The sequence below is a fragment of the Achromobacter ruhlandii genome, assembly GCF_002082135.1.
In the GTDB taxonomy this organism is placed as follows: Bacteria; Pseudomonadota; Gammaproteobacteria; order Burkholderiales; family Burkholderiaceae_B; genus Achromobacter; species Achromobacter ruhlandii.
In genome coordinates this window covers 468560-526230 of sequence record NZ_CP017433.1, presented here as the reverse complement: position 1 = coordinate 526230, position 57671 = coordinate 468560, and the positions used below count along the sequence as shown (strand labels likewise).

General features: G+C 67.4%; 49 protein-coding genes (1 of these 49 cut by a window edge). 28 read left to right on the top strand and 21 right to left on the bottom strand.

Translation table 11 applies throughout. The features are described 5' to 3' along the window. Positions 1 to 805, top strand: the 3' portion of a protein-coding gene (gene gltX, locus AruCF_RS02335; protein WP_049071156.1) for a glutamate--tRNA ligase. 602 nt of this gene lie to the left of the window's left edge; only the last 805 of its 1407 coding nucleotides appear in the window; its start codon lies off the left edge, out of view; it ends in the stop codon at positions 803 to 805. Positions 806 to 910: 105 nt separating this feature from the next. On the opposite strand, the gene AruCF_RS02330 is transcribed toward gltX, so the two are convergent. The 3 genes from AruCF_RS02330 to AruCF_RS02320 form a co-directional block, all read right to left on the bottom strand. After that, positions 911 to 2104, bottom strand: a complete 1194-nt coding sequence (locus AruCF_RS02330; protein WP_049071154.1) for an MFS transporter — start codon at positions 2102 to 2104, stop codon at positions 911 to 913. Between the two features lie 123 nt (positions 2105 to 2227). Further along, positions 2228 to 2734, bottom strand: a complete 507-nt coding sequence (locus tag AruCF_RS02325) for a hypothetical protein (protein ID WP_049071152.1) — start codon at positions 2732 to 2734, stop codon at positions 2228 to 2230. A gap of 189 nt (positions 2735 to 2923) precedes the next feature. Beyond that, positions 2924 to 3823, bottom strand: a complete 900-nt coding sequence (locus AruCF_RS02320; protein ID WP_049071150.1) for a LysR family transcriptional regulator — start codon at positions 3821 to 3823, stop codon at positions 2924 to 2926. An 83-nt stretch (positions 3824 to 3906) separates the two neighbouring features. Between AruCF_RS02320 and AruCF_RS02315 the strand changes: the two genes are divergently transcribed. Both AruCF_RS02315 and AruCF_RS02310 read left to right on the top strand, forming a co-directional pair. After that, positions 3907 to 4749, top strand: coding sequence for an alpha/beta hydrolase (locus AruCF_RS02315; RefSeq protein WP_235432731.1), 843 nt, complete (start codon positions 3907 to 3909; stop codon positions 4747 to 4749). Positions 4750 to 4900: 151 nt separating this feature from the next. Next, positions 4901 to 5881 (top strand): Bug family tripartite tricarboxylate transporter substrate binding protein, encoded by a 981-nt coding sequence (locus tag AruCF_RS02310; protein ID WP_049071148.1) that lies wholly within the window; start codon positions 4901 to 4903, stop codon positions 5879 to 5881. Positions 5882 to 6426: 545 nt separating this feature from the next. Here the strand turns inward: AruCF_RS02310 and AruCF_RS02305 are convergent. Continuing rightward, a complete protein-coding gene (locus AruCF_RS02305) occupies positions 6427 to 6876 on the bottom strand; it encodes an Lrp/AsnC family transcriptional regulator (protein WP_049071146.1) in 450 nt (149 codons plus the stop codon). Between the two features lie 138 nt (positions 6877 to 7014). Between AruCF_RS02305 and AruCF_RS02300 the strand changes: the two genes are divergently transcribed. The 5 genes from AruCF_RS02300 (at position 7015) to AruCF_RS02280 (ending at position 16681) form a co-directional block, all read left to right on the top strand. Next, on the top strand, positions 7015 to 10521 hold the full coding sequence (locus AruCF_RS02300; RefSeq protein ID WP_049077427.1) for an indolepyruvate ferredoxin oxidoreductase family protein: 3507 nt from the start codon (positions 7015 to 7017) through the stop codon (positions 10519 to 10521). A gap of 304 nt (positions 10522 to 10825) precedes the next feature. After that, a complete protein-coding gene (locus AruCF_RS02295) occupies positions 10826 to 13756 on the top strand; it encodes a ribonucleoside-diphosphate reductase subunit alpha (RefSeq protein WP_049071145.1) in 2931 nt (976 codons plus the stop codon). A 20-nt stretch (positions 13757 to 13776) separates the two neighbouring features. Next, positions 13777 to 14976, top strand: a complete 1200-nt coding sequence (locus AruCF_RS02290; protein WP_049071144.1) for a ribonucleotide-diphosphate reductase subunit beta — start codon at positions 13777 to 13779, stop codon at positions 14974 to 14976. Between the two features lie 345 nt (positions 14977 to 15321). Next, positions 15322 to 15951, top strand: a complete 630-nt coding sequence (locus AruCF_RS02285) for a histone H1-like DNA-binding protein (protein WP_080977310.1) — start codon at positions 15322 to 15324, stop codon at positions 15949 to 15951. A gap of 169 nt (positions 15952 to 16120) precedes the next feature. Next, a complete protein-coding gene (locus AruCF_RS02280) occupies positions 16121 to 16681 on the top strand; it encodes a YggT family protein (RefSeq protein WP_049071142.1) in 561 nt (186 codons plus the stop codon). Between the two features lie 77 nt (positions 16682 to 16758). Here AruCF_RS02280 and AruCF_RS02275 read toward each other — a convergent pair whose 3' ends face one another. The 13 genes from AruCF_RS02275 to AruCF_RS02215 form a co-directional block, all read right to left on the bottom strand. After that, positions 16759 to 18201 carry a D-alanine--poly(phosphoribitol) ligase gene (locus tag AruCF_RS02275; protein WP_049071140.1) on the bottom strand — a complete coding sequence of 481 codons (1443 nt, stop codon included), beginning with the start codon at positions 18199 to 18201 and terminating at the stop codon, positions 16759 to 16761. Between the two features lie 16 nt (positions 18202 to 18217). After that, entirely contained in the window at positions 18218 to 19345 is a 1128-nt protein-coding gene (locus AruCF_RS02270; protein WP_049071138.1) for an MBOAT family O-acyltransferase, read from the bottom strand. A gap of 7 nt (positions 19346 to 19352) precedes the next feature. Further along, positions 19353 to 19559 carry a hypothetical protein gene (locus AruCF_RS29405; protein WP_049071137.1) on the bottom strand — a complete coding sequence of 69 codons (207 nt, stop codon included), beginning with the start codon at positions 19557 to 19559 and terminating at the stop codon, positions 19353 to 19355. Next, a complete protein-coding gene (locus AruCF_RS02260; RefSeq protein WP_049071136.1) occupies positions 19556 to 20734 on the bottom strand; it encodes a D-alanyl-lipoteichoic acid biosynthesis protein DltD in 1179 nt (392 codons plus the stop codon). Before AruCF_RS02260 ends, AruCF_RS29405 begins: the two co-directional genes overlap by 4 nt. Continuing rightward, positions 20712 to 20951, bottom strand: a complete 240-nt coding sequence (locus AruCF_RS02255; protein WP_006388609.1) for an acyl carrier protein — start codon at positions 20949 to 20951, stop codon at positions 20712 to 20714. The genes AruCF_RS02260 and AruCF_RS02255 overlap by 23 nt, the downstream gene beginning before the upstream one ends. 416 nt (positions 20952 to 21367) lie before the next feature. Then, on the bottom strand, positions 21368 to 21871 hold the full coding sequence (locus AruCF_RS02250; protein WP_049071134.1) for an outer membrane lipoprotein: 504 nt from the start codon (positions 21869 to 21871) through the stop codon (positions 21368 to 21370). A 221-nt stretch (positions 21872 to 22092) separates the two neighbouring features. Then, entirely contained in the window at positions 22093 to 23034 is a 942-nt protein-coding gene (locus tag AruCF_RS02245) for a carbohydrate kinase family protein (RefSeq protein ID WP_049071131.1), read from the bottom strand. A 12-nt stretch (positions 23035 to 23046) separates the two neighbouring features. Next, complete coding sequence (locus AruCF_RS02240; RefSeq protein ID WP_049071129.1) at positions 23047 to 24459, bottom strand: DUF3426 domain-containing protein; 1413 nt, start codon at positions 24457 to 24459, stop codon at positions 23047 to 23049. Positions 24460 to 24482: 23 nt separating this feature from the next. Continuing rightward, positions 24483 to 25409, bottom strand: coding sequence for a 50S ribosomal protein L11 methyltransferase (gene prmA / locus AruCF_RS02235; RefSeq protein ID WP_049071128.1), 927 nt, complete (start codon positions 25407 to 25409; stop codon positions 24483 to 24485). Between the two features lie 101 nt (positions 25410 to 25510). Further along, positions 25511 to 26857, bottom strand: coding sequence for an acetyl-CoA carboxylase biotin carboxylase subunit (accC, locus tag AruCF_RS02230; protein WP_006388604.1), 1347 nt, complete (start codon positions 26855 to 26857; stop codon positions 25511 to 25513). 9 nt (positions 26858 to 26866) lie between these two features. Beyond that, complete coding sequence (gene accB / locus AruCF_RS02225; RefSeq protein WP_049071125.1) at positions 26867 to 27328, bottom strand: acetyl-CoA carboxylase biotin carboxyl carrier protein; 462 nt, start codon at positions 27326 to 27328, stop codon at positions 26867 to 26869. An 88-nt stretch (positions 27329 to 27416) separates the two neighbouring features. Beyond that, positions 27417 to 27851 carry a type II 3-dehydroquinate dehydratase gene (aroQ, locus tag AruCF_RS02220; RefSeq protein ID WP_049071124.1) on the bottom strand — a complete coding sequence of 145 codons (435 nt, stop codon included), beginning with the start codon at positions 27849 to 27851 and terminating at the stop codon, positions 27417 to 27419. Between the two features lie 89 nt (positions 27852 to 27940). Beyond that, entirely contained in the window at positions 27941 to 28471 is a 531-nt protein-coding gene (locus AruCF_RS02215) for a TlpA family protein disulfide reductase (RefSeq protein WP_049071122.1), read from the bottom strand. Between the two features lie 98 nt (positions 28472 to 28569). Between AruCF_RS02215 and mpl the strand changes: the two genes are divergently transcribed. The 14 genes from mpl (at position 28570) to AruCF_RS02145 (ending at position 47643) form a co-directional block, all read left to right on the top strand. Continuing rightward, positions 28570 to 29940 (top strand): UDP-N-acetylmuramate:L-alanyl-gamma-D-glutamyl-meso-diaminopimelate ligase, encoded by a 1371-nt coding sequence (gene mpl, locus AruCF_RS02210; protein WP_049071121.1) that lies wholly within the window; start codon positions 28570 to 28572, stop codon positions 29938 to 29940. 45 nt (positions 29941 to 29985) lie between these two features. After that, on the top strand, positions 29986 to 30588 hold the full coding sequence (locus AruCF_RS02205) for a YqiA/YcfP family alpha/beta fold hydrolase (protein WP_049071119.1): 603 nt from the start codon (positions 29986 to 29988) through the stop codon (positions 30586 to 30588). Between the two features lie 71 nt (positions 30589 to 30659). Further along, the gene (locus AruCF_RS02200; protein ID WP_083036506.1) at positions 30660 to 32567 is read left to right on the top strand and encodes a ribonuclease catalytic domain-containing protein; all 1908 of its coding nucleotides are present in this window, start codon (positions 30660 to 30662) and stop codon (positions 32565 to 32567) included. Between the two features lie 1002 nt (positions 32568 to 33569). Continuing rightward, entirely contained in the window at positions 33570 to 34241 is a 672-nt protein-coding gene (locus AruCF_RS02195; RefSeq protein WP_049071115.1) for a response regulator transcription factor, read from the top strand. Beyond that, positions 34228 to 36714, top strand: coding sequence for a sensor histidine kinase (locus AruCF_RS02190; RefSeq protein WP_049071114.1), 2487 nt, complete (start codon positions 34228 to 34230; stop codon positions 36712 to 36714). The genes AruCF_RS02195 and AruCF_RS02190 overlap by 14 nt, the downstream gene beginning before the upstream one ends. 188 nt (positions 36715 to 36902) lie before the next feature. Further along, positions 36903 to 38000 carry an ABC transporter substrate-binding protein gene (locus AruCF_RS02185; RefSeq protein ID WP_049071112.1) on the top strand — a complete coding sequence of 366 codons (1098 nt, stop codon included), beginning with the start codon at positions 36903 to 36905 and terminating at the stop codon, positions 37998 to 38000. Between the two features lie 149 nt (positions 38001 to 38149). Further along, the gene (locus AruCF_RS02180; RefSeq protein WP_049071111.1) at positions 38150 to 39928 is read left to right on the top strand and encodes an ABC transporter permease; all 1779 of its coding nucleotides are present in this window, start codon (positions 38150 to 38152) and stop codon (positions 39926 to 39928) included. After that, on the top strand, positions 39921 to 41009 hold the full coding sequence (locus tag AruCF_RS02175; RefSeq protein WP_049071108.1) for an ABC transporter ATP-binding protein: 1089 nt from the start codon (positions 39921 to 39923) through the stop codon (positions 41007 to 41009). Before AruCF_RS02180 ends, AruCF_RS02175 begins: the two co-directional genes overlap by 8 nt. A gap of 38 nt (positions 41010 to 41047) precedes the next feature. Further along, positions 41048 to 41947 carry a TonB family protein gene (locus tag AruCF_RS02170; protein WP_080977309.1) on the top strand — a complete coding sequence of 300 codons (900 nt, stop codon included), beginning with the start codon at positions 41048 to 41050 and terminating at the stop codon, positions 41945 to 41947. Continuing rightward, positions 41944 to 42807: a shikimate dehydrogenase gene (aroE, locus tag AruCF_RS02165; protein WP_049071106.1), complete on the top strand. Its 864-nt coding sequence runs from the start codon at positions 41944 to 41946 to the stop codon at positions 42805 to 42807. Before AruCF_RS02170 ends, aroE begins: the two co-directional genes overlap by 4 nt. A gap of 4 nt (positions 42808 to 42811) precedes the next feature. Continuing rightward, complete coding sequence (mtgA, locus tag AruCF_RS02160) at positions 42812 to 43546, top strand: monofunctional biosynthetic peptidoglycan transglycosylase (protein ID WP_049071104.1); 735 nt, start codon at positions 42812 to 42814, stop codon at positions 43544 to 43546. Between the two features lie 91 nt (positions 43547 to 43637). Then, a complete protein-coding gene (gene lptG, locus AruCF_RS02155) occupies positions 43638 to 44816 on the top strand; it encodes an LPS export ABC transporter permease LptG (RefSeq protein WP_049071102.1) in 1179 nt (392 codons plus the stop codon). After that, the gene (locus AruCF_RS02150; protein ID WP_049071100.1) at positions 44813 to 45646 is read left to right on the top strand and encodes a symmetrical bis(5'-nucleosyl)-tetraphosphatase; all 834 of its coding nucleotides are present in this window, start codon (positions 44813 to 44815) and stop codon (positions 45644 to 45646) included. Before lptG ends, AruCF_RS02150 begins: the two co-directional genes overlap by 4 nt. A gap of 725 nt (positions 45647 to 46371) precedes the next feature. Then, entirely contained in the window at positions 46372 to 47643 is a 1272-nt protein-coding gene (locus AruCF_RS02145; protein ID WP_144419191.1) for an IS256 family transposase, read from the top strand. A gap of 420 nt (positions 47644 to 48063) precedes the next feature. Here AruCF_RS02145 and AruCF_RS02140 read toward each other — a convergent pair whose 3' ends face one another. Then, entirely contained in the window at positions 48064 to 48960 is an 897-nt protein-coding gene (locus AruCF_RS02140; protein ID WP_049071098.1) for a LysR family transcriptional regulator, read from the bottom strand. A 166-nt stretch (positions 48961 to 49126) separates the two neighbouring features. Between AruCF_RS02140 and AruCF_RS02135 the strand changes: the two genes are divergently transcribed. The 6 genes from AruCF_RS02135 (at position 49127) to AruCF_RS02110 (ending at position 54079) form a co-directional block, all read left to right on the top strand. Continuing rightward, entirely contained in the window at positions 49127 to 49801 is a 675-nt protein-coding gene (locus AruCF_RS02135) for an RraA family protein (RefSeq protein ID WP_049071097.1), read from the top strand. Then, the gene (locus AruCF_RS02130) at positions 49798 to 51015 is read left to right on the top strand and encodes an aminotransferase class I/II-fold pyridoxal phosphate-dependent enzyme (RefSeq protein ID WP_049071095.1); all 1218 of its coding nucleotides are present in this window, start codon (positions 49798 to 49800) and stop codon (positions 51013 to 51015) included. The genes AruCF_RS02135 and AruCF_RS02130 overlap by 4 nt, the downstream gene beginning before the upstream one ends. A 68-nt stretch (positions 51016 to 51083) precedes the next feature. Then, entirely contained in the window at positions 51084 to 51911 is an 828-nt protein-coding gene (locus tag AruCF_RS02125; RefSeq protein WP_049071093.1) for an ABC transporter substrate-binding protein, read from the top strand. 25 nt (positions 51912 to 51936) lie between these two features. Beyond that, positions 51937 to 52638, top strand: a complete 702-nt coding sequence (locus AruCF_RS02120) for an amino acid ABC transporter permease (RefSeq protein ID WP_049071092.1) — start codon at positions 51937 to 51939, stop codon at positions 52636 to 52638. A gap of 2 nt (positions 52639 to 52640) precedes the next feature. Next, on the top strand, positions 52641 to 53357 hold the full coding sequence (locus AruCF_RS02115) for an amino acid ABC transporter permease (RefSeq protein WP_049071090.1): 717 nt from the start codon (positions 52641 to 52643) through the stop codon (positions 53355 to 53357). Then, positions 53354 to 54079 carry an amino acid ABC transporter ATP-binding protein gene (locus AruCF_RS02110; RefSeq protein ID WP_049071089.1) on the top strand — a complete coding sequence of 242 codons (726 nt, stop codon included), beginning with the start codon at positions 53354 to 53356 and terminating at the stop codon, positions 54077 to 54079. The genes AruCF_RS02115 and AruCF_RS02110 overlap by 4 nt, the downstream gene beginning before the upstream one ends. Positions 54080 to 55127: 1048 nt before the next feature. Here the strand turns inward: AruCF_RS02110 and AruCF_RS02105 are convergent. From AruCF_RS02105 to AruCF_RS02095, 3 genes are all read right to left on the bottom strand, one after another. Next, positions 55128 to 55868, bottom strand: coding sequence for a lysophospholipid acyltransferase family protein (locus AruCF_RS02105; protein WP_049071087.1), 741 nt, complete (start codon positions 55866 to 55868; stop codon positions 55128 to 55130). Further along, the gene (locus AruCF_RS02100) at positions 55865 to 57169 is read right to left on the bottom strand and encodes a dihydroorotase (RefSeq protein WP_049071086.1); all 1305 of its coding nucleotides are present in this window, start codon (positions 57167 to 57169) and stop codon (positions 55865 to 55867) included. The genes AruCF_RS02105 and AruCF_RS02100 overlap by 4 nt, the downstream gene beginning before the upstream one ends. After that, positions 57166 to 57671 (bottom strand): aspartate carbamoyltransferase (locus AruCF_RS02095; protein ID WP_496349929.1); only part of this gene is annotated, 506 nt, incomplete at its 5' end. The genes AruCF_RS02100 and AruCF_RS02095, both read right to left, overlap by 4 nt.

The following is a 57671-nucleotide window of genomic DNA, read 5'->3' as shown; positions in this document are numbered from 1 at the left end:
CATGGGCATCACCCACGTGCTGCGCGGCGATGACCACGTCAACAACACTCCGCGCCAGATCAACATCCTGCGCGCTTTGGGCGCCACCCTGCCCGAATACGGCCACGTGCCCATGATCCTCGGCCCGGACGGCGAAAAGCTGTCCAAGCGCCACGGCGCGGTCAACGTCATGGAGTACGACAACGAGGGCTACCTGCCCGAGGCCATGATCAACTACCTGGCGCGCCTGGGCTGGAGCCACGGCGACGACGAACTCTTCAGCCGCGACCAGCTGGTGGAATGGTTCGACACCCGCCACCTGTCCAAGTCGGCCTCGCAGTGGGACCCGAAGAAGCTGAACTGGGTCAACGCCCACTACATCAAGCAGATGGACAACGCCGAACTGGCCGAACGCGTGGCGCCGCGCGTCGCCCATCGCGGCGGCTATCCGGAAAAGATCGACCTGCCGGGCGTGATGGGCCTGCTCAAGGATCGCGCCGAGACCCTGGAACAGCTGGCCGACGGCGCCATGCTGTTCTGCGGCGAGTTCAAGCCGGCCGCGCCGGAGCTGGTCGAGCAGCACCTGACCGCCGCCGCCCGCGAGGCGCTGGCCGATTTCGCCCAGCGCGCCCAGGGCGCCGACTGGACCCGCGAGGCCATCTCGGCGCTGATCAAGGGCGTGCTGGCCGACCGCGGCCTGAAAATGCCGCAACTGGCGATCCCGCTGCGCGTGGCCGTCACCGGCCAGACCCAGACGCCCGCGGTGGACGCGGTGCTGGCCCTGCTGGGCAAGGACGTCGTGATCAAGCGCCTGGCCGCCATCTGATCGGACTTCCGTCCACGAAAAAGCCCCGACCGGCCTGGCCGTTCGGGGCTTTTTTTCGCCTCACGGGCCGGTTACCGTCCCGGCGCCGCGCGGCGGCAGGCATCCCTAGGCGGCCTTGGGCCGCGCCTTCAAGGCCCACGAGAAGAACGCGCCCAGCAGCGGCAGCAGCACGGCCGAACCGCCGAACAGCACCGCCGCGCCGGCCTCGTCCACCACCGAGCCGGCCAGCGCCACGCCCGCCGCCTGGCCCATGAACAGGCAGGAGGCGAACCAGGCCACCGCCGTGCCGCGCGCCGACGGCACCATCTGGGTGGCGTTGGTCTGCAAGGTCGCGTGCAGCAGGTAGTAGCCGAAGCCCGCCAGCACGCTGGCCAGCAGGCTCCACAACCACACCGGCCCCAGCAGGTACGACAGGAAGGCCACGCCCAGCACCAGCCCGCCCGCCACCGCCAGGCCGCGTTCGCCCAGGCGCTTGAGGATGCGGCCCGCCACCACCGTATAGAGCAGCCCGCCCACCGCGTACACCGCCACCAGCGCGCCGGCCGCCGTCAGCGAGATGTCGAAGCGCTCATGCAGGTAGGACGGCGCGAACGCCAGGGCGCCGAACACCAGCAGGCCCTCGATGAACACCGTGGCCAGCACCACGCGCGCCCATGGCGTGCCCAGCACCAGCCGCGCCTGTGCCACGAAGCCCTGGCGCGGCGCGTTCGGATCGACCACGCCCAGTCCCAGCGCGCGCTGGCGCCGCACTTCCCGGTGCAGCAGCGTGCCCACCACCAGGTAGCCGGCCACCAGCGCCGCGAAGGCCCAGCGCCAGCCCAGGGTATCGGCGAACAGGCCGCCGGCCAGCTGCCCGGCCGCCATGCCCAGGATGGTGCCGGTCAGAAAGCGCGCCAGCGTCGCCTGGCGACGCTCGTAAGGCACGGTGTCGCCGATCCAGGCCATCGACAGCGGCACGATGCCGGCGCCCGCCGCCCCCGACAGGGTGCGGCAGAACACCAGCACGTCCAGCGTCTCGGCCAGGAACGCGCCGGCGCTGCCCAGTGCGCAGGCGAACGTCGCCACGCTGACGACGCGGTATTTGCCATAGCGGTCGCCGACCGGACCGAAGAACATCTGCAGCACGCCGTAGGCCACCGCGAAAGCGGTGACGGCGCGCGCGGCCTGGCCGGTGCTGGCGCCGAATTCGGCCGCCAGCTGGGGCAGCATGGGATCACAGATACGAAAGGCGCTGGCGCTGACGAAGGCGGCCAGGGCAAGCAGCGCGATGGCGCGCGCTTCGGATGACAGGGCGGGCATGGAGGGCCGGCGGCGCAATGAAGGACGAAGTCCGCACCTTACCGCAGCCGCGCCCGCTTGGCGACGCCGGCGCCCGGATTCCGTCCGCGCGACGGAACGCGGAATCGCCGGCTGCCCCAGGGATCAATACGGCAGGCGATAGCCCTGCGGCATGCGGCGCGCGGTCACGATCTGGCCGCCGCTCTTGAGCTCGCGCAGCGTCAGCTTGGCCTGCTCGACCTTCTCGACACGGTAGCGGTTGATGTAAATCGGATCGGCGGCGTCGACGATCTCGCCGTTCGATTGCGTGGTCTGCATCGTGTAGACGCCGTCCACCACGCTCCAGCAACCGGTCTCGCGCAGCGCCGGACGCGTCTTGCGGCCGATCTTCAGCTGGGTTTCATAGGCCATGCGGCCATCGGCATACAGCACCGTGAGGGCCTGGAAATCGCCGCTGACGCCTTTCGGCTTGGAATTCGAATACCAGGTGCCGACCATGGGATCGCCGCTCTTGGCGGGCACGCATGCCACCGGCTTGGGCGCCGCTTCCGGCTGGGCCTCGGTAATGGAGGCGGGTTTCCTGGCGGCGCAGCCGGCCAGGATCAGAAGGGCGCAGGCCACGCCCGCCGAACGCAAATACACACTGCTCATGAATTCCTCAACACGTCTGTCGACGCGCCGCGCCGCTCAAACCGGCACGCCCCTCGCGCAGCAAACATCACGCACTCTAAAGATGCCCAGGTGAAGAATCAACGACGATCGGCGCCGTGTGCAATTGCGCAACAGTCCTTGCCGGAAACCCCGTGTTTTAAGGGCTCAACGCGCAAAAATGCGTTGGTTTCAAGCGACACTGCGGGCGCCGCGCGCGGCCTTGGCGCGCAGCATTTCCTCCATGCGCGCGGCGGCCGGCGACAGGCTGCGGCCGGCCAGCCGCGTGATGCCCAGTTCGCGCTCGATACGCGGCCGGGCCAACGGCACGAAAACCAGACCGGGCGAATCCGGCGGCACGCCCAGCCGCGCCAGCACCGTCACGCCCACGCCGCGCTCCAGCATCGCCAGCAGCGACATCATGTTGGACACGAACACCTGGCGTTCCATCATGAAGGCGGCCTGCGGATAGTCCGCCAGTTGCCGGTGCGCCACCGTGCCCACCAGCGGCAGCCCGGCGATCTCGCGCCAGGTCACGGACTTGCGCCCCGCCAGGGGATGGCCGCGATGGCAGACCAGTCCGAAGGCATCGCGCAGCAGCGGTTCGAACGCCAGCCGCCGGTCGCGCAGCACCGGGCTGCACACCCCCAGCTCGACCTCGCCCGCCAGCACCATGCGCTCAACGCCTTCGGAATTGTCATCGAACAGGCGCAGCGCCACCGCCGGGTAGCGCTCGCGATAGGTTGCCACCAGTTCGGGCAGCCAGTGGGTCGCCACCGTCGCCACCGAGGCCATGGTCAGGGTGCCGGCCTCGTTGCTGGCCAGCCCCGCCAGCGTCCCGGCCACGCGGTCGTGGTGCTCGACCAGTTCGCGCGCCAGCGGCAGGCAGTCCTGGCCGAACCGAGTCAGCGCGTTGCCATTGCCGCGCTCGAACAGCGGCTGGCCCAGGCGCTGCTCCATTTCGCGGATCGACAGCGACAGCGCCGGCTGCGAGCGGAATGCGCGCGCGGCGGCGGCGCGGAAGCTGCGCAATTCGGCCACCAGCAGGAAGTGGCGGTAGTGCGCAATGGAAAGTTCGGGCAAGGCGGGCATCGTGGCATCTGATTTGATGAACTTATCAAATCATAGGAAAAATAAATTTTTCTCATCATAGGGCGGCACTTAACATGGCCGCAATGACTACCGCGACTCTCTCCCCCGCCCGCGCCCAGGCCGTCGATCCGCTCGACTTCAGCCTCGCCGACCGGCTGCCCGCCCGCGCTGCCGGCCAGGGCCGGCTGCTGACCGCCGCCGCACCAAACGGCAGGCCCGGCCTGCTGCTCGTGCCCGGCGCCTATCACGGCGCCTGGTGCTACGCGCACTACCTGGACTATTTCGCCCGAGCCGGCCTGGCCTGCGCCGCCATCGACCTGCGCGGCCACGGCCCCTTGCCGCAACCGCCCGGCTTCCTCGACACGGGCATCGCCGACCTGGCCGCCGACGTCGTCAGCGCGCTCGACCTGCTGGACGCGCCCACCGTCGTGGTGGGCCACAGCATGGGCGCCCTGCCCGCGCTGCTGGCCGCCAGCCAACGCACCGTCGCCGGCGTGGTGCTGATGGCGCCCTCGCCGCCCGCCAACCTGCCCGGCGCGCTGGGCCTGCCGCCGGTGCCCGCTGACGCCGCGCGCGCCGCGCCCGCCGCCAGCGAGATCCGCGCCCGCTTCCTGGCCACCTCGCCGACGCGCGACGTCAGCGCCGTCACCCAACGCCTGAATCCCGAAAGCCCGCGCGTGCTCAACGACCGCTACCTGCTGCGCGTGCCCGTCGACCCCGCCGCCATCACCGCCCCCGGCCTGTGCCTGGAAGCCGGCCTGGACACCCACGACCGCCATCCGCCCGGCCAGGACCGCGCCATCGCGCGACTGTTCGGCTTTTCCCATGCCGTCCTCGCCGGACAGCCCCATTGCATGATGTACGGCGACGCATGGCAGGCCAGCGCGGACACGATCCTCGGCTGGTATCGCCAACAGTTCGGCTGACCCGCGACGCCCCTGACGCCCGATACATCCTCAACCATCGACATCCGCCAACGACCGCCAGACAGATCCACCCGGCCCGCGTCCAGCGCGCCATGAAGCACACCGCAAGCCATAGAACATGACGGCGCCAGCGCCGCCCCAGGAGACAAGCATGACCCTCACCGCCTTCGCGCCCCGCGCCTTCCTGCGCCCTGCGCTCGCCGCCGCCAGCCTGCTGCTGGCCGCCACCACGCACGCCGCCGGCTGGCCCGAGAAACCCATCACGCTGATCGTGCCATCCGCGGCCGGCGGCGCCGCCGACCTCACCGCCCGCACCTTCGCCCAGTTCCTGGGCAAGCAGACCGGCCAGACCGTCATCGTCGAGGACCGCCCCGGCGCCGGCGGCATCGTCGGCACCAACGCCGCCAAGAACGCCGCCGGCGACGGCTACACCTTCCTCTTGTCCACCAACTCCACCCACGCCGCCAACCAGTTCCTCTACAAGCGTCTGCCCTACGACGCGCAAAAGGACTTCGTGCAGATCGGCATGCTCGGCACCTTCGGCACCGTGGGCATCGTCGCCCCCGACAGCCCCTATCGCACCGTGCCCGAGCTGGTCGACTACGCCAAGAAGCATCCCGGCGAAGTCTTCTTCGGCTACTACAGCTCGTCCTCGCAAGTGCCGTCCGAACTGTTCAAGCAACGCGCCGGCATCAACATCGGCGCCGCCGGCTACAAGAACATCACCCAGATCATTACCGACCTGCGCGGCAAGCAGATCGGCTTCGCCTTCGTCGACTACCTGACCGCCATGGGCCAGATCGACGGCAAGGGCCTCGCCCCTCTCGCCGTCACCGCCGCCCAGCGCCACCCCGCCTGGCCCGACGTCCCCACCATGTCGACCTACTTCCCCGACTTCATCGTCGCCGGCTGGCTCGGCATCTCCGCCCCCGCCGGCACCCCGCCCGACATCGTCGCCAAGATGAACGCCGCCACCCAGGCCGCCGTCAACGATCCCGCCACCGCCGACAAACTCCGCGCCCTCGGCCTGACCCCCGAAGCCATGGACACCGCCCGCTTCGACACCTTCGTCAAGGAGGACACCGCCCGCTGGAAGGAATGGATCAAGATCTCCGGCATCCAGCCGCAGTAACCGCCCACAGCAAATAAAGAAACGCCCTCTATATATAGAGGGCGTCGCAATATAGAGACCATCAAAAGATTGCGCCCATCGAATCAAGCGCGATGACGCAGGGTTCACCAGCCCCTCCCATCACGAGCGCGCCGCGCCATTGCCCCCTCGAGCAACGCCTCTCTCCAGCAGCGCGCAGCGTCCGCCGCCTCGACGCAAGACACCCAAATGCCAAAAAGCGGCCGCCCGCGCGGCCGCTTTTTGGCGACCCCGCAAGATCCTCCCTCCCCCCCAGATTGACGGCAAGAACGCCAAGCACACAACTCGCCCCAAAGCCCGGCCGTTAAGTCTCATCAAAAGCGGGAGCCGGGGCAGGCGGGGGATGGCGGGGCGTGTAGATGCGCCCGACGGAATCTGAAGGAACAGCCGAAGGCTGTGACGAAGATGAGGAAGGGGCAGTCCGGAGCGAAGGCTCCGGACCGCAATCGTAGCCCCGCCATCCCCCGCCTGCCCCGGCTCCCGCGACTAAAGAACCCCACCCCCCGCAAGCAAATAAAGAAGCCCCCCTACAAAGGCAACTTCAACTCATGCTTGATCTCCCGCAACGCCACAATCGTCCGCGTCTGCCGAATCCCAGGCATATTGAACAAGAACCGATGCAAGAACCGGTCATAAGCCTCCGGACTCTCCACAAGAATCTTGAGCAGAAAATCCGAATCCCCCGTCACCGCATAGCACTCGAGAATCTCCGGCGCATCCCGCACCGACCGCTCGAAGTTCTCCACCGTGTTCGCCGAGTGCCGCTCCAGGCTGATCTGCGCGAACATACAGCCCAGCCCCACCTTGCTGCGATCCACCTGCGCGCTGTAGCCCTGGATCACGCCGCTGGCCTCCAGCGCCTTCACCCGCCGCCACACCGGCGCCGCCGATAGCCCCACCTTTTCTGAAAGCTGCTGCGCCGAGGCCCGGCCATCCTCCTGCAGGGCCTTGAGGATGCCGATATCGGTCTTGTCCATTGCTTTGTCTCCTGTTTGGGTCGAAATTCCGCGAACACGAAATATTCATTGCGAATTATAGGGATAGCACGATCCGAAAACGCAACAAACCCGATGCCTCGCGAACCTATCATGGTGCCGACTACAGGAGCATTCATGATGGACGGCACCCCCGCCCCCGAGCCCACGCTGGACCTCGACTACCAGCTCGCCGACAACCTCACCCGTGAGACCGGCCGCATCTTCCTGACCGGCACCCAGGCCCTGGTGCGCATCATGCTGACCCAGCGCCGCATCGACCGCGAGCGCGGCCTGAACACCGCGGGCTTCGTCTCCGGCTATCGTGGCTCGCCCCTGGGCGGCGTCGACATGGCGATGTGGAAGGCGCAGAAGGCGCTGGACGCCAACCAGATCTCGTTCCTGCCCGGCATCAACGAAGACATGGCCGCCACCGCCGTCATGGGCACCCAGCAGGCCGGCGTGCGCGCCGACCGTAATGTCGATGGCGTCTTCGCCATGTGGTACGGCAAGGGCCCCGGCGTGGATCGCGCCGGCGACGCCCTGCACCACGGCAACGCCGCCGGCGCCTCGCGCCACGGCGGCGTGCTGGTGGTGGTGGGCGACGACCACACCGCCGTCTCCTCCTCGATCCCGCACGCCAGCGAAGCCTCGCTGATCGGCTGGCAGATGCCCATCGTGCACCCGGCCTCGATCGACGAATACGAGACCTTCGCGCTGTGGGGCTGGGCCCTGTCGCGCCATTCCGGCGCCTGGGTCGCCTTCAAGGCCGTGTCCGAGACCATCGAAAGCGGTCACTCGTTCACCCCCGCGCCGGTGCGCCACTACGACATGCCGGCCGATCCCGACCTGCCGCCGGAAGCGCTGGAATACTCCGCCCGCGACTTCCTGTCGCTGGCGGTCGAAACCCGCATGAACCTGCGCATGAAGGCGGTCGCCGCCTTCGCCCGCCGCCACAGCATCGACCGCCTCACCTGTCCGGCGCCCAAGGCCACCGTCGGCATCGTCACCGTCGGCAAGGCCCACCTGGACGCCATGGAAGCGCTGGCGCGCCTGGGCGTGGACACCGTCACCGCCAACGCGCCGGTGCGCATCTACAAGCCGGGCCTGACCTGGCCGCTGGACGCCGAGCGCATGCTCGAGTTCGCGCGCGGCCTCTCGCACATCCTCGTGATCGAGGAAAAAGGCGCCGTGGTCGAGACCCAGCTCAAGGACCTGCTGTTCAACCTGCCCGAGCGCGCCACCGTGGTCGGCAAGAAGGGTTTCGACGGCGAGACGCTGGTGCCCTCCGCCGGCCAGTTGCGCCCGTCGCTGCTGGCGCGGCCGCTGGCCCAATGGCTGTCGCGCAGCGCCGGCCTGCAGCCCGGCGTCGACCTGGCCACCTTCGACTGCCAGGACATGCTGTCCAACGACGCCGACGGCATGCGCCGCCGTCCCTACTTCTGTTCCGGCTGTCCGCACAGCACCTCGACCAAGGTGCCGGAAGGCAGCCAGGCGCTGTCGGGCGTGGGCTGCCACTACATGGCCGCCTGGATGGACCGCGACACCGGCGGCCTGACCCAGATGGGCGGCGAAGGGGTCGACTGGATCGGCCTGTCGCGCTACACCAGGATGCCGCACATCTTCCAGAACATGGGGGAAGGCACCTACTACCACTCCGGCTACCTGGCGATCCGCCAGGCCGTGGCCGCCAAGGCCAACATCACCTACAAGATCCTGTTCAACGACGCCGTCGCCATGACCGGCGGCCAGCCGGTGGATGGCCCGATCTCGGTGCCGCAGATCTGCCAGCAGCTGCGCGGCGAGAACGTCGCCCGCATCGTCGTCACCAGCGATGAGCCCGAGAAATACCGGGGCGTGGACCTGGGCGCCGGCATCAAGGTGCATCACCGCCGCGAGCTCGACGCCCTGCAGCGCGAGCTGCGCGAGATCCCCGGCGTCACCGTGCTGATCCACGATCAGACCTGCGCCGCTGAAAAACGCCGCCGCAGGAAGAAGAACCAGTTCCCCGATCCGGCCCGCCGCATGCTGATCAACAGCGCCGTGTGCGAAGGCTGCGGCGACTGCGGCGTGAAATCGAACTGCCTGTCGGTGGTGCCGCTGGAAACGCCCTACGGCCGCAAGCGCGCCATCGACCAGTCCAGCTGCAACAAGGACTACTCCTGCGCCGAAGGCTTCTGCCCCAGCTTCGTCTCGGTCATGGGCGGCAAGCCCAGAAAGAGCGCCGCGCCCAAGGCCGACCAGGAACGCCTGCAACGCCTGATCCAGCAACTGCCGCTGCCGCACCCCCCGGCGCTGGAACGCCCCTACCGCCTGCTGGTGGCGGGCATGGGCGGCACCGGCGTCATCACCATCGGCGCCATCGTCTCGATGGCCGCGCACCTGGAAGGCCTGTCGGCCGCGGTGCTGGACCTGACCGGCCTGGCGCAGAAGGGCGGCACGGTCGTCAGCCACATCCGCCTGGCGCCCGCGGGCGCGGCCGCCGGCCCGGTACGCCTGGACTGGCAGCAGGCCGACGCCGCCATCCTGTGCGATCCGGTCGCCGCCGTGGCGCCCGACTCGCTCGGCGCGCTGCGCCGCGGCCACACCCAGGTCACCGTCAACACCTACGTCGCCCCGGTGTCCGATTTCACCCGCAACCCGGACGCCGCCATGCGGCCGGAAGCGCTGCTGGCCAAGATCCGCCACGCCGCGGGCGACGAGCACACCGCCGCCATCGACGCGCACGAGGCCGCGCTGGCGCTGTTCGGCGACAGCATCCTGTCGAACATGTTCATGCTGGGCTACGCCTGGCAGCGCGGCGGCGTGCCGCTGTCGCAGGCCGCCATCAATCGCGCCATCGAACTGAACGGCGTCGCCGTGGCCGCCAACCGCGCCGCGTTCGACAGCGGCCGCCTGGCCGCGCACCAGCCGGACGCGCTGGACGGCGCGCTGCGCCCGCGCGCCCAGGTGGTGCAACTGCATGTGCCGGAAACGTTCGAGCGCGCCGTGGCGCGCCGCGTCGAAGACCTGACCGCTTACCAGGACGCCGCCTACGCGCAGGCCTATCGCGACGTGGTCGAGCGCGTCGCCGCGCGCGAACGCGAGCTGGCGCCCGACGCCAGGACGCCGCGCCTGGCCATGGCGGTGGCGCGCGGCCTGTTCAAGCTGATGGCCTACAAGGACGAATACGAAGTCGCCCGCCTCTATACCGGCGAAGCCTTCCAGGCCCAGCTCAAGGGCCAGTTCGAAGGCGACTACAGCCTGCGCTTCCACATGGCGCCGCCGATCTTCGCGCGCAAGGACCCGCGCACCGGCGTGCCGCGCAAAATGACGCTGGGCCCGCGCACCATGACCGCGCTCAAGCTGCTGACCCGTTTCAAGCGCCTGCGCGGCACCTGGTTCGATCCGTTCGGCCACACCGCCGAGCGCAAGATGGAGCGGGCCCTGGTGGTCGAATACCGCCAGACCATAGACCAGTTGCTCGCAGGGTTGAATCGCGACAACCTGGCGCAAGCGGCTACAATCGCCGCCCTTGCAGAAACCATCCGCGGCTTCGGCCACGTGAAGGCTGCGAACGTCGAGAAGTACAGGACGGAGCTGGCCCGCTTGATGCAAAGCTATACGGCGCCTGCCCCGCGCGATGTACCCCTGCGGAAAACCGCATAAACACTCGCGCTGAGCGGCATTCTCCTGGGCGCGCCTTGCTAGGCGCGCCCAGTGCATTTAGTAACAATGTTTTGGGAACCTGATCCTATCTTCTTCTTGTAGCTGTCGTACTCGATCACTAGAATTAGTGTCCAACGAGGGGTGCTACACTATATGTTGTGGTCGCCTAACCGCTGATACTCGTCGGCCACGCCATGCGGATTCGTCCGTCCAAGCGTTGCGACCCCCTCAATAAGATCCAAATTTCGTACCTGACATGACGTCGTCATGTCGCTATCTACGCGCTTTTCGCACAGGAGCTTCCATGCAGACTACGATCGCCTCTGTGACCCGGCCCTCGGCCGTGCCGCCCTCTCAAACCGATTCCCCGGCCGACGCCAACGGCGGGCAATGGGCCAGCTACAACATCATCCGCCGCAATGGCTCGGTGGTCGGGTTCGAACCCGGCAAGATCGCCATCGCCATGACCAAGGCCTTCCTGGCCGTGAACGGCGGCCAGGGCGCGGCCTCGGCCCGCGTGCGCGAGCTGGTTGAACAGCTGACGACCCAGGCCGTCAACGCGCTGGTGCGCAACCGCCCGGGCGGCGGCACCTTCCATATCGAAGACGTGCAGGACCAGGTCGAACTGGCCCTGATGCGCTCGGGCCAGCATGACGTCGCCCGCGCCTATGTGCTCTATCGCGAAAAGCGCACGCAGGAACGCGCCGCCGCCGCGGCCGCCGAAGGCCAGCAGAAGGCCGACACGACGCCGCAGGAAAACGTGCTGCACGTCACGGACGCGGGTGTCCGCCGTCCGCTGGACATCGCCGAACTGCGCGCCACCATCGTCGCCGCCGGTGAAGGCCTGGCCGAATTCATCGACTCCGAAGCCATCCTGAAGGAAACGGTCAAGAACCTGTACGACGGCATCCCCGTCGACGAAGTGTTCAAGTCCGCCATCCTGTCGGCGCGCGCGCTGGTCGAGAAGGACCCTGCCTACAGCCAGGTCACCGCCCGCCTGCTGCTGCACACGATCCGCAAGGAAGTGCTGGGCGAGGAAGTCTCGCAGGACGGCATGGCCGCCCGCTACGCCGAGTACTTCCCCACCTTCATCGCCCGCGGCATCGAAGGCGGCCTGCTGTCGCCCGACCTGGCCAGCTATGACCTGACCAAGCTGGGCAAGGCCCTGAACGCCAAGCGCGACCTGCAGTTCGGCTACCTCGGTCTGCAGACCCTGTACGACCGCTACTTCCTGCACATCCGCGGCACCCGCATCGAACTGCCGCAGGTGTTCTTCATGCGCGTGGCCATGGGCCTGGCGCTGCGCGAGACCGACCGCGAAGCCCGCGCCATCGAGTTCTACGAAATCCTGTCGTCGTTCGACTTCATGAGCTCGACCCCGACGCTGTTCAACTCGGGCACCCTGCACTCGCAACTGTCGTCGTGCTACCTGACCACCGTCTCCGACGACCTGGAAGGCATCTACGACGCCATCAAGGAAAACGCGCTGCTGGCCAAGTACGCCGGCGGCCTGGGCAACGACTGGACCCCGGTGCGCGCGCTGCGCAGCCACATCAAGGGCACCAACGGCGAAAGCCAGGGCGTGGTCCCGTTCCTGAAGGTCGTCAACGACACCGCCGTGGCGGTGAACCAGGGCGGCAAGCGCAAGGGCGCGGTCTGCACCTACCTGGAATCGTGGCACCTGGACATCGAGGAATTCCTCGAACTGCGCAAGAACACCGGCGACGAGCGCCGTCGCACCCACGACATGAACACGGCGAACTGGATTCCCGACCTGTTCATGAAGCGCGTCATGGAAGGCGGCGAATGGACCCTGTTCTCGCCGTCCGACTGCCCCGACCTGCACGACAAGTACGGCAAGGCCTTCGAAGAAGCCTACGTCGGCTATGAAGCGCGCGTCGCCAGCGGCGACCTGAAGCTGTTCAAGAAGATGCCGGCGCTGACCCTGTGGCGCAAGATGCTGTCGATGCTGTTCGAAACCGGCCACCCGTGGATCACGTTCAAGGATCCGTGCAACATCCGTTCGCCGCAGCAGCACGTCGGTGTGGTCCACAGCTCGAACCTGTGCACCGAGATCACGCTGAACACCAACGAATCGGAAATCGCGGTTTGCAACCTGGGTTCGGTGAACCTGGTCGCGCACATGAAGCCGGCCGCTGGCGGCGGTTTCGAACTCGACCACGACAAGATCAAGCGCACCGTCAGCATCGCCATGCGCATGCTCGACAACGTCATCGACATCAACTATTACGCCGTCGACAAGGCCCGCAATTCCAACGCGCGCCATCGTCCGGTGGGCATGGGCATCATGGGTTTCCAGGACTGCCTGCAGATGATGCGCGTGCCGTACGCATCGCAAGCCGCCGTCGAATTCGCCGATCGTTCGATGGAAGCCGTGTGCTATCACGCCTACTGGGCCTCGAGCCTGCTGGCCGAAGAACGTGGCCGCTATCAATCGTACGAAGGCTCGCTGTGGTCGCGTGGCATCCTGCCGCAAGACACGTTGAAGATGCTGCGTGACGAACGCGGTGGTCATGTCGAGGTCGATGAATCGAGCACGCTCGATTGGGATGCGTTGCGCGCGCGCATCAAACAACATGGCATGCGCAACTCCAATTGCATCGCAATCGCCCCAACCGCGACTATTTCCAATATCATTGGTGTATCTGCGTGCATCGAACCCACTTTCCAGAACTTGTACGTCAAATCGAATCTCTCCGGCGAGTTCACGGTCGTTAACGATTACCTCGTGCGTGACCTGAAGAAACTCGGTCTCTGGGACGAAGTCATGGTCGCCGACCTCAAGTACTTCGACGGCAGCCTGTCCCGCATCGATCGCGTACCTTCCGAACTCCGCGAACTCTACGCCACCGCGTTCGAAGTCGAACCGAGCTGGCTGGTGGAATGCGCCTCGCGTCGCCAGAAGTGGATCGATCAAGCCCAGTCGCTGAACATCTACATGGCCGGCGCCTCCGGCAAGAAGCTGGACGACACCTACAAGCTGGCCTGGAAGCGTGGCCTGAAGACGACCTATTACCTGCGTACCCTTGGCGCCACCAGCGCCGAGAAGTCGACGGGACGCGGCGGCGAACTGAACGCCGTCAGCGCCGGTGGCCAGTCCACCGCGGCTCCCGTGTCCGCTGCACCTGTTTTGCCGGAACCCGAAGTTCTCGGGGCGGTTTGCACCATGCGGCCGGGCGACCCCGGCTTCGAAGAGTGCGAAGCCTGCCAATAACCGCCTCCGGAGAATGAATCATGATTAATTGGGAAGACGACACCCTCGCCACGCAACCTGCACAAGCCCCCGCGCCCGCGGCGGGCGGGCAGGCTGCGCCCGAAGTCCGGGCGGCGACCGGCGTGTTCGGCGATACCGCCATGCCGACCCCGGCCGCGCCGCAGCATGCGGCCGGCCTGGCGGCCAGCGGCAACGCCACCTCGCAACGCGTGAAGGTCGCCGACAAGCGCATCATCAACGGCCAGACCGACGTCAACCAGCTGGTGCCGTTCAAGTACAAGTGGGCATGGGAGAAATACCTGGCCACGTGCGCGAACCACTGGATGCCGCAAGAAATCAACATGTCGCGCGACATCGCCCTCTGGAAGAACCCGAACGGGCTCACCGAGGACGAGCGCCGCATCGTCAAGCGCAACCTGGGTTTCTTCGTCACGGCCGACTCGCTGGCCGCGAACAACATCGTGCTGGGCACCTACCGCCACATCACGGCGCCCGAATGCCGCCAGTTCCTGCTGCGCCAGGCGTTCGAGGAAGCCATCCACACGCACGCCTATCAATACATCGTCGAAAGCCTGGACCTGGACGAAGCGGAGATCTTCAACGCTTACAACGAAGTGCCGTCCATCCGCGCCAAGGACGAGTTCCTGATTCCGTTCATCGACGCGATCGCGGACCCCAACTTCAAGACGGGCACGCCCGAAGCCGACCAGACGCTGCTGAAGTCGCTGATCGTCTTCGCGTGCCTGATGGAAGGCCTGTTCTTCTACGTTGGCTTCACGCAGATCCTGGCGCTGGGTCGCCAGAACAAGATGACCGGCGCCGCCGAGCAGTACATGTACATCCTGCGCGATGAATCCATGCACTGCAATTTCGGCATCGACCTGATCAACACCGTCAAACTGGAAAATCCGCATCTGTGGACGCCGGAATTCCGCGAAGAAATTCGAGAACTCTTCCGCAAAGCGGTCGAACTCGAATACGCTTACGCCGAAGACACGATGCCGCGTGGCGTGTTGGGCTTGAACGCTCCCATGTTCAAATCCTACCTGCGCTTCATCGCCAACCGTCGTTGCCAGCAAATCGGTATCGAACCGCTGTACCCGCAGGAAGAGAATCCCTTCCCGTGGATGGCGGAAATGATCGATCTTAAGAAGGAACGCAACTTTTTTGAAACTCGCGTGATCGAATACCAAACCGGTGGCACGCTGAGCTGGGAGTAACGCAGTTCGCCTTCGGGCCCGGCGCGGGCACGCTCTTGCAAGAGCGTTGCGTTCGCGCCAGGCCTTGAGGGTGATCTCCCAGGTCAGGGTGTTTTCGAACACGTAGAACAAGCGGTAGGCGGTCTGTGATCAGACTGCCCACCGGCGCCATTTGAAATGGCTCGCGCCAAAGGAGCGGGGGCCATATCAAATGGCTGTGCCGAATTCATTAGCGCAAACCGTAGTAGCTGTTGCTCGCACAGAACAGCGGCATGCGCCGATGAATAGCCCGGGCACGGTTCGCCTTGTTGGCGGATCGGGGCACGGGTTTAAGTTCTGGGACCCCTGAACCTAAGGAGCATGACCATGGCAACAGCCAAGAAAGCCGTAAAGAAAGCGGTGAAGAAGCCCGCCGCCAAGAAGGCAGTAGCGAAGAAGGCCGCCCCGGCCAAGAAAGCTGCCGTCAAGAAGGTAGCCGTCAAGAAGGTCGCCGCCAAGAAGCCGGCGGTGAAGAAGGTTGCCGCCAAGAAGCCGGCCGCCAAGAAGGTCGCGAAGAAAGCGGTAGCCAAGAAGGCCGTCGCCAAGAAAGTCGCGGCCAAGAAGCCGGTAGCCAAGAAGGCAGCGGCCAAGAAGGTCGTCGCCAAGAAGGCGGTTGCCAAGAAGGCCGTCGCCAAGAAAGCGGTTGCCAAGAAGGCCCCCGCCAAGAAAGCGGTAGCCAAGAAGGCCGTCGCCAAGAAGGCGGTTGCCAAGAAGGCCCCCGCCAAGAAGGCGGTTGCCAAGAAAGTCGTAGCCAAGAAGGCTCCGGCTGCCAAGAAGCCTGCCGCCAAGCCGGCTGCCAAGCCTGCCGCGAAGCCCGCCGCTGCCAAGAAGCCCGCTGCGAAGAAAGCCGCTCCGAAGAAGCCCGCCACGCCGCCGTCCACGGCCGCTGCCCCGGGCGCGAAGACCGCGCTGAACCCCGCCGCGTCGTGGCCGTTCCCGACGGGTGGCCGTCCGTAATCGGACCGGTCATAACGGTAGCAGTACCTCAAACCGCCTGGCCCTGGCCAGGCGGTTTTTATTCGGGCGCCAGCCGCGTCAATCTCAATTCGCCGCGGCCATCCGGACAGCGCCGTTGACGCCTTGGCGTGAGACAATAAATGTCGTCTTCATTAGGTAGATCGCGTCCATGCTCGGTGAAATCCTCCGCTTCCTGCTCGAAATCGCGTTCACGCTGTTCGGCGCCGCCCTGATCGCCCGCGCCTGGATGCACGCGATCCGGTTGCATCCGTTCAATCCGCTGGCGCGCGTCATCTACCAGGCCACCAACTGGCTGGTGCTGCCGCTGCGCAAGATCATTCCGGCGGGCAACAAGATCGACTGGACCAGCCTGGTGGCCACCTGGCTGGCCGCGCTGGTGTACCTGGTGCTGATCTGGCTGGTCGCCATCGGCGCCCTGATCCCCGCCGTGCTGCTGCCCTCGGCCATGTTGTCGGCGCTGCTGATGGCGCTCAAGTGGGCGCTGAACCTGGTGGTGTGGCTGACGCTGATCCAGGCGGTGCTGTCGTGGGTCAATCCGATGGCGCCGATGATGCCGCTGCTGCAGGCGCTGACCGCGCCCATGCTCGATCCCATCCGCCGGCTGCTGCCGCGCACCTCGATCGACTTTTCGCCGCTGGTGCTGCTGATCGTGGCCCAGGTGCTGTTGATGGTCCTTGCCCGCCTGAGCTACGGCCTGATGGGCGTCTGAAAACGACGACGGCCCGGCAAGCCTTGCCCGGGCCGTTTCCATGGCGCGGCGGTCGCGGCGCGCGCCTGCCTCATCCCTTACGCCGGAATCGCGGCGTAGATGTCGAGCAGCTTCTTGCGATCGATCTTGTGGTTGTTCGACATCGGCAGCGCCGCGCACGAAACCAGCTCGGACGGCACCATGTAGGGCGGCAGGCGCTGGCCCAGCCGCTCCTTCCATCCCGATAGCGCATCGAGCTCAAGCAGGCTGGCGTCCGCCTGCGCCAGTCCGGCGACAAAGCCGATCAGGCGCACCGCCGTGCCATCCGGCCGGCGCAGCACCGCGCAGGCGCCGCCCTCCACGCCCGGCAACCCGTGCAGGGCCTCGTCGATCTCGGCCAGTTCGATGCGATAACCGTTCAGCTTGATCTGGTCGTCCATGCGGCCGCGGCAGAACAGCAGCCCGTCCGCGCCCAGTTCACCCAGGTCGCCGGTGCGAAAGCCGCGGCGGCCATCCTCGGTCACGAACAGCTTGGCCTCGTTCAGATCCGGGCGGTTCAGGTAGCCCCGCATAACGTGATCGCCGATGATGCAGATCTCGCCCTCCTGGATGCGCAGCTCGCAATCGGGCTTGGCGTGGCCGACCGGCAGCGGATCATGCGCCGCCAGCACCGCATCGGTGATGGCGATCCAGGTGGTGGCGACGGTGGCCTCGGTCGGGCCATAGGTGTTCAGGATCACCGCGTCCGGGAAACGCTGGCGCAGCTTTTTCGCCAACGCCGCCGGCAGGGGCTCGCCGCAGAACAGGAAGGTGCGCAGCGTCGGCAGCGTGGCCGGCGAGAAATCGCGGTTGGCCAGCTGCTGATGCGCGAACGACGGCGTCGACACCCACACGGTCACGCCGTGCCGCGCCAGCCGGCTCATCCAGGTCGCGGCCGCGCCGATCTGCTCGCGCGAGTTCAGCACGCAGGTGCCGCCGGCGGCCAGCGTGGCGAACACCTCGTACATCGACAGGTCGAAGCTGAAAGGCGCCTGGTTCATGAACACCGGCGCATCGCCCAGGCCGAAGCTGCCCAGCATCCAGTCGCCCAGCAGGCCGACGCTTTCGCGGCCAATCTGCACGCCCTTGGGATCGCCGGTGCTGCCGGAGGTGAACATGACGTAAGCCAGGCCGCGCTCGGCCAGTTCGGCGCCCTCGCCCGGCTCGAAGCCCCGGGCCGCGGCGTCGTAGACGGCGGCGGCGCGCACGATCTCGACGATGCGGCGCAGGCGTTCCGGCGGGTAGATGGTGTCGACGGGCACGAACGGCGCGCCGATCAGCAGCGCGCCGACCATGGCGACGAAGAACGAGGCCTCTTTATGGCCATAGATGGCCACCGGCACGTCCGGCGCCGCGCCGTGCGCGCGCGCCTCGTCGGCCCACGCCATGGCCTCGTCGCGCAGTTGCGCCCAGGTCAGGCTGCGGTCGGCGCCGACCACCGCGAGCGCGTCGGGCGCGCGCGCGGAATCAACGAACTGGAAAGTCTTCAGGTCGAAACGCATGCCGAAACTCCGGGCATCAGATGGGGCTGCGACCGCTGAACACGTAAAGCGCCAGGGCAGCCAGGATCAGGGTGAGCACGCGTCCGAGGAAACGCATGACGGGCCGCGCCAGCGTGGCCTGCAGCGCCGGCCGGGTGCGCGCCGCGTTGATCAGCAGGTTATGGCCCACCGAGTACGCGCCGAACATCAGGCCGCTGACGATGTAGTGCAACGACAGCCCGTTCCACACGCCCATCGCCAGCAGCGTGGCGAAGATGCCGATGTTCTGCGCCGCCATCCGGTGGCGTGCGAAGAACGCGGTCTTGCTCAGCGCCTTGTAGATCGGCATGAACACCACGTCGCGCAGCCATTCGGACAGGCTGATGTGCCAACGGCGCCAGAAGTCCTGCGGATTGAGCGTCGCCAGCGGGTTGCGGAAGTTGATCGGCAGGGTGAAGCCGAACAACATGCCGATGCCGATGGCCATGGTGGAATAGCCGGCGAAATCGAAGAACAGGTAGGCGCTGTAGAGCGAGGCGTTCAGCGCCACGCCGGTGAACGAGTAGTCGTGCGCGTCCAGGGTCGACAGGCCGTAGCGCCAGATCAGTTCGGCCAGGCCGAACTTCTGGATCACGCCCAGCATGATCAGTTCCAGGCCGGTCAGCCAGGTGTTCAGGTTGACGCCTTCGTAGCCGCGCTTGAGGTCGGCCTGGAAACTGCGCCAGCGGTACATCGGGCCGGCCAGCAGCGTCAGCGGGAAGAACAGGTAGATGAAGTAGTCCAGCGGCGACACGCGCTCGTTGCGCGGCGCGAACAGCAGCACGTCGATGGCGCGGAAGGTGGCGAACGACAGGCCCAGCATCGCGCCCAGGTGCGAGACGCCGGTCTTGACCAGCAGCAGCGGCGTCATGGTGATGACCACGGCCAGCCAGGTCGGGATGTAGTTGCGGCGCATGGCCCACAGCGCGCTGCCCGAGATGGCCAGCAACGCGATGGGCTGGTAGGGACGCGCCCAGAACACCGTCATCCACACGCCCAGGCAGATCACGCCGATGATGTGGCGATAGCCGATGCGCAGCGGCATGCCGAAAGAACGGTATGCCAACAGCCCCAGGCCGCCGAACAGGGCGCCGCCGAAAAAGCTCAAACTTGCGAACAATTCCATGCTGCGGTCAGAACTGTTGATATTGGAATTCGACCTTGATAGGTCCGCCGCTACCCGTGGTGGGCTGCGCCTGCAGCACGAACACCAGGATCACCCCGATATACAGGCAAAGATGCCAGAAGAAGCGGCGTCCCCAGGCCTTGGCCGCCTTGCGCGCGTCCGGGGCCTGACCGGCGTCGTCCTGCGCCGCATCGTCTTTCTGAAAGAGTTTCATCGGGAAAAATACTCCGCAATGCCTTGGTCCGCCATCGCCCAACCGAGCTCGGCCAGATGCATGTCGTCACGCACCATGCCCGGCTCGAAGGGAATGCTGTACATGTCCAGGCACCCCATCTGGTAGCGCTGGCACATGCCGGTAATGGCGGCCACCACCGGATCGAAGCGCTCGACATCCAGGATGAGCTTGGGATTGAACGGCTGGATCACGAAGTAGGCCTTGACCTTGCGCCGTTGCAGCAAGGCCATGACACGCGACAGGTCGCCCAGCTCGGTGCGGGTGAGCGGGTCGACGTCGGCGAACTCGTTGCGCGCCGGCGAGTACAGCGGGGCCAGGTACTGCTTGTAGTAGTCGTCGCGCACGTCATAGGGGTTGTTGCCCCCCAGTTGGTGCTCGACTTCGCGCGCCTCGTGCGTCAGGCGCGACCACTGGCCAGCGTTGAGCTTCGCCGACGACGGCCACGTCACGAAACGATGCGCGGGAACCGACAGCTTGCTGCGCGGACGATCGGGCGCGGGTTCCTTGCGCGCGTTCCACCACAGCGACAGCTTGTCCTTGAGCTCGGCGACCTGGCCATTGGCGATCAGCCAGAGCAGCCCCCAGTTGGCGTTGTCGCTGATCCAGTTCTGCATCTGTTCGCGCGTGTTGGGTTTGTCCCAGAGGCGATCCCAGACAGGTCCGGTGACGTGTTCGGCGAACGCACTGCGCGGCAACTGGCCGCCCGAGGCGAACCAGGCCGGCGACACCATGATCACCAGGCGTGTGTTGGGGGTCAGGGAATCCGCGACCGATTCCAGCACGCTGACGATGCCGTACGACTGGAACATCGCGTGGCCGTAGGCCAGCGTCGGCACTTTCAGTTCTTCGGGGAAGAAGCGATAGGGCACGAAGCGCAGGTCGTGGCTGGACAGCTCGGAAGAGCCCAACACCACCAGGGTGCCGTCGCTGAGCGCATTGCCCAGGCGGGTCAGGTTGACGTGCTGAGTCCCCCAGTCCGGCCCCAGGTTCGGCAGATAGTTGCTGCTGGACGCCGCCACGGTCGAAACCGGGCTGACGACGCGCGACAGCACATCATCGGCGCCACAGTACGCCCCATACGCCACCGCCACCGCCGTGGTGGCGGCCGCGACGTGGGACAGCAGGCGGGAATTACGAAAGATTGGCAGCGACATAGCCGGCGAGCGTGCGTACCGACTGCAGATGCTCGGCGATCTCGGGAGCCGGGATGCTGCAGCCGTACTCAGCCTCGACCGCCAGCGTGATGTCCACGGCGGCGAGCGAATCGACCAGGCCGGTGGCAATCAGTTGGGTATCGGGAGTGACTTTCTTCATGACGATCGACTCGACGATCGCGCCGATCTTGGTGTGGAGTTCTTGCTCGGTATGCATAGCTAGTACGGCGTTACATTGCCTCGTCGGCAAAATCATCCCCGCCCCGAGTTTCTGGACGGCGAGTATATAGAAAACAGCTGAAAGTCGACTGACAATTCCAGTCTTCCAGAGCGAGGCGCCGATGCAGTTGGTTACATCAATTTCGCGCGGCGACTTCGTTCACGGGTGCAATCATGGCACTACGAACGTCGAATCGCCATGAAACTTACAGACCAAATCGCTATAAATAGCTGGTAAAGGTAACGCCTGCGGGTAAATCCCGGGTGCCGCGTTGCGGCGGAACGACAGATTCCGGGCGGCGCAGGCCCGTTTCCCCCGCCCTGTGTGATGCCGGCTCGCCCGCCGCTGGCGCGCCGCCGGACGAAAAAAAGCCCGCTCGCGCGGGCTTTTCGCTGGCTGGAGCAGTCAGCGGATTACATCGGCGTGACGCGGGTCGGGCCGGAGCCGCTGATGACCTGCACGCGCTGGCCGACGCTGATCGGCACATCGGCTTCCTGCGCCACGACGCGGGTTTCGCCGTTGTCCAGGCGCACCGTGATTTCGTAGCCGGAATTCTTGCCCACCTGGTTTTCCACGGCGTTGCCCGCCAGGGCGCCCAGGATGGCGCCGCCCACGGTGGCAATGGTGCGGCCCGTGCCGCCGCCGACGGCGTTGCCGGCCACGCCGCCCAGCGCGCCACCCGCCAGCATGCCGACGCCGCTGGACCTGTCGTTCTGGATGACGATGGGACGCACGCCCGTCACGGTGCCCGTGCGAACGATCTGCTCGCGCTGGGCTTGATCATAGCTATACACACCGCTGGACGCGCTGCGATTGGCGCAACCGCCCAGGACAGCCATCGAGGTCACGATGGCAGCCACGGCCACCCACCGACCGGTACGCGGCGTCAACAAGGAAAAGGGTTTGCTTTGGTTCATTTGGACTCCTCGATCGGGCACAGCCGACGATCTGATCATACTCCGCCCAACGGGGACGGTAGCCTAACGTGCAACACACTGAAACGCACCGCCACGGGCGGAAAACCCGTTTGCGAAACGGCTGCGGCGGTGTGCCGCCGCGGCCTGTTTTTTTCCGGCAGTTTGACCGTGTCGACGCGCCCGGGTTCCCCGCGAGGCCAGCCCGCCAATCCGGAGCGGGATCAGGCCGGCAGGTGGATGCCGTAGGTGGCGTGCAGCACGGCGTCGATCTCGGCGCGCGACGGGGCGTGGTTCTGCGGGCCGCGCGAGGCGATCTTGATGGCGCCCATGACATTGCCCAGGCGGCAGCTGTCTTCCCAGTTCCAGCCGCTGGTCAGGCCGTACAGCAGGCCGCCGCGCTGGGCATCGCCGCAACCGGTGGGATCGACCACCTGGGTGGCGCGCACCGGTTCGATCTGGATGCTCTTGCCTTCGGTCAGCAGCGTGGCGCCTTCGGCGCCGCGGGTGACGACCACGGCCCGCAGTCCGGTGGCGATGTCCGCCATGCTGCGGCCCGTGCGCTGCTCGACCACCCCGGCTTCGTAGTCGTTGACCGTCAGGGCCTGCGCCAGGCCGAGCATGCGTTCAAGGTCGGCGCCGTCGAACAGCGGCATGGCCTGGCCCAGGTCGAAGATAAAGGGGATGCCGCTGCGGTGCAGGCGTTCGGCGTGGGCGAACATGCCTTCCTTGGCGTCCGGAGCGACGATGCCCCAGCTGGCCTTGGCATCGCTCAGGTCGTTGCTGGCCGAGAACGACATGGCGCCCGGGTGGAAGGCGGTGATCTGGTTGTCGTCCAGGTCGGTGGTGATGAAGCATTGCGCGGTGAACGTGCCCGGCACCACCTTGACGCGGCTGACGTCGATGCCCAGACCGGTCAGGCGCTCCAGGTATTCGCCGGCGTCCTCGCCCACGGTGGCCACGGGCACCGGCTTGCCGCCCAGAAGGTTCATGTTGTAGGCGATGTTGCCCGAGCAGCCGCCGTATTCCTTGCGCATGCTGGGCACCAGGAACGACACGCTCAGGGATTGGATGCGGTCGGCCAGGATGTGCTCTTTGAAGCGGCCTTCGAACACCGCGATGGTGTCGAACGCCATCGAACCGCAGACCAGGACAGGGGTCGCCATGAATGTCATCCTTCAGGGAAAGAATTTGTCGAGTTGGTAGCCGTTGACTTGAACACCCGTCACTTCAATCGGCACGGAAATCTTCAGTTCGCCCGCCGGCCCGAAGGGGCCGCGCAACTGCTCGGGCGTCAGGTAATTCTCGGGCATCAGCACGCGGCGCACCACCACGGTATCCGACAAATCAGTCAGGTCCAGCACCAACGCCGGCCAATGCTGCGGTTTGTCGTAGCGGTTGCGCAGCACCAGGTTCAACACCAGCCGGGTGCGGCCGTCGTCGATGGCGGCCGCGCCCGTGGGCGGCTGCAGCGACGATGAGGAAATGGCAATGCGTTCCAGGCGGCGCGCATAGCCCACCGTGCAGCCCAGCGGTTTGCAGGCGGCTTCGAGTGCCGGGCGCAGCATCGGCACCGAATTGGCGATGTCGATGCGGTACACGTACAGTAGTTGCAGGCCCAGCGCGAGCAGGCCGATCAGGCAGGCATAGCCCCAGACCTTGCGCAGCAGGCCGCGGCGTTGCTGGCGGTCCTCATCGAGGAACTCGGGCGGGGCGCGGCCGACATCCGTGGCGCTGGAATAGCGCGTGCGCGTGTCTCCCAGGATCGGTTCGGCGGCGTCGTCGAGGCCGCGCCGGTCGTCGGCGTCCTCGTCGTCGTGATGGCGCTGGTCGATGTCATCGTCATCCTCATCGCCGGGCGGCGTGGGGCGCGCGTCGTTGCGCACCACGAATACCGGTTCGGCGGGCCGGGCAGGGCGTGGCGCCTCGCGGCTCGCGCTGTCGCGTACCGCCACGATGGGTTCGTCGCGCGGCGCCACCGGCTCCGGCCAGCGCGGCGCATGGCCCAGGCGCGGCTCGTCGTCGTAGCGATCCAGGTCTTCGTTTTCGTCTTCATCATCGTCGCCCTCTTCCGCCAGCGCGGCGTCGGGTTCGATGCGGCGGCGGATGTCGTCGCGGCCGCGCAGCACGGCAGGCGGCACGGCGGGCGCGGGAGGCCGAGGCGACGGTTCATCGCTCGGCGCGACAGACGGAGCGGAGGGCGGGGACGCGCCGATGACTCCCGGGTAAACGCCCGGCGAGGCGGGCGCAGCGGGCAGGTCGTCCCAGGGCGCGACCGAGCGCGGCTCGATGGAGGGACGACGCACCGGCGGCGGCGCCTCGTCGTCGACGGGCGGCGCCGGTGGCGTCCCCAGGACCGGCGCGGCGATCGTCTGCGGCGCGACGGGCGCGGGCGGCGTGTTCGCGACGGGAACGGTCGGGTTGGCGCCCGTGGCCGGCATGCCGGCATCCCGCTCGGGCAGCAGGCAGGCGCGGCCGTCGAATACGGTGGCGCAGGCGCCGCAGCGCACCAGGCCGTTGCGGACCCGAAGCTGGTCGGGCACCACCTTGAATGACGTGCCGCATTGGGGGCAGCGGGTGGTCAGGGCCATGGCGCGATCCGGTGAAAACGGACTCAGGCCTTCTGGCCGTGCAGGCAGACCCAGCCGTCGCGGGCGCGCCAGACCGACATGGCGATCCAGGGCGCGTAGGCCGCGGCGACTTCCTCGGCCTGCCGCTCCAGCACGCCGGACAGCACCAGGTGGCCGCCGGCGGCGACGCGGCCGGCCAGCATCGGGGCCAGTACCTTCAACGGGTTGGACAGGATGTTGGCCACCACCACTTCGAAGGTGCCGTCGGCCAGGCCGTCGGGCAACATGGCCTGCAGTTCGACGTGGTTGACCTCGGCATTGAAGACGGTGCTCTGCACCGCCTGGGCGTCGATGTCGACGGCCTGGGTCGGGCCGGCGCCCAGCTTGCGCGCGGCGATGGCCAGGATGCCCGAGCCGCAGCCGTAGTCCAGCAGGGTCGCGCCCTTGGGCAGCTCGGCTTCCAGCCAGGCCAGGCACAGGTGCGTGGTCGGATGGCTGCCGGTGCCGAAGGCCAGGCCTGGATCGAGTTCGATATGGATGGCGCCGTCCTCGGCCGCTGCCGCTTCCAGGCCCGGCACGTCCGGGCTGTCGCGGTGCCAGCTGGGCACGATCCAGAGGCGTTCGGCGATGTGGATGGGCCCGAACTGCGATTGCGTCAGGCGCACCCAGTCGGCGTCGGGCACGTCGCGCAGACTCCAGCCGGCAAACAGCGCCGGGTCCAGCTCGCCCGCGGCGGCGGCTTCTTCCATGATCTGCGCGGGATCGGCTCCGTCCGGCAGCAGGGCCACGACGCGGTTGCGTTCCCAGGCCTGCACGTCGGGCTCGGTGCCCGGCTCGCCGAACAGCGGGCGCTCGTCGTCGGTGCCCAGGTCGGCGTCCTCGACGGACACCGACAGCACGCCCGCTTCCAGCAGCGCGTCGGACAACGCTTCGGCCTGGGCCTCCTGGCAGTGGAGCACGAGTTCACGCATGATGATTCTTCCATCTGGCCAACGGGCCGCGGCATGCGCCGCGGCCCGGTCAGCCGGTTAAGGCAGTAAAAAGGGGGCCAAGGCCCCCTGCTATGCGCTGGTCAGGGACGCTGGGCCAGCTTGTTTTCCAGATAGTGGATGCTGGTGCCGCCTTCGACGAAGCGGGCATCCTGCAGCAGTTCGCGATGCAGCGGGATGTTGGTGGAAATGCCTTCCACCACCATTTCCGACAGCGCGGTGCGCATGCGCGCCAGGGCCTGGTCGCGCGTGTCGCCGTAGGTGATGACCTTGGCGATCATCGAATCATAGTTCGGCGGCACGAAGTAGCCGTTGAACGCGTGCGAATCGATACGCACGCCCGGACCGCCCGGCGTGTGCCAGTTGGTGATGCGGCCAGGGCTGGGCACGAAGCGGAACGGGTCCTCGGCGTTGATGCGGCACTCGATCGCGTGGCCCTTGAAGGTGATGTCGCGCTGGCGCAGCGTGAACTTCTCGCCGGCGGCGATCAGGATCTGCTGCTGCACCAGGTCGACGCCGGTAATCAGCTCGGTGACCGGGTGTTCGACCTGGATGCGGGTGTTCATTTCGATGAAATAGAACTCGCCGTTTTCATACAGGAACTCGAACGTGCCGGCGCCACGGTAGCCCATCTTGCGGCAGGCGTCGGCGCAGCGGTCGCCGATGCGCTCGATCAGGCGGCGCGCGATGCCGGGGGCCGGCGCTTCCTCGATGACCTTCTGGTGGCGGCGCTGCATGGAGCAGTCGCGTTCGCCCAGCCACACGGCGTTGCGACCGCCGTCGGCCAGCACCTGGATTTCCACATGGCGCGGGTTCTCGAGGAACTTCTCCATATAGACTTCCGGGTTGTTGAACGCGGCGCCCGCTTCCGAACGCGTCATGGTGACGGCGTTCAGCAGCGCGGCCTCGGTGTACACCACGCGCATGCCGCGGCCACCGCCGCCGCCAGCGGCCTTGATGATGACCGGATAGCCGACTTCGCGCGCAACGCGGATGATTTCCTGCGGATCGTCGGGCAACGCGCCTTCGGAACCGGGCACCACCGGCACGCCGGCTTCGATCATGGCGCGCTTGGCGCTGACCTTGTCGCCCATCAGGCGAATGGTGTCGGGACGCGGGCCGATGAACACGAAGCCGCTCTTTTCGACGCGATCGGCGAAGTCGGCATTTTCGGACAAGAACCCGTAACCCGGGTGGATTGCCTCGGAATCCGTGACTTCGGCCGCCGAAATGATGGCCGGCATGTTGAGGTAGCTTTCACGCGACGGCGCAGGCCCGATGCACACGGATTCGTCGGCCAGACGCACGTACTTGGCTTCGCGGTCGGCCTCGGAGTGCACCACCACGGTCTTGATGCCCAGCTCGCGGCAGGCGCGCTGAATGCGCAGGGCGATTTCGCCCCGGTTGGCGATCAGGATTTTTTCGAACATTTTCAGCTATCAGCCAATGACGAACAGGGGTTGACCGTACTCGACGGGCTCGCCGTTTTCGACCAGGATTTCTTTGATGACGCCGGACTTGTCGGCTTCGATTTCATTGAGCAGCTTCATGGCTTCAATGATGCACAGCGGATCGCCTTCCTTGACCGTGGCGCCCACATCGATGAACGGCGCGGCGCCCGGGTTCGGCGAACGGTAGAAGGTGCCGACCATGGGCGCCTTGACCACGTGGCCCTGGATCACCGGGGCGGCCTCGGCCGCGGGCGCGGCGGGCGCGGCGGGGGCCGCGGGCGCCGCCGGGGCGACAGCGACACCGGCTTCCGGCTGGTGATAGGCCACCGGCTGCAGGGTCTGCGAGAACTTGACGATGCGAACCTTGCCTTCGCCTTCGGTGATTTCCAGCTCGGCGATGCCCGATTCAGCCACCAGGTCGATCAGGGTTTTGAGTTTTCGAAGGTCCATAGAAGCTGCTTCCCGAGATAGTGTCGGCAACGTCCCGGTCGTCGGGTCCGCGCCATATAAGATGTAAAAGCTGAGAGTTGGTGCGAGATCAGTGCCGCACTGCGTAACGCAGAGCCGCTTCGTAGCCGTCCGCGCCCAAGCCGCTGATGAGGCCTACCGCCAAGTCGGACAGGTATGAGTGATGCCTGAAGGGCTCTCGCTTATACAGGTTGGACAAATGTACTTCAATAAATGGGATCGCGACCCCGGCCAGCGCATCGCGAATCGCGACGCTGGTGTGCGTATATGCCGCCGCGTTGATGATGATGAAATCGGTGCCGTCTTGCCGGGCCGCCTGAATGCGGTCAACCAGCGCGCCTTCATGATTGCCTTGCCACGCGGTCAGCGTGGCGCCCAATTCACCGGCCAGCCGCTCCAGGCCCTCGTTGATCTGGGACAGCGTGAGGCTGCCGTAGATGTGAGGTTCCCGGGTGCCGAGCAGGTTCAGATTCGGGCCATGCAATACCAGTATGTTTTGCGCCATGCGCTTGCCAATGAGTGGATTGCCAATTGTTGGCAAAACAGCCGATAAACCAGCTTTTTACGCCAATTCCTACTATTTGCCCAACAGACTTACGCCTTCAAACCGGAGAGCGTTTGATTCAGGTCGTCGGGCTGGATTTCACCCAGTATCTTCCGGTTAATGCTGCCATCTGCATTGAAAACAATGGTAAACGGCAGACCCCCACTGGGATTTCCGAGCTTGCGAAGCGTATCGATGGCCCCGGCGCCAATGACCCAGAGCGGATAGGAAACCTGTACTTTCTCGACAAATTTTTGCATGTTGGCGGCAGAATCCACGCCGATACCGACAAACTTGATTTGCGGATATTTTTTCTGCAACGCGTCGAGTTCGGGCATTTCCTTGACGCAGGGCGCGCACCAGGTCGCCCAGAAATTGACCACGATGGGCTGGCCCTTCCAGCCGGCCAGCGACTGGGTCGCGCCGTTCAGGTCAGGCAGCTGCAATTGCATCAGGGCGGCGACGGGATCCTCGGCGGCGGGCGCCGCGGGCTGGGGCTTGTTGCGGCCCAGCAGGGTGTAGCCACCCGCGACCGTGGCGGCAACGGCCACGGCGGCGGAAAGGAGTAGGCGTCGATTCATGGCGCGATCATAACCGCTGCGGCCGGTTTGCGCCGCAACCGCCGGCGCGCCGGCATGACGGCCGCCTATATATACAATGCAGGACAGGAGAGTTTTCAATGCACCTGCACATTCTTGGCATCTGCGGTACGTTCATGGGCGGGCTGGCGCTGATCGCGCGCGCCGCCGGCCACAAGGTCACCGGTTGCGACGCGGGCGTCTACCCGCCCATGAGCACCCAGCTATCCGAACAGGGAATCGAGCTGATCGAGGGCTTCGGCCCCGAGCAGATGGCCCTCAAGCCGGACCTGTACGTGATCGGCAACGTCGTCAGCCGTGGCAATCCCCTGATGGAAGCCATCCTGGAATCGGGCGCCCGCTACGTGTCAGGGCCGCAATGGCTGGGCGACAACATCCTGCCCGGGGCCCACGTGCTGGCGGTGGCCGGCACCCATGGCAAGACCACCACCAGTTCGATGCTGGCCTGGATCCTGGAGGCCGCGGGCCTGGCGCCCAACTTCCTGATCGGCGGCGTGGCCACGGACCTGCAGGTGTCGGCGCGCTACGACCCGGCGCGGCGCCCCTTCGTGATCGAGGCGGACGAATACGACACCGCGTTCTTCGACAAGCGTTCGAAGTTTCTGCACTACCGCCCCCGCACCGCCATCCTGAATAACCTGGAATACGATCACGCCGACATCTTCCCCGATCTGGCTGCCATCGAAACCCAATTTCATCACCTGGTGCGCACCATTCCGGGATCGGGCCGCATCATCCGCCCGACGCACGCCGACGCGCTGGACCGCGTGATTGCGCGCGGATGCTGGTCTGAAACCGTCACGTTCGGCGCCGATGGCGCCTGGCGGGCCGGCGCGCCCGACGCCGACGGCGCCTTCGAGGTGTGGCGCGAAGGCATCGCCGTGGGCACGGTGCGCTGGTCGCTGGGCGGTGAGCACAACCGCATGAATGCGCTGGCCGCGCTGGCCGCCGCCGACCACGCCGGCGTGCCGGCCGCCGAGGGCGTCGAGGCCTTGAGCCGTTTCGGTGGCGTGAAGCGCCGCATGGAACTGCGCGGCACGGTCAATGGCGTCAAGGTCTACGACGATTTCGCCCATCACCCCACCGCCATCGCCACCACCCTGGAAGGCCTGCGGCGCCAAGTGGGCGCGGCGCGCATCCTGGCGGTGCTGGAGCCGCGCTCGAACACCATGAAGCTGGGCGCCATGGCGGCGCGACTGCCGGATTCGCTACGCGACGCCGACCTGGTGTTCTGCTTTGGCGCCCGCGCCGGCAAGCATGCCCTGGGCTGGAATCCGGCCGAGGTGCTGGCCCCCCTGGGCGAGCGCGCTTCCAGTTACGATGATATCGACGCCCTGGTGGCCGCCGTGACCCAGGCTGCCCGACCGGGCGACCAGGTGCTGGTGATGAGCAACGGCGGCTTCGGCGGCATCCATGGCAAGCTGCTGGCCGCCCTGGAGGCGCGCGGCTGAGGCCGGCCGCCCGCGATCCAGGCTGACAGACCGGAAAGGCGCGAAATGATCCTTTACCTGCACGGCTTTCGTTCCTCGCCGACCTCGTTCAAGGCCCGCATGATGGCCGACGCCATGGCCGCCCGCGGCCTGGAACGCGATTGGGCCTGCCCGCAACTGCCGGCCAGCCCGCGCGAGGCCATTGACCTGGCGCTGGGTATCGCCCACCGGCAGCTGGCCGGCGCCGCCGACCCGCGTGCGCTGACCGTGATCGGCTCGTCGCTGGGCGGTTTTTACGCTACCTGGCTGGCCGAACAGCTCGGCTGCAAGGCGGTGCTGCTCAACCCCGCGGTCGAGGCCGCGCGCGATCTGGCGACCCAGGTGGGCGAGCACCGCATGTATCATTCCGACGCGCCGTTCCAGTTCCTGCCGGAATATGTGGCGGAACTGGCCGCCTTGCACGTCGGCCGCGTCACCCAGCCGGAACGGTATTTCCTGGTGGCGGCGACGGGCGACGAGGTGCTGGACTGGCGCGAAATGCGCGATCGCTACGCGGGTTGCCGCCAGCGTATCGTGCAGGGCAGCGACCACGGCCTGTCCGATTTCGCCGACTGGATGCCCGAGGTGCTGGAATTCGCCCTTGGCGCCGCCCCGGACGGCCCCCGATAACTCTGACATCAACACGCTTATATATAGCTGCGCAAGGCGGCGCGTGCGCGCCGCCCAGGACGACCCTCACCATGTATGTGTTTTACGAAGACGACGGCAGCTTCAAGGCCGGCCATATCCTGTCCGAAACCGACGCCAGCCTGCAGGTGGAGTCGGAGTCGGGCAAACGCAGCAAGATCAAGCGCGCCAACACGCTGTTCAATTTCGCCGCGCCCGAACCGGCCGCGCTGATGGCCCAGGCGGCGGCGCTGGCCGAAACCCTGGATCTGCAATTCCTGTGGGAATGCGCGCCCCAGGAAGAATTCGATTCGCCCGCGCTGGCGGCCGACTACTTCGGTCACGCCCCCACCCCGGTGGAACAGGCCGCGCTGCTGATGCGCCTGCACGGCGCGCCCGCCTATTTCCACCGCCGCGGCAAGGGCAGCTACCGCCCCGCCCCGCCCGACATCCTGGCCGCCGCCCTGGCCGCGCTCGAAAAGAAACAGCGCCAGGCCGAGCAGCAGCAGGAATGGGTCGACGAGATGGCCGCCGGCCGCCTGCCCGAGCCCATCGCCCAGGCGGCCGAATCGCTGCTGATCCGGCCCGACAAGAATTCGCAGCAATGGAAGGCGCTGGACGCCGCCTGCGCCAGGCTCGGCAAGAGCCCCGACCGCCTGCTGCTGGAATTGGGCGCCTGGCCGCACGCGCTGGCGCTGCACAAGCGCCGCTTCCTGGCGGTGAACTTCCCGCGCGGCCTGGCCTTCCCCGAGCTGGAACTGCCGCCGATCGACCGTGACCTGCCGCTGTCGGATGCCGAGATCTACTCGGTCGACGACGTCACCACCACCGAAATCGACGACGCGCTGTCGGTCTCCACCCTGCCCGACGGCAACCTGCGCGTGGGCATCCACGTGGCCGCGCCCGGCCTGACCGTGACGCGCGACAGCGAGTTCGACAAGCTGGCGCGCGCGCGCCTGTCGACCGTCTACATGCCGGGCGACAAGATCCCGATGCAGCCCGACAACGTCATCAAGGCGTTCTCGCTGGACGCCGGCCGCGAGGTGCCGGTGCTGTCGCTGTACGTGACGGCCAATCCGGAAACCGGCGAGGTCATCGAATCGGACACGCGCCTGGAGCGCGTGGTGGTGCGCGAGAACCTGCGCCACAACATGCTCGACGCCCAGGTCACCGAAGAGAGCCTGAACGACACTTCCACTGACCTGCCCTACGGCCACTGGCTGCGCCCGCTGTGGAAGCTGGCGCAGGCGCTGTCGGCGCAGCGCGAGAACGTGCGCGGCAAGCCCAAGAACAATTCGCGGGTGGAGTACAGCTTCTACCTGGACGGCGACCCCGACGATCCCGACACCCCGGTGCGCCTGGTGCCGCGCCAGCGCAACGCGCCGCTGGACCGGATGGTGGCCGAGTACATGATCCTGGCCAACAATCTGTGGGGCGGCCTGCTGAACCAGCACGGCGTGCCCGGCATCTACCGCTCGCAACAGGCCGGCCGCGTGCGCATGAGCACGCAAGCGCTGCCGCACGAGGCCATCGGCGTGCCGCAGTACGCCTGGAGCACGTCGCCGCTGCGCCGCTACGTCGACCTGGTGAACCAGTGGCAGTTGATCGCCGCGGTCGAGCACGGCGTCTCGGCGCGCCTGGTGGCCCCCTTCAAGCCGCGCGACGCGGATCTGTTCGCGATCATCGGCGCGTTCGACGCGCAGTACGCGGCCTGGGCCGAGTTCCAGAGCGCGATGGAGCGCTACTGGTGCCTGCGCTGGCTCAAGCAGCACAACATCACCCGCACGGTGGCCCACGTGCTGCGCGAAGACCTGGTGCGCTTTGCCAACTGCCCGCTCGTGACCCGCATCGGGGGGATGCCCGAGCTGGAGCGCGGGACGGCGGTAGAGGTGGAGATCCTGGGGATGGATGAGTTGTCGCTGGAGCTGGATTGCCGGTATGTGGGGCAGGTGGGGCCGGCGGCTGAAGAGGCTGCTGCCTAGGGCGGTATTTGGCTTGTCGCTGGGTTGTTTCTGCTGGCGGCGGGGGGCTTTCTTAGGCCGCCCGTCTGGCAGGCGGCCCGGGCGGCGGGCGCCCACGATTGCGGTGCGGAGCGTTCGCTCCGGACTTCCCCTGCCTCATCCTCGTGGCCGCCTGCCGACGGCTGCCTTCGGATTCCGTCGGGCGCATAGAGGTTGCCCGCCGCCCGGGCCGCCTGCCAGACGAGCTACGTTTTTCTTGGCCTGTGGCGCTGCAAGAGCGAGGAAACTTCACGAGATTGCTGATGCCCGTTGCGGGTGGCCGCGCGGGCGGCCGCCCGCAACTTACGCGGTGTCTTGGCTTGGCGTGTTGACGCTGCGCGCGGGTGGCGGGTTGCTTGCTTGGGGTGCCGTCCAGTCGGGGGGAAGAGAGTGGCGGCGCGCGATGAAGGGTGGCTTGCGCGTGACGGGCTTGGCGCGCGCCTGATACTGGGGAAGAACGGCTGATAGGGAAGAGGTCTGGCGATGCATCGCAGATCCTTCCACGGGAGAAGAACGCCCGATGCATCCCGGATTCTTCCAAACGTAGTACCGCCGGCGTTGCCTCTCCGATTCCTCCGCATCTCGCCCGACCTCTCCCCAAATGCCAAAGAAGGCCGCCCGCGCGGCCGGTTTTGGCGGCCCCGCCAAATCTTCCGTCCCGACCCGGTCTGCCGCCAGAACGCCAAGCACACGATTCGCCCCCGCGCCGGTGAAGTGATCACGCTGTAGCCCGTGGCGTCGGCGGCCGGCGGGGCGCGGGGCGTGTAGATGCGCCCGAGGGAAACCGTAGGAAGCCGAAGGCGTACGAGGTTGACAACGGGGAAGTCCGGAGCGAACGCTCCGGACCGCAATCGTAGCCCCGCGCCCCGCCGGCCGCCGACGCCACGGGCGACCAAAAGAACACCACAGCCCCCCCGACAGCGACAGCATCAAAGCCTCCCGTTAAACTCCCGAAAAAATCACAATCGATATCGGAGGACGGACATGCGCATTCTGCTGGTCGAGGACAACCTCGACCTGGGCGATGCCGTGGAGAGCAAGCTGCGCTCGGCGGGCCATAGCGTGCAATGGGTGCATGATGGCGTCGCCGCGCTGCGCTGGGGGCTGGACGAAACCTGGGATGCGCTGGTGCTGGACATCAACCTGCCCGGCAAGGACGGCTTCAGCGTCATCCGCGAACTGCGCGCGGCCGGGCTCGAAGCGCCCGTGCTCGTCGTCACCGCGCGTTCCGAAATCGAAGACAAGATCGACATGCTCGACCTGGGCGCCGACGACTACCTCGTCAAACCCTTCGACCTGCGCGAACTCGAAGCCCGGCTGCGCGCCCTGCTGCGGCGCCCGGCCGGGCAGACCAGCAGCGTCACCGCCTACGGCAACCTGAGCCTGGACCTGGCCAATCGCCACGTCACGCTGGCCGGCGCGCCGCTGGAGCTGGGCCGGCGCGAGTTCCGGCTGCTGGAGATCCTGCTGGGCAAGCTGGGGCAGACCGTCGCCAAGGAACGGCTGATGAACCAACTGTTCGACCTGGATGATGGATCTTTGAACGCGCTGGAACTGCTGATCTCGCGCCTGCGCAAGAAGCTGGCCGGCGCTTCCATCGATATCGTCACCGTGCGCGGCGTTGGCTACCAGGCCCGCAGCCATGAGCCTGCCTGAAAGCGCCTCCATCCGCCGCCGCGTCTTCACGCTGGGCGCGGTGCTGCTGGCCTGCGCGCTGATCGGGCTGGTGTTCTTCCTGCGCGACTACGCCCAGCGCGCCGCCGAGCAGGCCTTCGACCGGCTGCTGGCGGCGTCGGCGCTGACGATTGCCGGCTCCGTGCAGATCGAGGACAACGGCGTCACCGTCGAGCCGCCGGTATCGTCGCTGGCCATGCTGTCGGGCAGCGAACGGGTGTTCTACGAAGCCCGCGCGTCCAACGGCCGCCTCATCACCGGCTACGCCGACCTGGCGCCGGGCTTGCCGCTGGCGCAGTCGGCCACCCCGGTCTTCACTTACCTCAGCTACCACGACGAGCCGGTGCGCGTGGCCACGGTGGGACGGCTGGTGTCTGCCAGCCAGCATGCCGGCTGGGTCACCGTGCGGGTGGCCGAGACGCTGGGGTCGCGCGAGGAGCTGGCAGACGAAATCCTGGGCCGCAGCGTGCTGCCGCTGGTCGTGGTGTCGCTGGTGGCGCTGGGCCTGCTGTGGTTCGGCGTGCAGCGCGCCTTCGCGCCGCTGGCGGTGATCGAACGCGAACTGCGGCAACGGGCGCCGGACGACCTGGCGCCGCTGGTGACGCCGGTGCCGACCGAGGTGCGGCGGCTGGTCGAGGCCCTGAACGCCTTCATGCAACGCCTGTCGGGCATCATGGACACCCTCAACACCCTGGTCGCCGACGCCGCGCACCAGGTGCGCACCCCGCTGGCCTCGCTGCGCGCCCAGGCCGAGGTGGCGCTGGATGAAACCGATCCCAAGCGCCTGCGCGAACGGCTGGGCCGCATCCACCTGAACGCCACCCACGCCAGCCAGTTGATCAACCAATTGCTGATGGACGCCACCATCACGCACCGGCTGGGCAAGGGCGCGCGCGCGCCAGTGGGCGTAGCCGAGACCATCAACGAAACACGCCGCCGCATCGGTCCGCTGGAGGCGCAGCGGCTGCGCATCGAAATCGCGCCGCAGGTGCGGCGCGCCCGCATCGCCGGCGACCGCGTGGCGCTGCGGGAAATGCTGCGCAACCTGGTCGACAACGCGCTGCGTTATGCGCCCGAGGGCACCGTCGATATCCAGGCGACGCCAGTGGCGGGCTACCGGGTCGCGCTGACCGTGTCCGACCGCGGCCCGGGCATCGCCGACGACGAAAAGGACGCCGTGCAGCAACGCTTCACGCGCGGCCGCGCCGGCGGATCGCAGCCGGGCTCGGGCCTGGGCCTGGCCATCGTGCGCTCGGTGGCCATGGCGCACGGCGGCTCGTTGTGGCTGCAGGACCGCCCCGGCGGCGGCCTGTCGGCGCGCGTCATCCTGCCGCTGGCGCGGCAGCGCGCGGGCCGCGCCCTGGCCGGATTGCTCGGGGCCATCGGCACAACGCTGTTGCTGCTGGCCGCCGCGCCCGCGGACGTGCGCGCCGCCGGGATTCCCGAGGTCGTCACCCGTTATCCCGCGCCGCAGCCGTCGTCGCGCGTGCTGACCATCGCCGGGCCCACCGACACGCCGGTGGTGGCGCCGCTGATTCTTGGCTTCCAGGCGCAGCGGCCCGACGTCACGGTGGTTTACCGCGAGATGGGCAGCCGCGAGCTGTACGAGGCCGCCATCGAGGACCGGCTCAAGGACGTGGACGTGCTGATGAGCTCCGCCTCGGACCTGCAGATCCGCCTGGCCAACGACGGCTATGCCCAGCGCTACGCCTCGCCCTACGCCGCCAAGCTGCCCTCGTGGGCGGTGTGGCGCAACGAGGTCTACGGCTTCACCTTCGAGCCGGCCGTGATCGTCTACAACCCCAAGCGCTACACAGAGGCCACGGTGCCGCGCTCGCGCCAGGACCTGCTGCGCACGCTGGAGCACGACCGTGCTCGGCTGCACGGCCGCGTCGGCACCTACGACATCTCGCGCAGCAGCGTGGGCTACCTGATGGCCGAGCAGGACGAGCTGGTGTCGTCGAACTTCTGGGGCCTGGCCAACGCCTTCGGCCAGGTCGGCGTGCGGCTGTCGGCCACCAGCGCCGAACTGCTCGACGCCATCGAGAACGACGAGATGGACCTGGGCTACAACATCCTCGGTTCCTACGCCCTGTCGCGCCAGGCGGCGGGCAGCAAGATCGGCGTGGTGTTCCCGCAGGACTACGTGCTGGTGCTGGCGCGCTCGGTGCTGATCGCGCGGCGCGCGCCCAACCCGGACCTGGGCCGCGCGCTGGTCGACTGGCTGTTGTCGCCGGCCGGCCAGCAGGTGGCCTCCAGCCACGCGGCGCTGGGGTCGATCATGGAAGACACCCCCGGCCGCTGGACCTCGGAAGCGGTGCTGGCGCGCTCACAGGGCATCGTGCAGCCGGTGGTGCTGTCGCCCGCGCTGCTGGTAGGGCTGGACCAGCGGCGCCATTCGCGCTTCGTGCAGAACTGGATCCGGCTGGTCACCGACACGCCTGAACGGCCCTAGGGCGCGGCGACCGCTCCTCCCGCCGCGTCCGCGAGCGGGCCATCGGTCCCGCCGCCCGCCGCGGACACCGGGATTACCCCTATCCCGGCTGTCGCGCCATGACAGGACGACGACAGACGCCGAAACCTAAGATGGGCGCCAAGCAGGCCCTTGCGCCTGTCGATACCAAATCCAAACGGAGACAAGACATGCTTGCCAAGTCCAGACTGGCGGCCGCCTGCGCCGCTGCATTCGCCATCGCCGCCGGCAGCGCCTACGCCCAAACGGTTCCCGCGGGCTACCCGGCCGATTATCAGAAGATCCTCGACGGCGCCAAGAAGGAAGGCAAGGTCGTGATCTATTCGACCACCGACACCAAGGCCGCCGGCCCCATCATCAAGGGCTTCGAAGCGCTGTACCCGGGCATCAAGGTCGAATACAACGACATGAACAGCACCGAGCTGTACAACCGCTACATCAGCGAGCAGGCGGCGGGCGGCAGCAGCGGCGACATCGTCTGGAGCTCGTCGATGGACTCGGCCCTCAAGCTGGCCACCGACTACGCGCTGCAGTACAAGTCGCCGGAAATCGCCAAGCTGCCGGCCTGGGCGGTGTGGAAGGATTCGGCCTATGGCACCACCTACGAACCGGCGGTGTTCATCTATAACAAGCGCCTGATCCCCGCCAACGAAGTGCCGACCACGCACGGCGCCCTGGCCAAGCTGATCGCCAGCCAGCCGGACAAGTTCAAGAACAAGGTCACCACCTACGACATCGAGAAGTCGGCCGTGGGCTTCATGCTGGCCGTGCAGGACAAGGCCAACGATCCCAAGTACTTCGAGACGCTCAAGGACATCGCCAAGGGCGGCCTAATCGTGCAGTCGTCCACCGGCACCATGATGGAACGCGTGTCGTCGGGCGAGAACCTGATCGGCTACAACATCCTGGGTTCGTACGCCGAGACCCGCGCCAAGACCGACCCGTCGCTGGGCGTGGCCTACCCGACCGACTACGCGCTGGTGCTGTCGCGCGTGGCGTTCATCAGCAAGAAGGCCAAGAACCGCAACGCCGCCAAGCTGTGGATGGACTACCTGCTGTCGCAGAAGGGCCAGGAAATCATGGCCAACCAGGCCGACCTGGCCTCGGTCCGCGACGACATCGAAGGCGACAACGACGTCGACGGCATGACCAAGAAGCTGGGCGCCTCGCTCAAGCCGATCCCGGTCAACGAGACGCTGCTGGACTACCTGGAGCAGAACAAGCGCCTGCAGTTCATCAAGGACTGGCGCGCCGCCGCCGGCAAGTAAGGCTGTCGCCGGTACCGCCGGGGGCCGCGCGCCCCCGGCAGCAAGCACGCGGGAGGGCGTAGCACCGCCGCCCGCCAGGCCGCCCGTGGCCCGGGTGTTCATGGCCAGTGGGCGCGACCCGCGTCTATCGAGATAACAGGATTTTCCCCATGCAGTCATTGCGCAGAAAATGGCAGTCCCTGCCACGCGGCGTGGTGGTGCTGATCACAGCCTTGGCCATCTACGTGCCGCTGTCGTTCATCATCATCCAGAGCTTTCTATCCGCGCCCTTCTTTTCGCCGTCCAAGGTCTTCAGCCTGGATGCGTTCCGCTTCATCTTCGCGGACCCCGATTTCTACAAGGCGCTGAAAAGCGGCTTCATCCTGGCGTTCGGGCTGGCCATCATCGCCATCCCGCTGGGCGGCATGCTGGCGTTCCTGATGATCCGCACCGACCTGCCGGGCCGGCGCTGGATCGAACCGCTGATCCTGGTGCCGATCTTCGTGTCGCCGATGGTGCTGGGCTTCGGCTACGTGGTGGCGGCGGGCCCGGTCGGCTTCTTCTCGACCTGGGCGCAGAACATCCTGGGCTTTGTGCCCTGGAATGTGTATTCGCTGACCAGCATCGTCATCATCGCCGGCCTGACGCACGTGCCGCACGCCTACCTGTATATCTCGTCGGCGCTGCGCAGCATGGGCTCGGACGTCGAGGAAGCGGCCCGCGTCAGTGGCGCTTCGCCCCTGCGCGTGATGGTGTCGGTAAGCCTGCCGATGGTGCGCCCGGCCATGCTGTACGCCACCGTGCTGCTGTTCTTCCTGGGCCTGGAAGTGTTCGGCCTGGTGCTGGTGCTGGGTGACCCCGAAGGCAACCTGGTGCTGGCGACGTACCTGTACAAGCTGACCAACAAGCTCGGCATCCCCTCGTACCACCTGATGGCCGCGGTGGCCGTGGTGCTGATCTGCATGACGATCCCGCTGGTCATGCTGCAGCGCCGCCTGATGCGCACCGCCAACCGCTTCGTCACCGTCAAGGGCAAGGCCTCGCGCGCCCGTCCGCTGCCGCTGGGCAAGTGGCGCTGGGTGGCCGGCGGCGTGGTGGCGTTCTGGCTGCTGGTCACCATCGTGGTGCCGCTGCTGGGCGTGCTGCTGCGCGCCTTCGTGTCCAACTGGGGCATGGGCGTGTCGCTGTTCGACGTGCTGTCGCTGGACGCGTTCCGCACGGTGTTCTCGCAACCCAACCTGATGCGCGCGATCGTCAACTCGGTGGCCATCGGCGTCTTCGGCGGCGCGCTGGCGGTGATCTGCTACACCTTCGTCGGCCTGGCGATGCACCGCAAGCCGGACAACGTCACCCGCTTCATGGACTACAGCGTGCTGGTGCCGCGCGCCGTGCCCGGCCTGCTGGCGGGCCTGGCGTTCCTGTGGGTGTTCCTGTTCGTGCCGATGTGGCTGGACAACGCGCTCGACGCCGACCTGGGCGGCTGGCTGTCGGGCCTGCCTTTCGCCGAGTGGGCGCGCGAGAACTTCGTCGAATGGCTGCGTTCGATGCGCAGCACCATTTTCAGCGTGTGGCTGGCCTACACGGTGGTCTGGATGGCCTATGGCCTGCGGCTGATCTCGTCGACGCTGTTGCAGGTCGGCCCCGAACTGGAAGAAGCCGCCCGCAGCGCCGGCGCGCGCCGCGGCCAGGTCACGCGCCACGTCACCGTGCCGCTGGCCAAGTACGGCCTGATCGGTTCGTGGCTGCTGATGTTCCTGATTTTCGAGCGTGAATACTCCACCGGCGTCTATCTGCTGTCGCCCGGCACCGAGACCATCGGCTCCATGCTGGTGTCGCTGTGGGCCTCGGGCGCCATCGACATCGTGGCCGCGCTTTCCTTCATCAATATCGTTCTGGTCGTGATCGGCCTGGGTATCGCCCTGCGATTCGGAGTCAAACTTCATGATTGAGCTTTCTGTAGAAGACCTGCACCTGGATTACGGCGACAACCCGGTGCTCAAGGGCGTGTCGATGCAACTGCGCCAGGGCGAAGTGGTGTCGCTGCTGGGCCCCTCGGGCAGCGGCAAGACCACCCTGCTGCGCGCCGTGGCCGGCCTGGAAGGCCCCAAGCGCGGCCGCATCACCATCGGCGATCGCACCGTCTACGACGGCGCCGCGCGCCAGGAGATCCCGGCCGAAGAGCGCAACCTCGGCCTGGTGTTCCAGTCGTATGCCCTGTGGCCGCACAAGACCGTGTTCGACAACGTCGCCTACCCGCTCAAGCTGCGCAAGGTGCCGTCGGGCGAAGTGCGCGAACGCGTGCAGGCGGTGCTGGACCAGCTCGGCCTGGGCAAGCTCGGCCAGCGCCATCCGCACGCGCTGTCCGGCGGCCAGCAGCAGCGCGTGGCCATCGGCCGCGCGCTGGTGTACAGCCCGCCCGTGATCCTGCTGGACGAGCCGCTGTCCAACCTGGACGCCAAGCTGCGCGAGGAGGCCCGCGCCTTCCTGCGCGAGCTGATCATCCGCCTGGGCCTGTCGGCGTTGATGGTGACGCATGACCAGAGCGAAGCCATGGCCATTTCCGACCGCATCCTGCTGCTGAACAACGGCAAGATCGAGCAGCAGGGCACGCCGCAGGAGATGTACGGCGCGCCGTCGACGCTGTTCACCGCCGAATTCATGGGCAGCAACAACCGCCTGGACGGCAAGGTCACCGAAGTGCGCGATGGCCGCGCCCGCATCGAGGGCCGGGGCTGGGCGCTGTGGGGCAAGGCCGGCGAAGGCGTGGCCGCGGGCCAGGACGCCACCGCCGTGATCCGGGTCGAACAGGTCCGCCTGGCGGACGACCCCGACGGCAACCACATCGACATGCCGCTGCTGACCAGCATGTACCTGGGCGACCGCTGGGAATACCTGTTCCGCACCCCCGATGCGGACCCGGCGAACACGCTGGCGCTGCGCGCCTACGGCCCCGAGGGCCGCGAGCCCGGCCCCTGCCGTCTGGCCCTGCCGGCGGACAAGGTCTGGGTGTTCCCGCGCCCGGCCAAGTAAGGTGACGGCGGCGGGCGGAGTGGCTCTACAATGCGTGCGTGCAACACGTCGCTGACTCCCCTCCCCCGCTGAGCCGTCCGCTGCGGTGGCTGGGCGCGCCCGCCCAGCATTACCTGCGCATCGGCCTCGCGATTTCGCTGTTGGTGCACGCCGGCGCCCTGGCGTGGCGCTTCGGCGCGCCCGCCCTGTCGCGACCGCCGGCGGCCAGTCTGGAAATCGTGCTGCTCAATGCGCGCAGCGAAACCCCGCCCGACGCGCCACGGGCCCAGGCGCAGAACCAGATGAGCGGCGGCGGCAACGCCGAACGCGGCCTGTCCACCACTCCTCTGCCCCAGACCGGCGCCTCGGCCGAGACCATCGTGCTCGAAGCCATGCGCAAGCGCCAGGTCCAGCTGGAGGCCGAGCAGACCCGCCTGATGACCCAGTTGCGGGCGGCCGACAAGGCCGGCGCCGAGCGCCAGGCCGTCAACCCCTGGCCCGACGGCAATGACCGCGGCAAGGACGCCGAGGACCAGGCCAGCGTCATCCAGAACGCCCAGGTCGCCGCCCTGGCGGCCAAGGTCCAGCAATACAGCGCGGAACCGCGCAAGCAGTTCGTGGCGCCCTCGGCCGAAGCCTCGCGCTATGCCGCCTACCTGGACGCCTGGCGCACCCGCATCGAGACGGTCGGCACCCAGCACTACCCGGACGAGGCGCGCGGCCGCATCTATGGTTCGCTGCGCATCACCGTGTCGGTGCGCGCCGACGGCAGCATCGCCAACGTCGAGATCGACCAGCCCTCGCCGCACGCCGTGCTGAACCAGGCCGCGCGCCGCATCGTGCAACTGGCCGCGCCCTTCCCGCCTTTCCCGCCCGACATCGCGCGCGATACCGACGTGCTGGTCATTACCCGCACCTGGCATTTCGTCAACGACACCCTGGAAACCGAAGCCCCATGACCGAGGCGCCCCCTCTCGCCCGCTATGCCGTGATCGGCAACCCCATCGCGCACAGCCGCTCGCCGCAGATCCACGCCCTGTTTTCCCGCCAGACCGGCAAGCCGCTCAGCTACGAGCGCCTGCTGGCGCCGGTGGACGGCTTCACGGCGGCCGTGGCCGCCTTTGCCGCCGAGGGCGGCCTGGGCCTGAATGTGACGGTGCCGTTCAAGCAGGACGCCTACGCGCTGGCCGCGGGCCGCCTGTCCAGCCGCGCCCGGCTGGCCGGCGCGGTCAACACCCTGTCCTGGCGCGACGGCGCCTGGCATGGCTGCAACACCGACGGCGTGGGCCTGGTTTCCGACCTGCTGCGCCTGGGCGTGCGCCTGACGGGCGCCTCGGTGCTGCTGGTGGGCGCCGGCGGCGCCGCCCGCGGCGTGCTGCAGCCCTTGGCGCAGGCCGGTTGCGCCCGCATCCATATCGTCAACCGCACCGCCGCCCGCGCGCTGGAGCTGGCCGAGGGCTGGCGCGAGACCGGCGCCGAGCCGCAGACCCGGGTCACCGCCGGCGGCCTGGCCGACGCCGCCCAGCCCGGCGGCTGGAACCTGGTGGTCAATGCCACCGCCAGCGGGCTGCAGGACGCCGCCCCGGACCTGCCCGCCGGCCTGTACGCCGAGGGCGCGGCCGCCTACGACATGATGTACGGCGCCCAACCGACGGCGTTCATGCGCCAGGCCCGCCAGGACGGCGCCGCCTTGACCGCCGACGGCCTGGGCATGCTGGTGGGCCAGGCGGCCGAGAGTTTCTTCATCTGGCACGGCGTGCGGCCCGACCCCGCCCCGGTGCTGGCCGCGCTGCGCGAGGCGCTCATGGCCGGGAACTGAGCCGATGGCCGCCCGCGGCAAGAGCGGCAAGCGCCGCTCCTGGTTCCGGATCATCACCGGCACGCTGATGGCGCTGGTGTGCGCGGTGCTGCTGTACCAGTTCTGGCTGTTCGGCCTGGTGGTCTGGTACAACTACCAGAACCCGGGCAGCAGCGCGGTGATGCGCGAGGAACTATCGCGTCTGCGCGACGGCAATCCCGATTTCCAGCTGAAATACGAGTGGGTGCCCTATGACAAGATCAACCGCAGCCTGAAGCTGGCGGTGGTCGCGTCCGAGGATTCCAACTTCACCGAACACGATGGCGTCGAATGGGACGCCATCCGCAAGGCCTGGGAATACAACCAGAAACAGGAGGCGGCCGGGCGCAGCAAGATGCGCGGCGGCTCGACCATCACCCAGCAGCTGGCCAAGAACCTGTTCCTGTCCAGTTCCCGCAGCTACCTGCGCAAAGGCCAGGAACTGGTGCTGACCTACATGATCGAACACGTCATGAGCAAGGAGCGCATCCTGGAGCTGTACCTGAATGTGGCGGAATGGGGCGTCGGGGTGTTCGGCGCCCAGGCGGCGGCCCGGCACTATTTCAACGTGCCGGCGGCCAGCCTGGGGGCCGCCCAGTCGGCCCGGCTGGCGGCCATGCTGCCCAATCCGCGCTTCTATGACAGCCACCGCAACTCGAATTACCTGAATTCCCGCGTCTACACCCTGACCCGGCGCATGCAGATGGTTGACATTCCCTGACACGGAAACCGGCGGCTTCGACAGGTCACGGCCCACCCTGGACGGCCGGATTTGTTAAGCTTTCACGTTTAGCGCTACTTCGCCCTTTTTCATGCGTACCGCACGTCGCTACCTGGCCCGCGAGATCTATCGCTCTTGTGCAGTGGTCCTCATGGCCCTGCTGGGCCTTTTCACGTTCTTCGCGCTGGTGGACGACCTGGACAACGTGGGCGACAAGTTCTCCATGATGGCCCTGCTGTACATGCAGGCGCTGGCCATCCCCACCCGTCTGTATGACCTGCTGCCCATCGGCCTGCTGATCGGCGCCATCCTGGCGCTGGCCGGCCTGGCCCAGCGCAACGAACTGGTGATCCTGCGGGTCTCGGGCGTCAGCGGCATGCGCCTGCTGCGCATGCTCTGGATCGTCACCATCCCGTTGATGATCGGCGCGGCCCTGCTGTCCGAGTACGTCACCCCCTGGGCCGAGATGAAGTCCGGCGAGGCCAACCTGATGTTCCGCGGCAAGGCCGGCGGCGACCGCCTGAACAGCGGCTACTGGTTCAAGGAACCCACGGCCAACGGCGGCACCCGCATCATCAACATCGGCGAACTCAAGGGCGACGGCCAGGTCACCGACGTCACCCTGTACGAATTCAAGAAGGACCTGACCCTGTCCGTCCTGTCGACCGCCCCGACCGGCCTGTTCGCCCATGGCGACCTGGTGCTCAAGGATGTGGCCGAGACGCGCCTGGACGACAACGCCGCCGAGGCGCTGGCCGACGCCCGCCCGCCGAAGAATCCCCCCGCGGTGGTGGTCAAGGTGCCCGAGCGCACCGTCGATACCACCTTGAGCGCCGAACGCCTGCTGGCCCGGGTCCTGACGCCCGAACGCATGTCGATCGTGACGCTGCTGGACTATGTGGATTATTTGCGCAACAACCAGCTGCAATATGGTCGACAGGTTGTCGCCTTGTGGCGCAAACTGGCATATCCGTTCACGTTGCTGGTGATGATCACCATCGCCGCCCCCATCGGCCTGATGCAGACGCGCCGCGGCGGCGTGGGCGCCAAGGTGTTCATCGGCATCCTGCTGGGCGTGGGCTTCTTCATGCTCAACCAGCTGGCGCTGAACGTCGGCATGCTGGGCAAGTGGCCGCCCTGGCTCACCGCCCTGGGGCCGAACATCGGCGCCATGGCCCTGGCGCTGGGCGCCATGAGCTACATGGAGTACCGCCACACCATCACCCGAATCGTCCAACAACGTTGGCCCTGGAGCAAGAGTCCCGCATGAACGGCAGTATCTGGATGATCGGCGACGTGCAAGGTTGCTGCTCGCCGCTGGATCGCTTGCTGTCCCATCCCGAACTGGTCGGCGACCCGCAATCGCGCTTCTGGTTCGCCGGGGATCTGGTCAATCGCGGCCCGCAGTCGCTCGCGACGCTGCGCCGCATCATCGACCTGGGCGAGCGCGCCACGGTGGTGCTGGGCAACCATGACCTGCACCTGCTGGCCGCCGCCGCCGGGGTGCGCAAGCCGTCCAAGTCCGACACGCTCGACGAGATCCTGCGGGCGCCGGATTCGGCCGACCTGATCGACTGGCTGCGCTCGCGCCCGCTGGCGCATTTCGAGCAGGACCACCTGATGGTGCACGCGGGCACGCTGGCCAAGTGGGACGTGGCCAAGACGCTGTCGCTGGCGGCCGAGGTGCAGGAGGCGCTGCGCGGCCCGAACTGGCAGAAGGCGTTGCAGAAGATGTACGGCAACGAGCCGGCCACCTGGAAGGAAGACCACAAGGGCGGCAAGCGGATGCGAGTGATCATCAATGCGCTGACGCGCATCCGCCTGTGCACGCCTAACGGCCACATGGAGTTCGCCACCAAGGTGACGCCGGGCGCGTGGCCGCCGGGACTGGTGCCCTGGTTCGACGTGCCGAACCGCGCGACACGCAACGTGACGACGGTATTCGGCCACTGGTCGACGCTGGGCCTGATGATGCGGCCCGATGTGATCTGCCTGGACACGGGATGCGTGTGGGGCGGGGCGTTGACGGCGTTGCGGTTGCAGGATCGGAAGCTGGTGCAGGTTAAGTGTTCGCAGTTTCAGGATCCGTTGTCTGAGTGAAGGCGCTTGCGGGGCGGTGGTTGCTGGGGCCTTGAGGGGGCTTCGTTGGGCGGCTTCGTAGGTCGCCCCTCGGGCGGGCGGACCCGATGGCGGGCGCCCGCGATTGCGGTCCGGAGCGTTCGCTCCGGACTTCCCCATCCTCATCCTCGTCCTCGCCTTCGGCGACTCCTTCGGATTCCGTCGGGCGCATCGAGGTTGCCCGCCATCGGGTCCGCCCGCCCGAGGGGCTACGTGCGTCTGGGCTTGTCGCGTTGCTAGAGCCGTATGCGGGGAAGGGGACCTGCGGGGCTGCCCATCGCGGCCGCGCGGGCGGCCACGATGGGCGTCTGTGCATCTGAAATTTAAGCGGGTGCGCTGTGCGCGGGTGGCGAGCGGTTTTCTGGTGGTTCCGCTCCGAAGGGGGAGGGGGTAATGGCGGCGCGGTGGGGGCTGGCTTGCGCGTGACGAGCGCGTGCGCCGCCGACAACAGTCGTGGTGCCGGCAGCCGCGCAATCGCACCGGATAGCGCCCTTTTCGTGGTGCCGATAGCCGTGCAATAGCATCGGATGGGGGCCTTTCCACCCGCGAGGGGAGTGTCAGTATTTTTGTGCTTAAGGCATTAAAAGCCTGATCGTCGTTTAGATCAGGCCTGTCGATGCTATCGCAGCGAGAGGGGGCAGTGACGCCCTGGGGCCTATCCGCAATTTTGTGTGCGGGGCATATCATGAGGACTAAAGATCATGGATATGCCGATGAAGAAAAGACGCACAGCAGCCGCTCAGGCGGCGGCCCGTGGGCCGCTGCCTGAAGTCCCAGCCGAACTACTGGACCATCTGGTCAAGGGACCGATGACGCCCAGCGAGGTTCAAGACCTGTTCCTGTCGTTCCAGAAGGCGGTGATCGAGCGCACGATGGCCGCCGAGATGAACCTGCATCTGGGCTATCGGCCAGGCGAGGACAAGCCCGAGGGCCAGGCCAACGAGCGCAACGGCGCCAGCGGCAAGACGGTGCTGACCGAGCGTGGCCCGGTGCGCGTGGAGCTTCCCCGCGACCGGGACGGCTCCTTCGCCCCGATCCTGATCCCCAAGCACGAACGACGCTTCACCGGGTTCGATGACCGGATCATCGCCATGTACGCCCGGGGCATGAGCGTGCGCGAGATCCAGGCGTTCCTGGCCGAGAGCTACGGCACCGAGGTCTCGCCGGACTTCATCAGCTCGGTCACCGACGAGGTCATGGCCGAGACGATTGCCTGGCAGAACCGGCCGCTGGAGGCGATGTACCCGGTGGTGTTCTTCGACGCGCTGCGGGTCAAGATCCGCGACGACGGCGGGGTCAGCAACAAGGCGGTGTACCTGGCGCTGGGTGTGCAGGCCGACGGCCAGCGCGACGTGCTGGGCTTGTGGGTCGAGCAGACCGAGGGGGCCAAGTTCTGGCTCAAGGTCTTCAATGAACTCAAGACCCGAGGGTGCCAGGACATCCTGATCGCCGTGGTCGACGGCCTGAAGGGCCTGGCCGAGGCCATCGGCACGGCCTTCCCGCGCACGACCGTGCAGACCTGCATCGTGCATCTGATCCGCAACAGCCTGGATTACGCGGGCTGGAAGGATCGCAAGGCCGTGGCCGCCGCCCTGCGCCCGATCTACGCGGCCGCCAGCGCACAAGCGGCCGAGCAGGCGCTGCAGGCGTTCGCCGATGGACCTTGGGGAACCAGGTACCCCACGATCGTCGCTGCCTGGCAACGGGCCTGGGAGAACGTCACGCCGTTCTTCGTGTTCCCGCCAGACATCAGGCGCGTGATCTACACGACCAACGCCATCGAGAGCTTGAACATGCAATTGCGCAAGATCATCAAGACGCGAGGCCACTTCCCAACGGATGAGGCCGCCATCAAGCTCCTATGGCTGGCGCTACGCAACGTGCTGGCCAAGTCCGTCAGAGCGACCTTCGACTGGAAAGTCGCCATGAACCAGTTTGCTATCCTGTTCGGCGAACGGTTTACTGCGGCCCGGGGATAACAACTTTTAAAACGCCTCGCCCACAAAAATACGGACAGGCTCACGCCCTGAAGAGAGCGTCATCATCCCGACGCAAGACACCACGTAAGCCGCAAAAGGCCGCCCGCGCGGCCGGCTTGCGGCGGGCCCCGCAAGACCCTTCCCTCACCCCCGCTGTGCGCCAAAACGCCAAGCACAGCGCTCGCCCCAGAGACCGTCATTACGTCTCATCGCGAGCGCGTGGCGGGGTCGGTGGGGGATGGCGGGGCGTGTAGATGCGCCCGGCGGAAACCGAAGGCAGCCGCCGTCAGGCGGCAACGAGGTTGAGCCCGGGGCAGTCCGGAGCGAACGCTCCGGACCGCAATCGTAGCCCCGCCATCCCCCACCGACCCCGTCACGCGCGCCTTAAGAACTCACCCCCGCGCCACAAAACCCCTCCCCTCAATGCCGCCCGCTAGAAGAAAAATCACAACAACTCCGCGCCAACTCGGCAACACTCTCACAAAACGCATCATCAGCCCCCTTGCGGTACATCGCGCAATACACCGATTGCGGCGCCGCGGTGCTGGTCCGCGCGATCACCAGTTGTCTGGCGCTAACCATCTCCGCGAAATAATCCCGCGGCAGGCAACTCACCCCGAAACCCGCCGCGGTCAGGCCCGCCATGGCGATCAGGCTGTTGATGGTGAACATGTTGCTGGCCGGCGTGTGCGGCTTGAGCCAGCCGTCGTAGATCATGTTCAGCCCTGACTCCCGGCTCTGGCGCAGCAGCGGCAGGGCGGCGATGTCGGCGGGGGTATAGACGCGGCTCGGGTCGATCATGTCGGGGCTGCCCATCCAGGCGAACTCCAGCCGCTGCAGCGCCACCACCTGCAGGCCCGGCTCGGCGAATTCGCCATGCAGAAACGCCATGTCCAGTTGCCCGGCCTGCAACCGCTTCTGCAGGTCCGCGCCCAGATCGATGTGCGGTTCCAGCGTGATGCGCGGATAGTGCGCGCGCAACAGGCGGATCAGGGCCGGCAGCCAGGTCATCGCGGTGATTTCGGTGATGCCGAAACGGAACGTGCCGGTCAGCGTGTGCTGGCCCTTCAGGCGCACCAGCAGCCGGTCGCGGTGGCCCAGCATTTCCTCGGCCAGCGCAAAGACCTCGTGTCCGCGCGCGGTCAGTTCGGCGCGGTGGCCAGAGCGGTCGAACAGGGCCACGTCGAAATCCGCCTCCAGTTCCTGGATGCGCTTGGTGATGGCCGACTGGGTGGTGTGCAGCTTCTGCGCCGAGGCCGAGAACGTGCCCAGGCGCACGGTCCAGTAGAGCGCCTCGATCTGCTTGAAGGTCAGCATGCAGGGCTCCGGTGGAGGGTCCGATTCATTCCGAAATTTCCGTTAAGGGCTAACCCTTATATTCCTAAAAGGGATCAAGTTCGTGGAAATTTAATCCCTTTTTCGGATCGCCGAAAGCGCCGACCATGCAGTCTGACTCATTCGTTTCAGGACTACACAGACCGCCATGGCCACTCTCATCACCGGCACGCGCATATTGCCGGCCGCCCCCGTTGCCCCGGAATCCATCCTGCAGGCGCTGGCCGGCATCGTCACGCCGCATCTCAGCGACAATCTGGCGCGCCGCGAAGGCATCGCCGGGCTGCATCGCTACAACCGCGCCGGCAAACTGGTCGGCACGGCGCTCACCGTCAAGACCCGTCCCGGCGACAACCTGATGATCTACAAGGCCATGATGCAGGTGCAGCCTGGCCACGTGCTGGTGGTGGATGCCGGCGGCGACCTGTCCAACGCCGTGCTGGGCGAGATCATGAAGCGCTACCTGCAGGCGCACGGCTGCGCCGGCGTGGTGGTGGACGGCGCCATCCGCGACGTGGGCGCGTTCGAGGCCGACGCGTTTCCCTGCTATGCGCGCGGCCACATTCACCGGGGCCCGTACAAGGACGGCCCCGGCGAGGTCAACGTGCCGGTGTCCATCGGCGGCCAGGTGATCCAGCCCGGCGACATCGTCGTGGGCGACGAGGACGGCCTGGTGAGCTTCGCGGTCGAGGAAGCGCCGGCGCTGATCGCGGCGGCGCGCGCGCATGCCGACAAGGAAGCGCGCATCATGGCCGAGATCGATGGCGGCGCCCGCACCCAGAGCTGGATGCAGGCGGCCTTTGCCGCCAAGGGGCTGGCATGAGCGGCGCCGACACCTTGCGGCTGGCGGCGCGCGCCCGCGCCATCAAGCCCTCGCCCAGCATGGCGGCCAAGACCCGCGTCGACCAGTTGCGGGCGCAAGGGCGCGACATCATCGACTTCACCGTCGGCGAGCCCGACCTGGCGACGCCGGCGCACATCGTGCAGGCCGGCATCGACGCCCTCAACAGCGGCGACATCCGCTACACCGCGTCGGCCGGCTGGCGGCCATTGCTGGAAGCGGCGCGCGCCAAGTTCCAGCGCGAGAACGGGCTGGACTACGCGCTCGATGAGCTGATCGTCGGCGTGGGCGCCAAGCAGCTGCTCTACACCGCGCTGGCCGCCACCGTGCAGGCCGGCGACGAAGTCATCATTCCCGCGCCGTACTGGGTCTCGTATCCCGACATGGTGCTGGTCAATGACGGCACGCCGGTGGTGGTGGCCTGCCCCGAGGCCGACGGCTTCAAGCTCACGCCCGAGGCGCTGGCGCGCGCCATCACGCCGCGCACCCGGTGGCTGTTGCTGAACACGCCCTCCAATCCGACCGGCGCGATGTACAGCGCGGCGGAACTGCGCGCGTTGGCCGACGTGCTGGCGCGCCATCCGCACGTCTGGCTGATGACGGACGAGATTTATGAACACCTGGCCTATGGCGACGAGCGCCATGCCTCGCCGGCCGCCGTCGCGCCGGAACTGGCGGGCCGCACGCTGACGATCAACGGCGTTTCCAAGGCCTACGCCATGACGGGCTGGCGCCTGGGTTACGCCGGCGGCCCCAAGGCGCTGATCAAGGCCATGGCCACGCTGATCTCGCAAAGCACCAGTTGCGTCAGCGCCATCAGCCAGGCGGCGGCGCGCGTGGCGCTGAGCGCCGACCAGGCCTGCGTCGGCGAGGCCGCCGCCGTGTTTCACGCGCGCCGCGACAGCATCGTGGCGCTGCTGGACGCGGTGCCGGGCATCCGCTGCCCGCGGCCGCAGGGCGCGTTCTACGTCTATCCCAATGTGGAAGGCCTGCTGGGCCGGCGCACGCCGGCAGGCGCGACCTTGCGCAGCGACCTGGACGTGGTCATGTACCTGCTGGACGAGGCCGGCGTGGCGGTGCTGGACGGCGCCGCCTACGGGCTGTCGCCCTATCTGCGCTTGAGTTTCGCGACTTCGATGGACCACATCGAGGAAGGCTGCCGCCGCATCGCCGAAGCCTGCGGCCGGCTGGCTTGAATCTGGCGGCCCCGCGCCGGGGCCGCCGCCGTTGGCAGTACCCATACCTATATTTCAAGGGAATCGACATGAAGCACTGGATCATCACCTGCGCGGCCGCCATCGGCCTGGCCACCACCCTGGCGCCCGCGGCCCACGCCGACACGCTGCAGGACATCAAGACGCGCGGCAAGTTCATCTGCGGCACCATGGGCACGGCCGAGCCGTTCAGCTTCCAGGACCCCAAGACCCGCGCCATCGTCGGCTACGAGGTCGACATGTGCCAGGCGGTGGCCGACAGCCTGGGCGTGCCGCTGGAACTCAAGCTGATCGCGGTCGAGGCCCGCATCCCCGAACTGATCGCCGGCCGCGTCGACGTGGTCGCGGCCAATCTGGGATGGAGCCCCGAGCGGGCGCAGCAGATCGACTATTCGCACCAGCATTTCGTCAGCCTGCAGAAAGTGCTGGCGCGCGAATCGGACAAGGACCTGAAGGCGCCCGCCGACCTGGCCGGCAAGCGCGTCAGCGCGGTGCGCGGCTCGTCGTCGGAGCAAGGCGCGCGCAAGTTCATCCCCAACGTCGAACCCGTGACCTTCAAGGACCCCAGCGGCGCCTTCCTGGCGTTGCAACAAGGCAAGGTCAGCGGCTTCGTCGGCTCCGAGCTGATGCTGGTCAAGCTCAAGCAACAGGCCGCGACCAGCGCGGTGCCTGCCAAGATCCTCGAACCCGCGCTGTTCGTGGAACCTTGGGGCATGGGCGTGCGGCGCGGGGACACGGCGATGCTGAACCAGGTCAACCAGGTGCTGGACGGCCTGGAAGCGTCTGGCAAGGCCGCGCAGATCTTCGACAAGTGGTTCGGCGCCGGCACCCCGTTCAACATGAAGCGCGACTTCCGCATCGAAGCGATCAAGGGTTGACGCGCCACGCGCGCCGGAGCCTGCGATGCATTACGTCTTCGACTTCTCCGCCATCTTCCAGGGGGAGTATCCGGCCTGGCTGCTCAGGGGGTTCGTCACCACCCTGGCGCTGGCCGGGCTGGCCTGGATGCTGGCCTTCCTGGTGGGCAGCCTGCTGGCGGTCATCCGCCTGACCGGCTCGCCCTTGGCCAATGCGCTGATCGCGCTGTACGTGGCCTTCCACCGCAACGTGCCCATGCTGGTGCACATCCTGTTCTGGTATTTCGGCGTGCCGGCGCTGCTGCCGCAGGCGGCCACCGACTGGCTCAACAATCATGGCAGCGAGTTCATCCTGTCGTGCATCGCCATCGGCCTGGTGATGTCGGCCTACGTCTGCGAAGACCTGCGCAGCGCCGTGCGCGGCATCCCGGCCGGGCAGGTCGAGGCGGCGCGCGCGCTGGGCCTGGGCTTTCTGCGCACCATGCGGTGCGTGGTGCTGCCGCAGGCCTTCCGCATCGCCATCCCGCCGCTTCTGAACCAGACGCTGCTGCTGGTCAAGAACACCAGCCTGGCCATGGCCATCGGCGTGGCGGAACTGACCGCCGCCGGCCGCGAGATCGAGAACTACACGTTCCGCACCTTCGAGGCCTATGCGGTGGTGACGGCGATCTACCTGGCTCTGTCGTTCCTGATCATGGGCGGCGGCGCGCTGCTGCAGCGGCGCTACCGGCCCCTGGGAGGCCATTGATCATGTGGGACATACTCAAAGACAACTGGCTGCTGCTGCTCATCGGCCAGTATCCGCACGGCCCGATCGGCGGACTGGCCGCCACGCTGGGCCTGGCCGCGATCAGCCTGGCGCTGGCCCTGCCCTGCGGCGTCCTGCTGGCGCTGGGCCGTATCAGCCCGTTCCGCGTGCTGCGCTGGCCCGCCTCGACCGTGGTGTACCTGGTGCGCGGTCTGCCGCTGCTGATGTTCATCTTCTGGGCCTACTTCTTCGTGCCGCTCGTCATCGGCCGGCCGGTGGCGGGCACCACGACGATGGTGGTGGCGCTGGTCTGCTACGAAAGCGCCTACCTGGCCGAGATCATCCGCGCCGGCATCCAGGCGCTGCCGCCCGGCCAGCAGGAAGCCGGGCGCGCCTTGGGACTGTCGTACCTGCAGACCATGCGCCGGGTGATCCTGCCGCAGGCGCTCTACAACATGCTGCCCAGCATGCTGAGCCAGTTCGTTTCGACCGTGAAGGAAACGTCGCTGGCCTACGTGATCAGCGTGCAGGAGCTGACCTATGCCGCCAACCAGATCAACAGCGTGCTGCTGACCAAGCCGTTCGAGGTGTTCGCGCTGTTGGCGTTGACCTATTTCATCCTGAATTTCGGCCTGAGCGCCCTGGTGCACCTGACCGAGAGACGCATCGGCAGCCGCCGCGCCGGCCGGGCCCCCGTTCCCAAGGCGATACCGACATGATCCGTTTTTCCGAAGTGCAGAAGTGGTACGGCGACTATCAGGCGCTGACCGACGTGACCGCGCAGGTGCGGCGCGGCGAGGTGGTCGTGGTGTGCGGACCGTCGGGCTCCGGCAAGTCGACCCTGATCCGCACGGTGAACCGGCTGGAGCCGATCCAGAAGGGCGTGATCGAGGTCGACGGCCAGGACATCTATGGCGCCAAGGTCCATCTGGACACGCTGCGCAGCCACATCGGTTTCGTGTTCCAGCAGTTCAACCTGTTTCCGCACCTGTCGGTGCTGGAGAACCTGATGCTGGCGCCGCTGCAACTCAATCGCGCCCGCCGCCCCGAGGCGCGCGAACGCGCCATGCAGTTGCTGGAACGCGTCGGCCTGGCGCACAAGGCCGACGCGTATCCGGCGCAGTTGTCCGGCGGTCAGCAGCAGCGAGTGGCAATCGCGCGGGCGCTGGCGATGAATCCGCCGGTGATGCTGTTCGACGAGCCGACCAGCGCCCTGGATCCCGAGATGGTGGGCGAGGTGCTGCAGGTGATGAAGGGCCTGGCGCGCGACGGCATGACGATGGTGTGCGTGACGCACGAGATGGGGTTCGCGCGGGAGGTGGCCGATACCGTGTGGTTCATGGATGCTGGGCGGATTGTGGAGGTGGCCGGGCCGGAGGCGTTTTTTGGTCGGCCGGAGACAGAGCGGGCACGGAAGTTCCTGGCCGAGATCCGGGGGTGAATTGGGTGTTTTGCGCTTGAGGGGAGGTTCTTAAGGCGCGCGTGGCGGGGTCGGTGGGGGATGGCGGGGCTACGATTGCGGTCCGGAGCGTTCGCTCCGGACTGCCCCGGGCTCAACCTCGTTGCCGCCTGGCGGCGGCTGCCTTCGATTTCCGCCGGGCGCATCTACACGCCCCGCCATCCCCCACCGACCCCGCCACGCGCTCGCGGTGAGACGTAATGACGGTCGCTGGGGCGGGTGGTGTGCTTGGCGTTTTTTTGGCGCACAGGGGGGGTAGGGGAAGGTCTTGCGGGGCCCGCCGCAAGCCGGCCGCGCGGGCGGCCTTTTGCGGCTTACGTGGTGTCTTGCGTCGGGATGATGACGCTTCCTGCTAGGCGCCGCACTGACGCCTCTCGCTGCGATAGCATCGACAGGCCTGATCTAAACGACGATCAGGTTTTTAATGCCTTAAACACAAAAATACTGACACTCCCCTCGCGGGTGGAAAGGCCCCCATCCGATGCTATTGCACGGCTATCGGCACCACGAAAAGGGCGCTATCCGGTGCGATTGCGCGGCTGCCGGCACCACGACTGTTGTCGGCGGCGCACGCGCTCGTCACGCGCAAGCCAGCCCCCAACGCGCCGCCATTACCCCCCTCTACTTCGGAGCGGAACCACCAGAAAACCGCTCGCCACCCGCGCGCAGCGCACCCGCTTCACTGTCAGATGCACAGACGCCCATCGTGGCCGCCCGCGCGGCCGCGATGGGCCGCCCCGCAAATTCCCTTCCCCGCACCCGGCTCTAGCAACGCGACAAGCCCAGACGCTCGTAGCCCCTCGGGCGGGCGGACCCGATGGCGGGCAACCTCGATGCGCCCGACGGAATCCGAAGGAGTCGCCGAAGGCGAGGACGAGGATGAGGATGGGGAAGTCCGGAGCGAACGCTCCGGACCGCAATCGCGGGCGCCCGCCATCGGGTCCGCCCGCCCGAGGGGCGACCTACGAAGCCGCCCAACGAAGCAAAAACCCAGCCAGAAGCAACCGTTCAAGCCGCCAGCAGCAGCACCTCAAAGCACCGCCTGAATCGCATCCCGAGCCTGATGCGACAATTCCAACCGCGTCGGCAACGTCCCATCCGCGTGTTTCGTCGCCAATACCGGCAAGAACACCACCTCCACCGACAGCCCCGTCGTCCCCATCACCCGCCACAGGTTCGCCACCAGCGTTTCCTCGCCCACGAACGCCGCGAAACCGCTGCGTTTGCCGTGCTGCAGGAAACGCAAGGCCACCGGCTGGATTTCCACAGCCGCCGCGCGCGCCGGCTCGAACAGGCTGGCGTGGAAAGGGCGCAGCTCGAAACCATCGCTGGTCGTGCCCTCCGGAAACAGGCCCACCGCATCGCCCTGCTTGAAGCGCGCCAGCATCGACTCGCCCATCGCATGCACCGCGTGCCGTTGGCCGCGTTCGATGAACAGCGTGCCCGCCCCCGCCACCAGCCAGCCGATCACCGGCCAGCTGCGGATCTCGCTCTTGGCCACGAACGACGTGGCGCGCGCCGAATTCAGCACGAAGATGTCGATCCAGGACACGTGGTTCGCCACCAGCAGCACCGGCCCGCTCATGCGCGGCTCGCCCTTGAAGACGACCCGCAGGCCACAGGCCGCCATCAGGCAGCGTGACCAGGTTCGATTGAGCCAGGCCCGCGACTTCGGGCGCAGCAGCGGATACACCAGCCCCACGCACAGCAGGCCGAAGACGATCAACGGCACCACCAGCATCAGGCGAAGGACAAAGCGCAGCAGCTTCAAACAGGGGTCTCCCAGGCCGGGCGGCCACCCACCAGGGTGGCGCGGACTCGACCGGGCAGCATCATACCCGCGAACGGCGTATGACGGCTGTGGCTTTGCAGCGCGCCCGGCGCCACCAGCCATTCCGCCTCCAGGTCCACCAGGCACAGATCCGCGGGCGCGCCCACCCCCAGCTCACCCAGGCCGGACAGCGTCGGCGAGAGGCCACGCAGCACCGTGGCCGGCCCCGACGTCACCCGCGCCAGCGCCTGCGGCAGCGGCAGGCGGCTGTCGCGGGCCCATTTCAGCGCCAGCGACAACAGCAGCTCCAGGCCCGTGGCGCCAGGCTGCGAATGCGGGAACGGAACGGACTTGCCTGCGTCGTCCACCAGCGCGTGATCCGAACACAGGGCATCCACCAGCCCCTCGCGCAGCGCCGCCTGGATCGCATCGCGGTCACGCTGGCCGCGCAGCGGCGGACGCAGATGGAACGCGGTATTGAAATACCCGATGTCAACGTCGGTCAGGTGCAGGCTATTGGCAGAGACGTCCGCGCTGACCGGCAGGCCTTCGCGGCGCGCGGCCCGCAGCAATTCCAGGCCGCTGGCGGTGGACAGGCGCGACAGGTGCACGCGCACGCCGGTGGCGCGTTGCAGTTCGAAAATTGTTTGCAGGGCCAGCACTTCGGCCTGCGGCGGCAGGCCCTCCAGGCCGAGGCGGTCGGCGTAGGCGCCAGCGGCGACCACCGCGCCCTGCCCCAGCCACGGATCCTGCGGCCGCAGCCACAGCGCCAGGCCCTGCCCGGCGGCGTAGCGCATGGCGCCCCACAGCACCCGGGTATCGACGATGCCCGATTCGCCCGGCGAGAACGCCAGGCAGCCCGCCTGCGCCAGCAGGGCCATTTCGGCCAGGGTTGCGCCGCCCAGGCCCACCGTCAGGGCGCCGATCGGCAACACCCGGCCCTGGCCGGCCGGGGCCTCGCGCAACAGCGCCTCGACCTTGGCCGGTTCGTCCAGCGGCGCGTCGGTGTCCGGCGGCACGGCCAGCGTGGTCACGCCGCCAGCCAGGGCGGCGCGCAGCTCGGCGGCGGACAGGCGCGCCTGCGTCGGCGCGCCGGCGTCAGGGCGCAGTACCCGCGCCGACAGGTCCACCAGGCCCGGCAGCACGGCCAGGCCGGCGGCCTCGATACGTCGGTCGGCCTGGAAGCCGTCGGGCGCCTGATCGATCGCCACCACGCGGCCGTCGGCAATGAACAGGTCGTGGCGGCCGTCGCGGCCGTGCGCCGGGTCGATCAGCCGGCCGTGGGCGATATGCAGTCTCATGCGGCGCCTCCCGCCAGGATACTCAGGGCGGCCACGCGCAAATCACGTTCGAACCGCGCCAGTCCGGCCTCGGCATCGACCAGACCGGCGGCGATGTCGCCATCGACCTCGATACCCGGCGTCAGCGGGGCAGCGGGCAGCAACAGGGCGTCGGGACGGGCCACGGCCAGCCGCGCCGTCGTCAGGCCATGGCCGGCGGCATACTCACGCGCCGACGGCAGCAGCGCGCCGCTCATGCGTTCGGCCCGCAGGGGCAGCACGATCACGACATCGGCGCCGGCCAGGCATTCATGCAGCGTGGCGCAGGCGCGCACGCCCAGTTGCGGCAGGCCGTCGGGCAACAAGGGGCGCGGCGCGGCGGCGCGCACTTCCGGCACGCCCAGGGTGGTCATTACCTGGATCAGGCTGCGCGCCACGGCGCTGTGGCGGATGTCACCCACCAGTGCCACGGCCAGGTTGGTCAGGTCGCGTCCGGCTCGCAGCATCGCCTGCACGCGCGCCA

Excerpts from the sequence above, each read along its gene's own strand:
- AruCF_RS02330 (WP_049071154.1), bottom strand. The coding sequence starts at position 2,104 with ATGCCCGCCCTGTCATCCGAAGCGCGCGCCATCGCGCTGCTTGCCCTG.
- AruCF_RS02325 (WP_049071152.1), bottom strand. The coding sequence starts at position 2,734 with ATGAGCAGTGTGTATTTGCGTTCGGCGGGCGTGGCCTGCGCCCTTCTG.
- AruCF_RS02320 (WP_049071150.1), bottom strand. The coding sequence starts at position 3,823 with ATGCCCGCCTTGCCCGAACTTTCCATTGCGCACTACCGCCACTTCCTG.
- AruCF_RS02315 (WP_235432731.1), top strand. The coding sequence starts at position 3,907 with ATGACTACCGCGACTCTCTCCCCCGCCCGCGCCCAGGCCGTCGATCCG.
- AruCF_RS02310 (WP_049071148.1), top strand. The coding sequence starts at position 4,901 with ATGACCCTCACCGCCTTCGCGCCCCGCGCCTTCCTGCGCCCTGCGCTC.
- AruCF_RS02305 (WP_049071146.1), bottom strand. The coding sequence starts at position 6,876 with ATGGACAAGACCGATATCGGCATCCTCAAGGCCCTGCAGGAGGATGGC.
- AruCF_RS02300 (WP_049077427.1), top strand. The coding sequence starts at position 7,015 with ATGGACGGCACCCCCGCCCCCGAGCCCACGCTGGACCTCGACTACCAG.
- AruCF_RS02295 (WP_049071145.1), top strand. The coding sequence starts at position 10,826 with ATGCAGACTACGATCGCCTCTGTGACCCGGCCCTCGGCCGTGCCGCCC.
- AruCF_RS02290 (WP_049071144.1), top strand. The coding sequence starts at position 13,777 with ATGATTAATTGGGAAGACGACACCCTCGCCACGCAACCTGCACAAGCC.
- AruCF_RS02285 (WP_080977310.1), top strand. The coding sequence starts at position 15,322 with ATGGCAACAGCCAAGAAAGCCGTAAAGAAAGCGGTGAAGAAGCCCGCC.
- AruCF_RS02280 (WP_049071142.1), top strand. The coding sequence starts at position 16,121 with ATGCTCGGTGAAATCCTCCGCTTCCTGCTCGAAATCGCGTTCACGCTG.
- AruCF_RS02275 (WP_049071140.1), bottom strand. The coding sequence starts at position 18,201 with ATGCGTTTCGACCTGAAGACTTTCCAGTTCGTTGATTCCGCGCGCGCG.
- AruCF_RS02270 (WP_049071138.1), bottom strand. The coding sequence starts at position 19,345 with ATGGAATTGTTCGCAAGTTTGAGCTTTTTCGGCGGCGCCCTGTTCGGC.
- AruCF_RS29405 (WP_049071137.1), bottom strand. The coding sequence starts at position 19,559 with ATGAAACTCTTTCAGAAAGACGATGCGGCGCAGGACGACGCCGGTCAG.
- AruCF_RS02260 (WP_049071136.1), bottom strand. The coding sequence starts at position 20,734 with ATGTCGCTGCCAATCTTTCGTAATTCCCGCCTGCTGTCCCACGTCGCG.
- AruCF_RS02255 (WP_006388609.1), bottom strand. The coding sequence starts at position 20,951 with ATGCATACCGAGCAAGAACTCCACACCAAGATCGGCGCGATCGTCGAG.
- AruCF_RS02250 (WP_049071134.1), bottom strand. The coding sequence starts at position 21,871 with ATGAACCAAAGCAAACCCTTTTCCTTGTTGACGCCGCGTACCGGTCGG.
- AruCF_RS02245 (WP_049071131.1), bottom strand. The coding sequence starts at position 23,034 with ATGGCGACCCCTGTCCTGGTCTGCGGTTCGATGGCGTTCGACACCATC.
- AruCF_RS02240 (WP_049071129.1), bottom strand. The coding sequence starts at position 24,459 with ATGGCCCTGACCACCCGCTGCCCCCAATGCGGCACGTCATTCAAGGTG.
- prmA (WP_049071128.1), bottom strand. The coding sequence starts at position 25,409 with ATGCGTGAACTCGTGCTCCACTGCCAGGAGGCCCAGGCCGAAGCGTTG.
- accC (WP_006388604.1), bottom strand. The coding sequence starts at position 26,857 with ATGTTCGAAAAAATCCTGATCGCCAACCGGGGCGAAATCGCCCTGCGC.
- accB (WP_049071125.1), bottom strand. The coding sequence starts at position 27,328 with ATGGACCTTCGAAAACTCAAAACCCTGATCGACCTGGTGGCTGAATCG.
- aroQ (WP_049071124.1), bottom strand. The coding sequence starts at position 27,851 with ATGGCGCAAAACATACTGGTATTGCATGGCCCGAATCTGAACCTGCTC.
- AruCF_RS02215 (WP_049071122.1), bottom strand. The coding sequence starts at position 28,471 with ATGAATCGACGCCTACTCCTTTCCGCCGCCGTGGCCGTTGCCGCCACG.
- mpl (WP_049071121.1), top strand. The coding sequence starts at position 28,570 with ATGCACCTGCACATTCTTGGCATCTGCGGTACGTTCATGGGCGGGCTG.
- AruCF_RS02205 (WP_049071119.1), top strand. The coding sequence starts at position 29,986 with ATGATCCTTTACCTGCACGGCTTTCGTTCCTCGCCGACCTCGTTCAAG.
- AruCF_RS02200 (WP_083036506.1), top strand. The coding sequence starts at position 30,660 with ATGTATGTGTTTTACGAAGACGACGGCAGCTTCAAGGCCGGCCATATC.
- AruCF_RS02195 (WP_049071115.1), top strand. The coding sequence starts at position 33,570 with ATGCGCATTCTGCTGGTCGAGGACAACCTCGACCTGGGCGATGCCGTG.
- AruCF_RS02190 (WP_049071114.1), top strand. The coding sequence starts at position 34,228 with ATGAGCCTGCCTGAAAGCGCCTCCATCCGCCGCCGCGTCTTCACGCTG.
- AruCF_RS02185 (WP_049071112.1), top strand. The coding sequence starts at position 36,903 with ATGCTTGCCAAGTCCAGACTGGCGGCCGCCTGCGCCGCTGCATTCGCC.
- AruCF_RS02180 (WP_049071111.1), top strand. The coding sequence starts at position 38,150 with ATGCAGTCATTGCGCAGAAAATGGCAGTCCCTGCCACGCGGCGTGGTG.
- AruCF_RS02175 (WP_049071108.1), top strand. The coding sequence starts at position 39,921 with ATGATTGAGCTTTCTGTAGAAGACCTGCACCTGGATTACGGCGACAAC.
- aroE (WP_049071106.1), top strand. The coding sequence starts at position 41,944 with ATGACCGAGGCGCCCCCTCTCGCCCGCTATGCCGTGATCGGCAACCCC.
- mtgA (WP_049071104.1), top strand. The coding sequence starts at position 42,812 with ATGGCCGCCCGCGGCAAGAGCGGCAAGCGCCGCTCCTGGTTCCGGATC.
- lptG (WP_049071102.1), top strand. The coding sequence starts at position 43,638 with ATGCGTACCGCACGTCGCTACCTGGCCCGCGAGATCTATCGCTCTTGT.
- AruCF_RS02150 (WP_049071100.1), top strand. The coding sequence starts at position 44,813 with ATGAACGGCAGTATCTGGATGATCGGCGACGTGCAAGGTTGCTGCTCG.
- AruCF_RS02145 (WP_144419191.1), top strand. The coding sequence starts at position 46,372 with ATGCCGATGAAGAAAAGACGCACAGCAGCCGCTCAGGCGGCGGCCCGT.
- AruCF_RS02140 (WP_049071098.1), bottom strand. The coding sequence starts at position 48,960 with ATGCTGACCTTCAAGCAGATCGAGGCGCTCTACTGGACCGTGCGCCTG.
- AruCF_RS02135 (WP_049071097.1), top strand. The coding sequence starts at position 49,127 with ATGGCCACTCTCATCACCGGCACGCGCATATTGCCGGCCGCCCCCGTT.
- AruCF_RS02130 (WP_049071095.1), top strand. The coding sequence starts at position 49,798 with ATGAGCGGCGCCGACACCTTGCGGCTGGCGGCGCGCGCCCGCGCCATC.
- AruCF_RS02125 (WP_049071093.1), top strand. The coding sequence starts at position 51,084 with ATGAAGCACTGGATCATCACCTGCGCGGCCGCCATCGGCCTGGCCACC.
- AruCF_RS02120 (WP_049071092.1), top strand. The coding sequence starts at position 51,937 with ATGCATTACGTCTTCGACTTCTCCGCCATCTTCCAGGGGGAGTATCCG.
- AruCF_RS02115 (WP_049071090.1), top strand. The coding sequence starts at position 52,641 with ATGTGGGACATACTCAAAGACAACTGGCTGCTGCTGCTCATCGGCCAG.
- AruCF_RS02110 (WP_049071089.1), top strand. The coding sequence starts at position 53,354 with ATGATCCGTTTTTCCGAAGTGCAGAAGTGGTACGGCGACTATCAGGCG.
- AruCF_RS02100 (WP_049071086.1), bottom strand. The coding sequence starts at position 57,169 with ATGAGACTGCATATCGCCCACGGCCGGCTGATCGACCCGGCGCACGGC.